Origin of the sequence: Humibacter sp. RRB41 (assembly GCF_022761015.1) — a bacterium.
Classification (GTDB): domain Bacteria; phylum Actinomycetota; class Actinomycetes; order Actinomycetales; family Microbacteriaceae; genus Humibacter.
Genome location: NZ_JAKWJQ010000008.1, coordinates 57,672 through 115,342 on the forward strand (window position 1 = coordinate 57,672; position 57,671 = coordinate 115,342).

Here is a 57,671-nt window from a genome sequence, read left to right on the forward strand (position 1 = left end):
GGAGGCGCGCCAGGTGTCGAACCCGCTGCCGAAGAATCGGTACGCGCTGTGGGTGGGGCTCGCGGTCGCGGGCATCCTGGTCGTCGTCGTACTCGTGCTGGTCGGTGTGATCAGGGCCGACAATCTGTCGATCGTCGTCATCGTGGTGACGGTGGTCGCGGCCGTAGCGTACTTCGTGGTCATCCTGACGAGCAGGCTGACGGATGTCGAACGCAGCCGCGTCTACGCCTTCATTCCGCTCTTCATAGCGAGTGCTGCGTTCTGGTCGTTGTACCAGCAGCAATTCACCGTCGTGACCTTCTACTCCGACAACCGGCTCAATCGCGACGTGTTCGGCTGGGAGTTCCCGATCTCCTGGGTGCAGTCGATCAACCCGATCTTCATCATCATCTTGAGTGGGGTGTTCGCCGCGATCTGGACGAAGCTCGGCGAGCGGCAGCCATCCACGCCGATCAAGTTCGCACTCGGCACGGCGATCATGGGTGTCGCCTTCCTGCTCTTCCTGCCGTTCGCGGGCGGCGGCGACAACAGCACACCGCTGATCGCGATGGTGGGCATCTTGTTGGTCTTCACGATCGCCGAGTTGCTGCTGTCACCGGTTGGGCTGTCGGTGTCGACGAAGCTGGCGCCCAAACGGTTCCACGCGCAGATGGTGGCGCTGTTCTTCCTCTCCGTGGCTCTGGGCACGGCGCTCAGCGGACAGCTCGCCGAGCTCTACTCGCCGAAGACCGAGGGCTGGTACTTCGGCATCCTCGGTGTGATCGCGATCGTGATCGGCGTCGCTCTCGCACTGATCGCGCCGCTGCTGCGCAGGCTGATGGCAGGCGTGCGCTGAGCGACACAGCGGATGTCAGTGGCCGAGCGTGCCGAGCTGCACCAGGAACCAGATGGACACCGCTGTGCCGACCGCGAGGGACGCTCCGCCCGTGATGATGCCGGCGAGAGCGAAGGTACGGGGACGGTCACCAAGGAACGCGACGATGCCGAACGCGATGGCGACGAATGCCGGCACCCACGCGGCGAAGCTGAGCCCTGGGATGATCGCGAAGACCACGGCCGCGATGCCGACGATCATCGAGATGAGGCCGAAGCGCGCTCGCCTGTTGGGAGCGTGAACGGGCTGATCGTTGCCGAGAGCCCAGCGGATCGAGGCGGCATCCGGCACGGCGTACGGCTGCTGGATGCTCGGACCGACCGCATACGGATTGTCGAACGTCGGCGCCGCGGCGACGGGAGCGGCGGCGTACGTCTCTCCGTAGGGGGCGGTGGTCGGCGGCGCACCGAAGGGGGCGAGCTCGGCGGACGCGGGGACAGCGGGGACGAAGGTGGCCGGCTGCGGAGCATCCGCTGCGACCTGGGCGAAGGTGCCAGCGACCGGCCGCATCACCGTCGACTCCTCGACCTCGGATGCGGGCTGAGCCGCTGCCATCGCGTCGGGCGCGCTGCGGCGATGCGCGGTGCGGGAGATGCCGGTCCAGTCCGCCCCCGACCAGTAGAGCTCCTCCGCGTCGTTCCACGGGTTCGGGTACCACCCGGCCGGAATCGCATCAGCCATGCGACGAATCCTAACGGCTCCCCGCATGGTCGCCATCCGCCCTCGACCGGTCGGGTGCAGCGCTTGCCGACACTGGTCGGGTACCGTCATCTCTGGCGTCATCTCTGGCGTCATCGCCGGTGTCGCCGGCGTTGGCGGAGGCATCCGATCGCGGCGCATGCGCCCGGCCACGAAAGGCAATGATGAGAATCTCGGTCATCGGCTGCGGCTACCTGGGCGCAGTGCATGCTTCGGCGATGGCGAAGCTCGGGCACGACGTCGTGGGCATCGATGTGGACACGGCGAAGATCGACCGGCTTTCTGCCGGTGAACCCCCGTTCTTCGAGCCGGGACTTCCCGAACTGCTCACGGCGTCGATCGCATCCGGCAGGCTGCGTTTCACGACGGATGTCGCTGCTGCTGCTGAGGCCACCGTGCACTTCATCGCCGTCGGAACGCCGCAGACCGCCGACGGCAACGCCGCCGACCTGCGCTTCGTGAACGCGGCGATCGACGAGCTGCTGCCGTACATCGGTCCCGGCCACGTGATCGCGGGAAAGAGCACGGTGCCCGTCGGTACGGCGGCGAGGCTCGCCGAGCGCATCGAGGCGACCGGTGCGCGATTGGTGTGGAACCCCGAGTTCCTGCGCGAGGGCTACGCGGTGCACGACACGGTGGAGCCTGACCGGCTGGTCTACGGCCTGCGTGCCGGGGACGAGGCATCCGCCGCGGTTCTCGACGAGGTGTACGCCCACGCGCTCGAGCTCGGCACCCCGCGCATCGTCACCGACTTCGCCACGGCGGAACTCGTGAAGGTGTCTGCCAACGCGTTTCTCGCCACGAAGATCTCGTTCATCAACGCCATGGCCGAGATCGCGGAGGCCACAGGTGCCGACGTCACGCAGCTCGCGGATGCCATCGGCCACGACACCCGCATCGGCAGGCGGTTCCTGAACGCCGGCGTGGGCTTCGGCGGCGGATGCCTGCCCAAAGACATCCGCGCCTTCACGGCCCGTGCCGAGGAGCTCGGACGCGGAGAGTCCGTCGCGTTCCTCAAGGAGGTGGACTCGATCAACCTGCGTCGCAGGCGTCGCGTGGCCGACCTTGCGATGGCCGAGCTCGGAGGATCCGTGAACGGCAAGAAGATCGCCGTGCTCGGCGTCACGTTCAAGCCGCACTCCGACGATGTGCGCGACTCGCCCGCGCTCGATGTCGCGGTCTCGCTGAAGGGCCTGGGTGCACATGTCGTCGCGGCGGACCCCAAGGGGGTGGCGAACGCGAGGCTGCGGCATCCGCAGCTCGACTATGTCGAAGACGCGACGGATGCCCTGAGCGGCGCCGACCTCGTCGTGCTCGTCACCGAGTGGCCGGAGTACACCGGCCTCGACCCCGTCGCCACCCGAGAGCTCGTCGCCGGCGCGATCGTCATCGACGGTCGCAATGCGCTCGATCGTGACGCCTGGATCGCGGCCGGCTGGCGGTACCGAGGCATGGGGCGCGACTGAGGGCTCTTCGCGTCAGCTGATGCCGAACTGACGCCGCGTCATCGCGTCGAACACGCGATCGGGCAGGCGACTCAGGGCGACGGCCGTGGACGATCCGCGACCGACGCGGTAGCGAGAACGGGGCCGGCGTGAGGTGGCGGCGCGCACGATCACCTCGGCGACGGTGTCGACGTCGCTCGTGATGGCCGTGTCCTGCGTGGAGCGATGGTAGGCGGCGACCGCCGCAGCCATCTCCCGGTACGGGCCGTTCCCCGACACGGATTCCAGGGAGTTCATCGCCTCGTCGTGCCACGGCGTGCGCACCGGTCCCGGCTGCACGCTGACGACGTCGATGCCGAACGGCCGAACCTCGGCTCTCAGGCTGGCTGAGACCGCCTCGAGCGCGAACTTCGACGCGTGGTACCAGCCCCCGAGGGGAGAGCTGAACTCTCCGGCGAGGCTCGACACGTTGACGATGCGTCCTGCTCCCGCTTGTCGCATCATCGGAATGACCCGCCCCGTCAGCGCTGCGAGGCCGAAGACGTTCACCTCGAACTGTCGTCGCGCGCTCTCGATCGGCGTCTCTTCGATCGAGCCGAATTCGCCGTATCCGGCGTCGTTGACGAGCACGTCGATCGGCCCGTGCTCCGACTCGACGGTGCGCACGGCGCGCTCGATACTCGAGCCGTCTGTGAGATCCAGATGCACGGCGACCACGCCGGGGAGTTCGCGGATCGCCTCCACTCGCCTGGCAGCTCCGATGACACGGTAGCCGCGCTCCGCCAGGAGCTGTGCCGTTCTGGCTCCCAAACCCGATGATGCCCCGGTGACGAGGGCCGTTCCGTGATAACTGTTAATGACGTTCACAGTTATGGACTGTACTGTGAATGGTGTGCACAGTCAATCCGATCGTGATCGAACCCTTCAGCAGATCTGGGGCATCGCCGACGCCTCGACGCGCGGGCCGCAGGCGAGGTTCAGCATCCATGACCTCACGGCGGCCGCTTGCGAGATCGCGGATGCCGATGGACTGCCGGCGGTGTCGCTCGCGAAGGTGGCTGCCCGCCTCGGACTGACGACGACGGCGCTCTACCGCTATGTCGACTCGAAGGATGCCCTGCTCGAGTTGATGACGGACCGCTCCGTCGGGGCGCCTCCCGCGCTCGACGATCTCGCCTGGGACGAGGCCGCGCATGCCTGGACCGGGGCGCTCTGGCGACGGTACACGGAGCATCCGTGGCTGACCGAGGTGCGTGTCGGCGGCATGCCGCTGCATCCCAGACGACTGCAATGGCTGGAGTCCCTGCTGCTGGCGTTGGATCGGGGGCCGCTTGCCGACCCCATGCACACCGCGCTGCTGCTCGATTCCCTGGCGCGCGCGTTCGTGGCGCTCGAAGCGTCGAGCGCGGCCGATGACGGGCATCCGCCCGACTGGCTCATGGCGGCCGTCGTCGAACGTTTTCCGCGTTTCGCCAGCGAACTCGGGCGCGATTGGTCCGACGTCGAAGCCGAACTCGACCTGGCCGTGCAGACCGTGCTGCGCGCTCAATAGAGTGGTGCGGTGTTCACCGACCTCCCCGAGCGCGAGTTGCGCGCCTACACCAGCAACCAGAACGAGCCAGACGACTTCGACGCATTCTGGGAGGAGACGCTGAGCGACGCTCGAGCGTTCCCCCTCGATGTGGTCGTCACCCCCGTCGACACCGGGCTGACGACGGTCGACGTCTTCGACGTCACGTTCAACGGATTCCACGGCCAGCCGATCAAGGCATGGCTGCGCCTCCCCGCTGGGGCGTCGAGTCCGCTGCCGGCGATCGTGCAGTACCAGGGCTACGGCGGCGGGCGTGGGCACGCTCTCGAGAACCTGCTGTGGGCATCCGCCGGGTACGCGCACCTCTTCATGGACACTCGTGGGCAAGGCTCGACGTGGGGCCTCGGCGCCACCGCCGACCCAGACGGCAGTGGCCCTGCCCATCCGGGTGTGATGACGCGCGGCATCGACAGCCCCCACACCTACTACTACCGGCGCGTGTTCACGGATGCCGTGCGCGCGGTCGAGGCGGCCCGCTCGCTCGACATCGTGGACTCGTCGCGGGTCGCGATCGCCGGCGGCAGCCAGGGCGGCGGCATCACGCTGGCGGTTGCCGGCCTCGTGCCCGACCTGGCCGCTGCATTCCCGCGCGTGCCGTTCCTCTGCGACTTTCCGCGGGCGACGGTCATCACCGACTCGGCGCCATACAAGGAGATCGGCAGCTACCTCGCCGTGCACCGCGACAGCGTCGCTTCTGTGCACTCCGTGCTCAGCTACTTCGACGGTGTGAACTTCGCCAAACGGGCGACCGCTCCCGCGTGGTTCTCGACGGCGCTGATGGATGCCACCTGCCCGCCATCCACCGTCTTCGGCGCGTTCAACGTGTATGCGGGGGCATCGAAGGAGATCGACGTCTGGACCTACAACGGACACGAGGGCGGCGGAGTCGAGGACGAGGCGCGGATGGTCGGGGTGCTGCGCGACCTGTTCCCTGCGCTGGTCGAGTAGCGACAGCAACGCCGGTGTAGGTCCCGTGGGAATAGCCAACTGGCACGTCTCGGGGAACGTGTCCACGTGACGTCGAGGCTGCTCTCCACTGGTTCCCAGATCGGTGTCCCGTTTGGCGGCCCCTGCAGTGAGATGCTTTGCGGGCGGGTCTTACGGGAATTAGGTCATCAGGCTTATCGCGGGTCCGGCCCGCGGACGACGCCGTCAGCCGGGCCTCGCGTGGCGGACCGCTAAGGGACTGTGCTGTTGGATGGCGCCTTGCGTGGCGATGGTGGCGGCGACTTGCGATGCTGACATCCGGGTTGTGTCGATCGTCACGGTCCCGTCGGGCATTTCTTTGCGTCTGATGTTCTCGGTGATCGCCTGGTTGATGGAGCTCTTCAGCGACGCGCCGGTGAGGCCGGCACGATGGTCTCCGGGGATACCCGGACCGTTGCCTCGTGCTCTTTCGGTGATGCGTTCTGCCAACGCTTCCGGCGAGGCGTCGAGCCATGCCACTGTCCGGGTTACGTCGTTCCAAGCCTTGTCCAGGAGACGGATTGTGATGGGGTCTCCCGTGATGATGACCGTCCGGGCTCCGGAACGCGTGAGTATTGCGGCAACCGCGCGAACGTTGGCGACCCGCAGAGGGACGAGCTCGTCCGATCGGGGATCTCGTCCGAGGAATCCGAGCTGGTGGGCGTCGAGGTATGCGGCCGGCCTACCAGTTGCAGCGATTTGCGCGTACGCCGAATAGCCGACCGTGGACACGCCGACCCCGCCTGGTCCGGAGATCAGAATCACCTTTTCCGGTGGTGTCACGACGTGCGCCGCCGACGGGGCGTCGATCGACTCGACGCTCGATCCCAGGACGTCGAGCACTTTCGCCGTGATCACGGCTGCTATCTGCTCGGGCGATCGACCGGTCGTGTCGATGCGCAGATCCGCCCACTGACGGTCGAGTCTGGCGGCGGCCTCCACGTTCTCTTCCGTTTCCCCCAACAGGGACCCTCGCCGAAGGATCCGCTCGCGCAGCGTGCCAGCCTCGACATCCAGATGAACCGTTAGAACGCGGGAATCGGGCAGGCCGGCCAGCAACGCCGAAAGATGGGTTGCGTCGTCAGCGATACCGCTGACGATCAATATCTGCGCGCCGGTCGCCCGAAATTCTCGCTCGAGTGATGCAAGGCCGCTGGAGATGAGCTCTGTCTCCGAGACAGCAAGGTTGCGCGCCAGGCGGAGTTGATCAGCATCGACGAGTGCCGCCTCGACGCCGGCATCACCGAGATCCAGGAGAACTCGATACCCAGCCGTCGACTTGCCGACGCCGGACGCTCCGAAGATCCACACCACTGGCAACACAGGCACACGATACCTGCCACCTTTCATGCGCTGATCGGCAACTGACGCAACGCCGAGCCCCGAGGAACGATCGGCTTGCGGGCTGGCTTACCGCATCGGGAACGATGTTTCGGATGAATACGTCGTGGGTGGAGTGTGCACGGTACTTGACGCCGTACTTTGATTTTGAAAGTGTTGGGGTATGAGTCTTTTCATCACTTGCCCGGTCGAGAGCGTAGAACGCGCGACCGCCTTCTACACGGCGCTCGGCTGGACCTTCAACGCCGAGATGTCCGATCACAACGTGTCGTGCTTCGCGATCACGCCCGATCAGTACGTCATGCTCGGCAGTCGCGAAATGTATGCAAGCGTCGGTGGTGTCCAGGAGCTGATCGGGGGACCCGACACACCCTCGAAGGTCACGGTCTCGTTCGACCTCGACAGCCGCGAGGCGGTCGATGACCTCATCGAGCGCGCCGGCGTCGCCGGCGGGCGGATCGGTGATATCGACGACTACCCCTTCATGTACCAGCGCCAGTTCGACGACCCCGACGGCTACCACTATTCGCCGTTCTGGATGAAGCCAGACACCACCCCAACCACGTGAGCGACCTCGCCGCGGCCCTCGAGATCGTCGGAGCACGGTGGGCCCTGCTCGTCGTAGAGCAGTTGCTGGACGGCCCGCAACGATACGGCGATCTGCAACGCGACCTCGGCATACCGATGAGCGTGCTCGCCACCCGCCTGCGCGAACTCGAAGAAGCAGGCGTGCTCCACCGCCTACCCCTGCGGCACAACACCCGAGCCTACGCATTGACCGATCGCGGACTTGCCTTACGTGAAGCGATCATCGCGCTCGCACACTGGGCCACCGAGGACGCCTAAACCGTGCTGCAAAGGCCGCGGGCTGACCCGTTGCGGTTGACTCACGCACGCCTCGGCCCCACGCAAAGCCGCACGCTCGGAGATTGGCTTTCGGGCACCCCCTATCCGGCAATCTGCCGTACACTGGATGGCATGTCAGCAACACCGCTCAAGAGCGCCCGCATCGAGGTTCGCGTGACCAGCGACCAGAAGCAGGTCATCGAGCGCGCCGCCGCGCTCCAAGGACGCAGCGTCACTGACTTCATCTCCGCCCTCGTCACCGAGGAGGCGGAGGAGGTCGTGCAGTCCACGCGCGTCAAGACCCTCTCCGCCGAAGCCTTCGACGACTTCCTTCGCGCCTTGGATGAGCCGCCTCGCGTCATCCCTGAACTCAAGCGTCTATTCCAGAAGCATCCGATCTGGGCTGACCCCGAGCGCATGGCCGAGATCGAATTCATCTCCGCCCGCGTCCGGTGAACGGCATCCCGGAACCCCTCAACGAGGACCATCACCTCGACCCGTTCTTCTGCCAAGAGGCGTCCCTCGACGACTGGCTGCACAACCGCGCCCGCAGCAGCCAGGCCGCCGACTCCGCTCGCACCTACGTGATGGCCCTCGCCACCAACATCGTGATCGGCTACTACACGCTCTCCTCGTTCAGCATCGCCCGCGGTCGCACCACCAACCGGCTCGGCAACGGTCAGCCCAACCCGGTGCCCGGCATCCTAATCGGCCGCCTCGCCGTCGACTCGAGGTTCGCGGGCCGAGGCATCGGAACCGCCCTGCTCCTGGACGCGCTGCACCGAATCGCGTCCATCGCGGACAAGGCCGGGACGCGCGCCGTGTTCGTAGACGCCCTCCACGAGCAGGCCGCCCGCTTCTGGGAGAGCAACGGCTTCATCGCGCTGCGCGACGATCCGCTGACCCTCTACATGCGCATGGATGACGTGCGCGCCACTATCGCGAGCCTCTGACTGTGAACTGCAGCGGTAGATGGCGGTGTTTTTGCAACGCTAAATGTCGTGACCACCGCGCGCAGTGGATGCGTCTGCGGGCCGGCGATCACGCATCGTGCCACCCAGGATCCTGCGGCGCCACACGCCAATAGAGGTCACTGAGCTCGAGGTGGACCTGTCTGCTTTGGATATACGGCCCGAACCGGTGGCTGCCCGAAGCGGCGGCATTCGCTGTCGGACACGGCGCGCTGGTCCTCCGCTCCACGAGCGCAGGCCCCCGTCAGTTCGACGAGCTGCGGACCGACGGCCCCTTAAAGGATCGACTATCGTGCAGACTGGGCTGGTGCTTCACGACGACGTGCTCGACCGATTGACGGCGCTGCCGCCTTCAGCCGAACGTGACGAATTTATCGGCTTCGTCGAGGAAGCCGGCGACGCATCGGTGCGCCGCGACGGCGGGGCTGAGCACGTCACAGCCTCGTGCTTCGTCTTTTCCCCGGACCTGAAGCGCACCCTGTTGTGCTTCCACTGCAAAGGACGCTTCTGGGTCCAACTCGGCGGCCACCTTGAGTCCGAGGATACGACCGCAGCCGACGGCGCTTTGCGCGAGGCCCACGAGGAATCCGGGATCGACCGGCTCCGTCTCCTCGCCGGGTCGATCGTCGATCTGGAGCGGCACGAACTGCACGGAGGCTTCTCTTGCAGAGCTCACTGGGATCTCGGCTTCGTCGCTCTCATTGCCGATGACGCGGACCTTACGGTCAGCGAAGAGAGTGAAGACGTGCGATGGTTCGCCGTCGACACGCTGCCCGAGAGCATCGCCGAAGGGCTTGAAAGACGCCTCAACAACGCGCGCCGAGCGGCCTCATCTCTGATCGTCTGAATACGGCCAGCGGCGCCCGCAGACGGATCCGCTTGCGTCGGGACCCCGGTGGCGTTCGGCGAGGCTGTCGCGACTATCGAGAATCAGCGGAATGGCGTCGTATGCCGCTGGCGAGATTGGGTAGCCGTCGAGGGACGGTTCTTTCCGCGGTACGCGCGAGGCGGACTGCGCACACTGGTTCAGGCAGCGTTGGACAGCCGTGTGAGCACCGCTGCGGAGACGGTCGCGACCGACGCTCCTGCCTCCTCGAGTGTGGTGACCACGCCTTCGTTGTCGAGGCGAAGGAGCCCCAGCAACAGGTGCCCCGGCAGCATTCGTTGGGCGTGCAGCTCTATCGCGACCCGGAGCGCGAGTTCCAGCGATCGCTTTGCTTCCGGCGTGAACGGAGGCCGACGGAGGCCGACGGCCGCCCGCCGATCTTGAGCGGCTTCGAGGGCGCCGGCACCGAAGTTCGCTTCTACCGCGGTACGCACAGCGTCGTAGTCGACGCCGATCGCGCGCAGCGCGCCCGGGTCGACAACGTCGGCGGCGCGCTCGTCCTCACGCGGGAGCGACCTTCGAATCGAAGCCCCCGTGATACCGAGTTCGCGCAGTACGTGTCCGGCGGACTCATCACGGACTTCGGCGCACCCGTAAAGCAGGTGGCCAGCGTCGATGTAATGAGACCCCAACTCCATCGCCACGTCTTGCGCCTCGACCAACACCGACTTCGCACTCTCCGTAAACCGCTCGAACATCTCAGTTGCCTCTCGTCTTCTCTATCCTGCGTGTGCCGTGCTTCTGATGAACCGCCTGCTTGGACACGCCGAGCTCCGTCGCGATCTGCGTCCACGACCAACCGAGGTCGCGGGCGCGGTCCACCTGCAACGACTCCAATTGCTCGGCCAGACGACGCAGAGACGCTACAGCTCGAAGTCCGACCGCAGGGTCAGCGCTTCCAACGCTGGCTGCAAGGTCCAAAGAATCCATGCCGTCAACGTATCTTGTCGAACACTATGCGTCAAGTTACGTTGACGATCGGATGCCTTCGCCACCAAGACCGCTAAGACCGACGGCCGCACGTAAGCCGATCCGCAATCCGAGGCGGTTCTCACATCGATCCGTACCCATCGCGCGTGGGTCGCGGTGCCGGGAGGCGAGCCGGCGGGATTCGTCACCGTGGTTTTGCGTTCAAGTGAAGTTGGCGAGATCGACATGCTCGCTGTCGCTCCGGAGGCGCAGCGGCAAGGCATCGGGCAGAGGCTTATCGACACGGCTCTGGACTACATGCGGTCAGAAGGGGTGAAGCGTGCGGAGCTGGGAACCGGCGGCGACCCCGGCCACGCGGCCGCCAGGCACACATACGAACGAGCCGGGTTCGTTGGGTTGCCGCTCGTCCACTACTACAAGGAACTCTGACCTTCATCGCCCTGTCGCAAGCGGATCCGCGAACGACACCTCGACGCCGTCGCGTTGTTGGACCGGTAATCTCAGTCATTCGCGGCCGCGGACGTAGCCTGGTGGCGAGCGTGCTCCTGATCGTTTCAGCGAGAAGGTGATCGTCGATGAGAGATGCTCGTTCTCCGAATTCGGGGCCTGACCTGCGCGTACGGTCAGCGCTTCGGATGTTCCAGTTGTTCAATCCGCTGGCCCGACGGATGATCCCCGCCGGGGTTCCAACCGGTGCGCCGAACGTTCTTTTGATCGTTCGGGGTCGACGGTCGGGGATCGAGCGAACGGTTCCCGTCACCTTGCTGGACCTCGATGGAGTCTGGTACGTCCAGGCCACGTACGGTGCAGAGGGCTGGGCTCGAAACCTTCGAGCAGCCGGCGAGGCGATCGTGATCCAGCCTGGCGGTCGTCGCAGTCCCGTGCACGCCACCGAAGTGGCGCCGGATGACGGGGCAGCGATTCTTCGTCGCGTGCTCGAGCCGTTCCACTCGCCGCGCCTGCTCCGCAGATTGCTTGGCCCGAATATGAGGCCACCTGTCGGCCTTCTGCGTCGATACCGAATACGCGTCGACGACACCCCCGAGGATTACCTCGCCGAAGCTGCACGGCATCCGCTCTTCGAACTCCGACCCGTCTAGAGCAACAGGCGTTGTGGGCATCGGCGCGGGTCGGTTCAGGGAGTCAGCGCCAGGCGGCCGTGGACGGAGCGGGATTCCAGTCGCCTGTGGGCCTCGGTCGCGTGATCCAATGGCAGCGTCTCGACGGGTTGCGCGACGTCCGAATGGTGCAGCAGATTCAGTGCGCGGCTCGCGAGGGTCGCCGCGCGTTCCGGTTCGGCGCTGAGCAAGCCGGCGATGTTGAGTCCGATGATGCCGGTGTTGCCGATCCAGAGATCGTTGGTTCCCACGACGACTTGGCCCTCATCGGATGCGTTCCCCACGACCGCCATGCGGCCGAGCGGCCGCAGCAGAGCCAACGCAGCGGAGCGTGCCGCTCCACCTACTGGGTCCACGACCACATGGAAACGGGAGTCGAGTCCGGTCAACTGGTCGACTGTCACGACATCGTCGAAGCCGCGCGCCTGAGCCTCTGGGATGCGCGAGGCCCGGCTGACGACACCGGTCACGGATGCCGCACGGAGAGCGTGCGCGACGCCCGCGAAGACGCCGCCGAGGCCCCCACTGGCTCCCAGCACGAGCACATCGTCGCCCGGGCGCATCCTCGCAGCGTCTTCGAGCACTGCTAGTGCGGTGACGAGGTTCGGCACGTTCCCGACCGCCGCGGCGGCTGAGACTCGGCCGGCAACCGAGTCCTCTCCTGTCGCGTCGAGCGGGACTACAAGACTCGCCGGTACCGCAGCCACCTCGGCGTAGCCGGCCGTGCTCGGATTGCTCAGTGTCACCACCGGCTCACCGACCTTGAGCCCTGCGACCCCCTCGCCGATCTCCCGCACTCGACCGGCAACCTCGATGCCCGGCACGAACGGAAGCGAAAGCACACCCCGAAGACCATCCCGGCGGAAGAGCACGTCGATGAGGCCGACTGCGGCGGCTTCGACATCGATGGTCACCTCCTCCTCGGCCGGCCGTGGTGTGGCTATCTCATCGAGACGGAGAACTTCGGGACCACCGAATTCGTTGACGACGATGGCTCGCATGTCTGGCACTCCTGATCAGGAAGGGATGGTGGTTTGTCGAACGCACCACGATATCCGCAGCCGTCCGACGCTCAAGATCCCCTGCGGCGATCGAGTTTCGAGACGCGCGCCTTGGGTGTGCTCCTCAACCGACGGCAGGTGCCACGTTCTTGGCCAGCAGCACCTTGCCGGTGTCGAGGGAGCGCAGCTCGATGCGCGTGATGTCCTTCACCGGAATGGAGGTCGCCGCATTCGTTCGCACCACATCGCCGGCGCCGGCCGACCACGTCGCCACCCTGTCCGTGGTGCCATCACGGGCGATCACCCACAGCCCATAGCCCCACCGCGTCGGCTCGTTCCCGGCGTTCGACCCCGTGGTCTCGTACGACCAGCGGCAGACCATACCGATCGAGGTACCCCAGTCCTTCGCCGTGAGGGTGACGTCGGCCGACAGCGCGCCCTTCGGCGCTTCGGCGGTCGCACCGACCTGCTGCAGGCTCGCGGCGACGGCCGGTGACGGCGGTGCCGTGACGACCGCCGGGATCACGAGCGCCAACGCCGTGGCGACAGCCGCAGCCGCCACGACGACACCGGCGAGGGACCACCGACGGATGCGCCGGGTACGGCGCACACGGTGGAGCAGCGCCGGGACCAGGTCGGGGGCATCCTGCTGCACGTCGTCGAGCAGGGCGAGCGCCTCCTCGTGCGGCAGCGCACCCAGCAGTCCTGGCATGCCGGCCAGGTCGCGAACGGCGATGGAGCACGCGTCGCAGGTCACCAAGTGCTCCTCGTAGGCGTGGCGATCGGCCGGCGAGAGTGCGCCGAGCACGTACGCGGCATCCCACTCGGCGAAGCGGTCGGCGGCCGGCGAGTCCGTCCTCGTGTGATCGGTCATCGGGTCACCCCCTTCTCCTGCAGGGCGAGTCGCAGCGCTCGCAGCCCATAGTGCATACGGGACTTCACCGTTCCTTCCGGGATGCCGAGCACCCGCGCGATCTCGGCCGTCGAGCGGCCGCCGTAGTAGGCGTGCACCACGACGGCACGATGTTCGAGCGAAAGCGTCGCGAGGGCGTCGGCGACCAGCCATGCGTCGAGACGAGCGTCGGTCTCGTCTGCTGTTGCGGCATCCGGAACCGTATCGGTCGTGATCTCGTGCACGTGCCTCGCGCTACGTGCTCCGTCGATCACGAGGTTGCGGGCGACCGTGAACAACCACGCCCGAGCGGATGTCTCGCGCTGGTCGAGCACGCTCGGCTTGCGCCACGCGCGCAGCAGCGTCTCCTGAACGATGTCGTCGGCCTGCGCCGGGTCGCCGGTGAGGTGAACGACGTACCTCCAGAGAGCCGGCGCGTGTTCGTCGTGCAGAGCGCGCAACAGCGCTGCATCGTCTGCTGCCATCCGCCTCTCCCTGCTTCAACGTCCTACTTCGGCGCCCTGCTTCAGCGCCAGTCTGCGCTCCGTCGTCGCCTTTCGCGCGCCCGACCGACGTCGTGCACACTGCGCTACGCGCCCAAGAGAACACGAGTCGCAACGGCATTCGGTTCACGCCAGGTGAGAGATCTCACATCCAGCCGCGTTGCAGAGCAGGCCTGGGCATAGGCGCCTCTATTACGTTTGCACCCCTATGGACTCGTACATCTTCCTGGGCCTGCCGCTGCACATCCTGCTCGTGCACATCGTCGTGGTGCTGACTCCGCTCACGTGCATCGCCGTTCTCTTGCACGCGCTGTGGCCGGCGGCCGCTCGACGGCTGGGCATCGTGACACCGCTCGCGGCACTGATCGTGCTCGTGCTCACCCCGATCACGGTGAACGCCGGTCAGGCGCTCGAAGACACCGTGCGCGTGACGCCGGCGGTGCAGCAGCACGCCGATCTCGGGCAGACACTGCTCGGCTGGGTGATCCCGCTGTTCATCGTCGCGGCGATCGAGTGGGGCTGGACACGCTTCGGCGAGCGGATGCTCGGAGACCGTCTCACCCGCAGCGCACTGCTCGGCATTCGGCTGCTCATCGCGCTCGCGGCCGTGATCATCGCGGTCGGCACCATCATCGACGTCGTGCTGATCGGCGACGCCGGCGCGCGTGCCGTGTGGGGCAGCGTCGTTCAGCACTGACCTCCGCGACCCGCATTCCTCGGCCAGCCGCTAACCTCGTTGGTGGGTGGGGGAGGCCATGGCGAGAACCGCGGTCGTGATCGAGGACGACGTCGAGATTCGGAATCTGGTCGAAGCCGTCCTTCAGCAGGCAGGATTCGAGACGTATTCCGCGGCGGATGGCGACGCCGGCGTGGATGCCGTGCGCCGCCTCGACCCGACCGTCACGACTCTCGACATCTCGCTTCCCGGAATGGACGGCCTGCACGTCGCCAAGCGCATTCGCGAGTTCAGCTCCACCTATATCGTCATGCTCACCGCCAGGGACGAAGAGATCGACGTGCTGCTCGGCCTCGAAGCGGGAGCCGACGACTACATCGGCAAGCCGTTCCGACCTCGCGAGTTGCGTGCCAGGGTCGAGGCGATGCTGCGTCGGCCTCGCGGCAGCATACTGACGGTGACGGAGGACGCCTCTGATGCAGGGGCGCCGTCCGGTTGGCTCGAGTACGACGGGCTTCGTCTGAATCCGGAGACCCGAGTCGTGCAGCGCGATGGTCAGCCCGTCGTCCTCACCAGGAGCGAGTTCGAGCTCCTGTACTGCTTGATGGAGGCGGAGGGCCGGGTCGTCGGCAAGTCGGTGCTCGCCGACGCGATGCGGTTCTACGACGCCGGCCACGGATTCGTGAGCGAGTCGGACGGCCGCACGGTCGAGGTCCACACCGCGAACCTCAGGCGCAAGCTTGCGGATGACGTCGACAGCCCACGCTGGATCGAGACCGTTCGAGGGGTGGGCTACCGTCTGGCGACCAGTGCGAGGTAAGCGCAGTCAGGCCGTTCGCACGCGGTAACCGATCGAGATGAGATGGGGCATCGTCTCGGCGGCTGTCGCTTCGAGCACGCGCACGTACGGCTCGCAGTCGCAGTCGTCAGCGTTCGCGGTCGCCTGCAGCATCGCGGCATCCCGTGCCAGCCGATGTGCGCCGATCATCTGCGAGCTCGTGCGAATGCTCAGCGCGAGCTCGGCGACTCGTTCGCAGTCATGCCGTTCGCACGCGTGCCGGATCTGCTTGCACCGCTCAGGCAGGTCGTGCACGAAGTCCGCGACGAAGCGGATGATCGTGCCCTGCGATCCGTAGAGCTCATCGAGGAGGGCGGCGAGCGCCGTCTCGTCGACGAGAATCACGTCGGGGTGCTCCGTGTAGTGGCTCACACGCGGCATCCGTGGTGGTGGGTGGGCATCGGCGGAAGGTCCTCGGTAGAAGCTGCAGGCGGGTTATGAGGCGATCGGGCGGGAATCTCGGGGTGTCCCGCCCGATCGCGCGGCGCGAGACGGCGCCAGATGCCCATCTTCGTCACTGCGGCTCAAGGCCTGATCGACCCACCTCACCGAAACCTCAAGGTCTGCCCAAGATGTGCGGTGGTGACCCCGGTCATGAGCCCTTGGCGGCTGTCTTCGCCGTGGCCTTCGCAGCCGTCGCAGGTTTCGAGGCGGCGGGTTTGGTCGTCGCCGTGCGCGCCGGCTTCGCAGCCGACGTCGAGCGGGCGCGCGGAGCCGGCGTGCGTGTTGGCGCCGGCGAGGCATCCGCTGCCTCTGCCGCCGCGCGGTGCACCGGAACCAGCCTGGCGAGCTGGGTGACGTGCGACGGGTTCAGCTCGTCGAGGCTCGCGACGCCGAGCAGGCGCATCGTGCGCACCAGCTGCGTGGAGAGGATGTCGATGGTCTTGTCGACGCCCTGCCGCCCGCCGGCCATCAGGCCGTAGAGATACGCGCGTCCGATCAGCGTGAACTTCGCGCCGAGCGCAACGGCTGCGACGATGTCGGCCCCGTTCATGATGCCGGTGTCGACCATGACCGTTGCATCTTTGCCGACCTCGCGCACGACATCCGGAAGCAGCCAGAACGGCACGGGAGCACGGTCGAGCTGGCGGCCGCCGTGGTTGGAGAGCACGATGCCGTCGACGCCGAGGTCGATGAGCTTCTTCGAGTCCTCGACGTTCTGCACGCCCTTGATGACGATCTTGCCCGGCCACAGGCCGCGGATGACCTCGAGGTCTTCGTAGCTGATCGTCGGGTCCATCGCCGCGTCGAGCAGATCGCCGACGGTGCCGCCGGTGGAGGAGAGCGACGCGAACTCCAGGGGCGGGGTGGTGAGGAAGTCGATCCACCACCACGGCCGCGGAATCGCGTTGATGACCGTGCCGAGCGTGAGCTGCGGCGGAATCGAGAACCCGTTTCGCTTGTCACGCAGCCGTGCGCCGGCGACGGGGGTGTCGACGGTGAACATGAGGGTGTCGAATCCGGATGCCGCAGCCCGGCGTGCGAGCGAGTAGGAGATCTCGCGGTCGCGCATGACGTAGAGCTGGAACCAGTTGCGTCCGGCCGGGTTGGCGGCCTTGACGGCCTCGATCGACGTGGTGCCGAGTGTGGAGAGCGTGAACGGGATGCCTGCGGCGGCCGCCGCCGAAGCCCCTGCGATCTCGCCCTCCGTCTGCATCAGCCGCGTGAAGCCGGTCGGTGCGATTCCGAACGGCAGGGCGGAGGGGCCGCCGAGGATCTCGACCGAGGTGTCGACATCGACCGCTGGGCGCAGGATGCCCGGGTGGAACTCGACATCCTCGAACGCCTGCCTGGCCCGCGCGAGGCTGATCTCGCCCTCGGCCGAGCCGTCCGTGTAGTCGAAGGCGGCCTTCGGAGTGCGGCGCTGCGCGATCGTGCGCAGGTCGGAGATCGTGTACGCGGCATCCAACCGGCGTTTCTTCGCACTCAGTTCAGGCTTCTTGAACTGCATCAGCTGCGCGAGTTCGCGAACGTTGGGGAATTGCCTCTCGACCATGTCGGGTCTCCTTCTACCTTGTCGTGTCGTTCGTGTCGCCCGTGATGCGGGACTCCGCGTAGTACCCGGCGACGTGTGCCTGCAGGCGGCGGGCGGCATCCGTGCCGTCGCCCGACTCGATGGCGCGCACGATTCCTCGGTGCTCGGCCCGCAGCCTGGCGGATGTCGCCAACCACGACGGCAGGTTCGGCACCGCGGCCAGCACGTAGCCCTCGATCGAGTCGCGCAGCCCCGCCATGGTTGCGCTGAGCACTGTGTTGCCGGATGCCTCGGCCAGCGTCACATGGAACCGTGCGTCGAGCGCGAGGAACTCGGCCGGCTCCAGCCCCGGCACATCCATGGCGTCGAGCAGAGCGGATGCCTGTCGCAGGTCGCGCCCCGCCCGTCGCGCCAGGTGCGCCGCGATCGCGGGCTCCACGACGAGTCGGGCTTCGACGACGTCCGCGATCGGGAATCCGTGAGCAGCGACCTGCAGGCGCATGACCGCGCTCATCCCGCCTTCGGGGGAGGCGACGATGACGGCGCCGGCGTTGGGGCCGCTTCCTGTCGCGGTGCGCACCAGTCCGAGCACCTCGAGCACCCGCACCGCCTCCCGAACCGACGATCGTGCGACGCCGAGGTCGGCGGCGAGCTGCCGTTCGGGCGGGAGGTGGTCGCCGGGGCCCAAGTCGCCGGCGAGAAGGCGCGCCTCGATGTGCTCGAGCGCGACGCGCCACGCGCGTGCGGTCGGGAGTGCGGCGGCGGGTGCGGCAGCCTGCTCGGTCATCGGTTCCTCCTGTGGTCAGACCACATGCGCATCGAGCGTACCACCGCCCGGGACGGGACACCTCCGTGCTGCGAACGTCGACCCCTCTTCGCACCTCTGTCGTCGACCCGGCACTGTACTGCCGAGCCACCCCCGAATTCACGTCAATAGAGGGGTGGCTCGGCAATACAGTGCCGGGTCGACGCGCGCGGCGCCGGGGTGTACATGACGAAAGACGACGACGCCGGAATGCGATCGTCGGCGGAGTGTTGCACCGTTGAGTGGCGTGTCCACGAGACCGCACCCGTGAAGCGAAGGAGAACCCATGTCAGCACCGCGCACCCGTCTCGGCTCGTCGAGTATCGAGGTCTACCCGCTGTCGCTCGGCGGCAACGTGTTTGGTTGGACGGCCGACGAAGCCCAGTCTTTCGCCGTACTCGACGGCTATGCGGATGCCGGCGGCAACTTCATCGACACCGCCGACGGCTACTCGCACTGGGTGCCAGGCAACCACGGCGGCGAGAGCGAGCGAGTGATCGGCCGCTGGCTTTCGCACCGCACCGACCGTGATGCGTTCGTGATCGCGACGAAGGTGGCGTCGCATCCGGATTTCAAGGGCCTGGCCCCGAGCAACGTCAAGGCGGCAGCGGATGCCTCGCTCGGCCGCCTGCAGGTGGATCACATCGACCTCTACTACGCGCACTTCGACGACCACACGATTCCGCTCGCCGACACCGTAGGGGCACTCTCCGAGCTTGTCGACGCCGGCAAGGTGCGGGCGATCGCCATCTCGAACTACAGCCCGGAGCGCATCGACGAATGGTTCGAGGTCACCGAGCGTGACGGGCTTCACCGGGCCGTCGCCCTGCAGCCGCACTACAACCTGGTCGAGCGGACGTTCGAGGATGACCTCCGCGAGCGCGCCGAGCGCCACGGCCTCGGCGTCGTGCCGTACTACTCGCTCGCGGCCGGATTCCTCACGGGCAAGTACCGCGACGGCATCCAGGTCGACAGCGCACGCGCCGCGGGTGCTGGCAGATACCTCGACGACCGCGGACGCCGCGTTCTCGAGACGCTCGACGAGGTCGCGGCCGCGCACGGGGCATCCGTCGCCTCGGTGGCGCTGGCGTGGCTGCGCGACCAGCCGACCGTCGTCGCGCCGATCGCCAGCGCGCGCACGCCCGAGCAGCTGCAGGACCTGATCGCATCGGTGACGCTCGAGCTCACCGACGACGAGCTCGGCGCGCTGACCGACGCCTCGGCGACGCAGGAGGACGAGGCTGCGTAGGCGCTCCCGTGCGCACTACAGCGCCATTTGCGCGCTATTGCGCCACTACGATTGGCGCGGTTAAGCGCAAATGGCGCTGCTGTGGTGCGGGGGAGACGTGCGCGCGGGAGACGTCGGCGTGCCGACCAGCGGGTGGCGCTAGCTGCGCAGCACCACGTTGAGGGGCGGCTCGCCCGCGAGCATCCGCTCGATCTGACGACGCAACAGGCCCGCCATGCGCGGCATCATCGCGCTGGTGGCGCCGCCGACATGAGGCGAGATCAGCACGTTGGGCAGCGCGAACAACGGATGCCCGTCAGGCAGCGGCTCGGGATCGGTCACGTCGAGCGCGAATCGCAGTCTGCCCTCTCGGGCGTGCTTCAACACGGCATCCGTATCGGCAACGAGGCCGCGGGCGATGTTGACGACGAGCGCGCCGTCGGGAAGAGCGGAGAGGAAGGCATCATCGACCAGCCCGCGGGTGGAGTCGTTGAGCGGGGTGCCGATCACGACGATGTCGGCGTTCGGCAGCAGGGCCGGGAGCTCGTCGATGCCGTGCACTGGCACGCCGTCTTCGTCGCGAGCGCGGGATGCCACGCGCGTGATCTCGACCTCGAAGCCGGCGAGCCGCGCTTCGACGGCCTTGCCGACTCCGCCGTAGCCGACGATGAGCACGCGGCGGTCGGCGAGGCTCGCCAGTCGCTGCGGCGCCCACTCGCCTCGCTCGGCGGCGCGCACGAATGCCGGGATGCCGCGTTGCGCGGCGAGCATCAGCGCGAGCGTGAGCTCCGCGGTGGATGTCTCGTGCACGCTCGCCGCGTTGGCGAAGACGATGCCGGGCGGAAGGATGTCGGCGACCCCGTCGTACCCGATCGACTGGCTCTGCACCAGACGAGTGCTGACGTCGGCCAGGTTGCGCAGTCCGGAGAGGCCGTTCATGTAGGGCGGCACGATGATGTCGAAGTGGTCGCGCGGGGCGGGAGGTTGCAGATCCCAGGTGACGAACTCGACTCCGGCCGGCTCGTCGCCGGGCAGGGCCCGATAGGCGTCGAGGAGGGCGGATCCGGGAAGGCTGACGACGAGGCTCACGTATTCGACCCTATTCGGTCGGGCGCAGCAGCTCCTCGACGAGTGCCTCGACCCGGGTGCGGATCGCATCGCGAATCGGCCGCACCGCCTGCAGGTCGAGCCCGGCCGGGTCATCCAGTTCCCAGTCCTCGTAGCGTTTGCCGGGGAAGATCGGGCACGCGTCTCCGCAGCCCATCGTGATCACGACATCCGCACCGCGCACGTCGTCGATGGCGAGCAGCCGAGGCGCGTTCGCGGTGATATCGATGTGCTCTTCGGCCATCGCCGCGACCGCGACGGGATTGATCTCGTCGGCTGGTTCGGAGCCGGCCGAGCGCACGTCGACGCGGTCGCCGGCCAACGCGCTGAGGTATCCGGCGGCCATCTGGGAACGGCCGGCGTTGTGCACGCAGACGAACAGAACTGTGGATTTCGCAGTCATTTCTTCCTCGATTGTGAAGGATGCCGGCCGCCCCGGCCGCACCGTGACGGCCGGCCGAGGGTCAGCAGCAGCCGAGCTCGCAGCATCCCTCTTCCGGGTCGCAACAATCAGGCATGGTCGTCCTCCTTCCATCGACGGGTGTCGATGGACACAGTCTGCGATTAAACATCGATGGCTGTCAATGTTTGTGCGAGACTGTGGTCATGTCCGTCATTGAGTTGCTCCCGATCCGGGACCTGCAGGCGTGCTGCGCCCCGATCACGCGTGAGCCGATCGGCACCTCGAATGCGGAGTCACTCGCGAAGTCGTTGAAGGCGCTGGCCGACCCGGCGCGACTGCGGGTCGTGTCGATGGTGGCGGCGCATGCGGACGCCGAGGCGTGCGTGTGTGACCTGACCGATCCGCTCGGGCTCAGCCAGTCCACCGTCTCCCATCACCTCAAGGTGCTGGTGGATGCCGGCTATCTCACCAGTTCCAAGCGCGGCACGTGGCACTATTACCGACTCGTGCCCGGTGCGCTCGACGCTGTGTCAGCGCTGCTGGCGACGGTCTGAATGACGAGGCGGCATCCGTTCTGGCGTGCGTGTGCTGCCGAGCTTGTCGGCACGGGGATGCTCACCCTCGCCGTTGTGGGCTCCGGCATCGCGGCGGCGGACCTGTCGACGGATGACGGCATCAGGCTCGCGATCAATGCGGCGGCCACGGGGCTGGCTCTGTATGTGATCATCGTGGTGTTCGGGCCGGTCTCCGGAGCGCACCTCAACCCTGTGGTGAGTCTGGTCGACGTCGCTCTGGGGGGCAGGCCATGGAGGCACCTGGCCGGATACCTGCCTGCCCAGTTCGTGGGCGGGGTCGTCGGGGTGATACTGGCGAACACGATCTTCGGCCGTGCGCCGGTATCGATCAGCGGCGACGACCGGCTCAGCGGAGCGCACGTGGCCGCAGAGGTCGTGGCTACCGCCGGTCTCGTGCTCGTCATCTTCGCGTTGGCCCGTGGAGGTGGTCACCGTGCGACTCCGGTCGCCGTCGCGGCCTACATCGCCGGGGCATATTTCTTCACCTCGTCGACCAGCTTCGCGAACCCCGCCGTCACGCTCGGCCGCGTCTTCACCGACAGCTTTGCCGGGATCGCGCCGATGTCTGCCGTCGTGTTCGTGCCGGCGCAGCTCATCGGAGCCGCGCTGGGCGCCGTGATCGCCGTGTTGTTGTTCCCTCGGCCCTCGGCGTCACACTCGAACGCGGCGCCTGGCTACGTCGAGTGACCGCTGACCCGATCGCGTCACGAGCCCCGTCACTTCGCCGCCTGGATCTCCTCGAGTAGGCGCTCGACCACGGGCTGAAGCGTGTCGAGACCGAGTCCGACCGACGCGAGGGGCTCCGCCACCGGCCCTTCGGCCGCTGCCGACAGCACGAGGTGCTCGGTGCCGATGTAGTTGTGACCGTAGTGCAGCGCCACATCGAGCGAGCGGGCGATGAGCTGCCGCGACTCGAGGCTGAAGGCGACGGCGCGCACGGCCTCGGGAGACGCGTCGGATGCCTGGGCGACGGCATCCGCCGGCACGCCGAGCGCCGCGAACACGGTGGACGTCGGCACGCCGATCGCTGCGATCGCTCGCGCCGCGACGCCCTCCGGTTCGGCCAGAAGGCCGGCGACGAGGTGCCGGGGTTCGACGGGCGTCGGGGCGTCGGCCGGGGCATCCGTCGCCGAAGCGGATGCGATGCCTCGCGCTGCGAGCAGCGAGTTGCGGGCGCGCTGGGCGAAGCGGCCGAACAGGCGCTCACCACCCTCGGATGCCACGCCGCTGCGCGATACGAAGCGCTTCTGCACTGCCTGCTTGGAGACCCCCATGCTTTGGCCGATCTGGCTCCATGAGGCGCCGGAGCGCCTGGCCTGGTCGACGAAGTAGCCGATGAGGGCGTCCGCCTGATCGTCCATGCGATCGGAGACTCGAACGGCGTCGCTGAGATGCGAGAGGTCGTCGCCCTTGGGCTGAATCGTTCGCACGAAGGTGATGAGGGTGTCGAGGGAGACCGGGAATTGCTGCATGCGTCAACTGTAGGTTGACGATGACGGTGTGTCAACCATGCGTTGACGCGTGTGATTCGGATGGTGCGCAATCCAAGGGTCGGTTGCGGCCTGGTCAGTCGACGGCGGCAAGGAACGCGTTGATGGCATCGGCGAGGTCGCGCGGCTTCTGCTCCTGCACGTTGTGGCCTGACTCGAGCTCGACTATCTGCGCGCGAGGCACTCGGGTTCGGAACTCGTCGACGACCTCGGACGAGAGGAATCCGGCGGTGGCACGCACGAGGAGCACGGGGATCGTCGTGCCCTCGAGCCCTGGCCAGAGCGCGGTGATGTCGGGCTGCGGTCCGACGTCTCGCGGCGGTGCCGCCAGGTGGTGCTTGAACACGACCTTGCCGTCCTCGCGCACCCGCGTGTTCAGCACGACGCCGCGCTCCAGTTTGTGTCGATCGTTGCCGATGCCTGCTGCCAGGGCACTCTCGACGATCTGGTCGCGCGAGTCGAACACGAGCGGGCCGGCGAGAAAGTCGCGCACCTGCTTCGCGTCGCCTTCGCGGAGGCCAGGTGAGACGTCGACGAGCACGAGAGCGCGTACGAGCTGCGGAGAGGAGATCGCGAGTGCGACTCCCGTCAGCCCGCCGAGCGACTGCCCGACGATCACCTGCGGCGCGTCCTGCGCCACGTCGGAGATCACCGCGGCGACGGCCTCCGCGTTTGTGGCGGGTGAGTAGTCGAAATCGTCGCGCCAGTCGGAATCGCCATGGCCCGGCAGGTCGACGACGACGGCGGACCGGCCGAGGGCCAGGAGCGTGGTATCCCAGGTGTGGGCGTTGAGGCCCGCGCCGTGCACGAACGTGACATCGGGATCACTGCCCCAGACGAGCGAGTGCACCAGCCCGGAGGGCGTCGTCGTCGCGACCCTGCGCACGGGCAGGCGCACGGTGGCGCCGACCTCCTCGGCCTCTTCGTCGAGGTAGGCGAACTCATCGAACGCGGTCACGATGTTCCTTTCGGGCTGTCGGAGACGCGACGGCAGGAGTCGAACCTGCGCGGTGCGGAGAATGAGGCCGCACGCCCCGCCGACCGAGGTCGCCGCGATGACGACCCCAAGGCTAGGGGGATCGCGCTGGCAGGCGCCAGGTTCGTTACGGCGGCTTAACGAGCATTTCGCACGGTGACGGGCCCCACGCGACCGGCGACGTCAGGCTCATCACTGCGTATCGCGACTATTTCAGGGCATCAAGACGCGTCAGTGCCATCGAGCCACTTCAGGATCGGTGCTTCGTGCTCGTTCAAAGTGGGTGGAGCACCGTGGTGTCGACGGGTCGTTTCCACCTCGCCGTCATCGACGCTGTCGAAGAAGCGCAAGGGGGATCCGGGCAGCGTGATGGTGCCGAGAGTCGTGTGATCGACGTCGACCAGAAGTCCCTGGGAGGCGACTTGATCCCAGGCATAAACCTCATCGAGCCCGCGTACACGACCCGCCGGAATTCCGGCGTCGTCGAGGATGACCAGCAGTCGCGCGGCAGTGTGCTTGGCGAACTCGTGTTCGATGACGCGGATCAGTTCGCCCCGATGCGCAACCCGCTCGGCATTCGTCGATAGTCCGATGGCCGCAGCGTCGAGCCCGAAGAGGTCGCAGAACCGGCGCCACAGAGACTGGCTGCCGACACTGATCTGTACCGCGCCATCCCGGCAGTCGAAAAGGCCGTACGGAGCGATGGACGGATGATGGTTGCCCTGTGCGCGAGGTACTTCGCCCGCAACCGTGGCGCGGGTGCCCTGGAAGGCGTGCACTCCGACGAGAGCGGCAAGCAGAGACGTTCGCACGATCTCTCCGCGCCCGGTCGTCTGCCGACGATGCAGACTCGCGAGCACGCCGTAGGCACCGTAGATGCCGGCAAGGAGGTCGCCGATGGGCACCCCGACCCGTTGAGGGTCGTCCGGTTCCGACCCCGTCATCGACATCAGGCCGGACTCGCCTTGCAGAATCTGGTCATACCCGGCGCGACCTCCTTCCGGACCGTCATGGCCGAAACCCGTGATCGACAGGATGACGAGGCGCGGGTTGAGCTCGTGCAATCTCTCGGTCGAGAAGCCGAGCCGCGACATGACTCCAGTCCTGAAGTTCTCGACGAGCACGTCGGAGCGTGAGACGAGACGTTCGAGGGTGCGTCGCCCGTCTGCAGACTTGAGGTCGAGGCAGATCGATTCCTTGTTGCGGTTGCACGAGAGGAAGTAGGTCGCCTGCTGATCGCCGTCGGGGCCCACGAAGGGAGGACCCCAGCCACGGGTATCGTCACCGGTGCCCTCGGCTTCGACCTTGATGACGCGTGCACCGAGATCGCCGAGCATCATCGCTGCGTGCGGCCCGGCGAGCGCGCGGCTGAGATCGATGACGACGAGGCCGGCCAGCGGACCGGAAGCCGCGCCGGCACCCGTTGTTCTATCGTGCTGTGTCATCGTGTCCTCGCTCAGGGGCGGCATCGGGCTGCGAGTCGGTATCGGGCCCGGGGCCAGCAACGGACGTGACCACAATCCGCACGGGACCGATCAGACCCTGTGGCTGGGTGGAATCCGCCCCGATCAGTCCGGAGATTCCACTGGCGATCACGGCGTTGCGCAGTGCGGTTCGAACCTCGATCTCGATCTCGATTCGGTTTGTGAGACCCTCGCCGAGATCGATGACGGTGTCGTCGACGTACGCGGTGCCGACGACCCGGTCGCCGATCCGCACCACGGCGGATCCGGCAAGGCCGCCGAGATGGATGACCGTGGGCAGGCCGACGAGCTCTTCGGGGATGACTGCCCTGGCCGTGTAGCGTCCGGTCCCTGAGACGTGCCGCAGGGCATCCACGTCCCGCCAGTCCTGTGGACCGACACCGTCGAGCGCGATGGTCCGGGGGCCGGACGGCTCCTCGCTGGTCACCTCGATCCGCCATCCCTCGGGGGTGAGCTCGATCTCCGTGGTGGCGTTGTCGTCGCAGAGGGGCTCGGGTGCGACGGACAGATCGAGTTCGAATACTCGGACCCCCAGCCCCGGGATCTGCGTCGGAACGGCGGTGCGGCCTCGCTCTGCCCGGTGCGCGGCAGCGAGAACGCGTCCGCCGATCAGGTCGAGTTCGCGGACGCGTCCGACGCCCTCGAGCGACAGCGTCACGCAAGCGGGTTCCCGGAGGGTGTTGTACACGAGCACGTACCGGCATGATCCGGCCTCGCGCCATTGCGAGAGCAACGACGCCGCATCGACGGCGGCTCTGGGCACGAGTCCGAGATGCGTGAACGCATCCGCCGCCTCCGACATCGTGCTCACCTGCACTGTGGAAGGCTGTGCCAGCGTACGGGCCATCGCGGTCCGCACGTGCTCGTCCCGTGCACCGGCCCTGGTGCCGCCGCCGGCGAATCCGGAGTCCGCGGCCGGCGGCTCGCCGACGACAACAACGCGGGCCCCGCGCTCCGCCGCAGCGGCGATGGCCTCGGCGGCCTCGGGCGGAAGCGTCCGCTCATCGACGATGAGCCCACGGTAGGCCGGGCCGTCCGGGAAGAGGGTCCCGTCGTCACCGACGGTGGCCGCTTCGGCGAGCCCGATGGGGTCGACGAACTGCACGGTGAACCCCACGTTCTCGAGAGCCTCCGTGTCGGCGTGACGTGCGGGGGCTGTCGCATCCAGGCTCGTGTCGCGCACACCACGAGCGGCGATCGTCAGAAAGCCGTCGCGGTAGACGGCCACGTCCGTGCGCGGTATCCCTGTTTCGAGAACCACGGTGCCTCGCGCCCAGTAGTCCGTGAGGCCGGGCCAGTTCGCCCACTCCGGGAAGTGCGTCTCGTTCCAGCTGTCCGAGACGATGTGCTGCTCGAACCGGGTCTGTGTCGGCCAGGCCGATCCGGGCTCCTGCGAGGCCACCCCGTGCAGGAAGGGCTTGGTGATCCCCGCGGCCCACTCCTTCGCGAGCATCCGTTGCAGATCTCCGAGAGTGAAGGCGTATGCCGCCCGGAACTGTGCGCCGAGTTCCGTGCTGATGCGCACGGCACCGCCTTGATGCGCCCCGCCCACGACGGATCGCTGCCAGTCGAGCGCGAAGCGCCAGGTGGAGTTGGAACGGTCGATCGGCGTCCGGTCCCCGGAATTCAGGGATTCGCCCTCGGCCCGCCCGCCCGCCCGCACGAACTCGCGATTGCCGCGGATCGCCTCGAGGCTCTGCCCGTAGGCCAATTGCGATTTGTGCCGCATTCCGTGCCCGGCCGACCAGTTCTGCAACGGAAGTAGATGGTCGGAGATGTACAGGTCGGTGAGCAGGCGATAGTAATCGCGACGTACCCGAACACCGACACCGGTATCGAGCTCGAAGTCGGGCATCGGTTCCTCGTTCGGCACCCAGAAGCGGCACATCCCGTGCGCAAAGAGCAGAGGAAGGTACGGCGTCACGTCGTAGCCATGGCGTTCGCTGAAGCGTTCGAGCATCTCGGATGTCCAGAACAGCGAGTCGGCGTTCAGCTCCAGCGAGTCCTCGAAGAGCTCGGTGCCCACGCGGTGCACAAGTTCTCGGTTCTCCGCACCGATCTGATGCTCGTCGAGGTACTCGGTGGCGGCCAGCGCGGCGCTACGATCCAGAAAGCTCGTCACACCCTGCGTGCAGTCGCGCATCCAGAAGGCGAAGAGCGTCCAGTCGCCGTCGCGCCGTTCCCAGACGATCGTGGAGTCGACGACCTGTGACGTCAGGTCGATCAGCGAGTCTGTCTCCAGCACGGTCGACGCGTCGGGCGGTGTGACGACACCACGAGGGGGAGCGTACGGGTCGCCGAGCGGGACGACGGTTGGTGGGTCGTTGCGCTGCACGACCCGAGCAGCAGTCACGCGTATCAGCGTCGATGGGCGCTCGCCGTCGACATCGTCGAACGGCATAGGAACCCGCACCGGTCCCGATTCGCCGTCGGCGAGCCGCACCGATCCGTACTGCAATTCCCTGGTGCTGAACCCTGTGCCCGTTGTCGTGTTCGGTGTCTTCAGCGGCCACGATGCGCCCAGCGTCATGGCCACGCCGACCCCGATCCGCTCCGCCTCCCGCAGCACCGATCCGAGTGCGCTGCGCTGCCGATCATCTGCCCAGAACCCGCGGCTGAAGGCGATCTCCACCTCGCGGAAACCCGCATCGGCGATCGCACCCAGCTGCCGGACCAGCTCTTCGACCGGAACCGCGCTCTGCCACCACCACCTCGCGCCCGGCCGGTCGCCCGCCTCCGGCGTCGCGAATCGCGCCGGGTCGAGCGGCCGGGTCCGGGTGCGTGGAGCGCTCACTGGATGGCGACCAGATCGAGGAACGCCGTGTTGTAGCCGTCGTTGGTGCCCGTGAACTGGATCGTGTGCAGTCCGGCCGTCGTCGTGAAGCTCGGCGTCGTGAAGGTTTCGTACCCTCCGCCCGCGGGCGGGCTGAAGGCCGAGGTGTTGATCTTCACGCCGTCCACGGAGAAGTCGAGAGCCTCAGCGCCGCCGCTGTTGGTGCGTTGATCGACGGCGAAGGTCACGGTGTGGGTTCCCGACGAGAGATTCAGCGTCTGTTTCACCGAGCTCGTTCCTTCGATGAAGGCCGTCTGCTGCCCGTTCGCAGCGCCCTGCGTGCCGCTGAACGCACTGTGATTGCGTTGCACCCCACTGTTGCCGAGGAACTGCCACACGCCGGCCGGCCGATAGGTGTAGAAGTCGGCCGATGGGTCTTCGAAGCTGCCGTCGAGCACGCGGTTCACGAAGAGCGGCCCGGTGCCGGAGACGACGATACTGTCGATGTTCGTCTGCCCGGTGGTGTCGATCGGATCGACTCGCAGCCAGTTGACCTCACCGGCCCACAGCGGATTCGCCGACATGTCGATCGTGTATGTCGTGTACCCGCTGTTCGGCTTCACAGCGAATCCCACGGCCTTCGATTCGCTTGCCCCGGTCGAGGATGTGGTCGTGAAGTAGATCCGTCCCGTCGTGCTGCTTGTAGCATTGCTCATTCTCACGGTCACCGTCTTCGCAGACGTGGCGTCGAGGTGAAGCGGGCTCGTGGTCTGCATCCGCGGGTCGTTGCCGGTCGCCGTCAGATTGAGCGCGTTCGGATCCGTCCCGACTGCGGTGCTCGACGTCGCGTCGTAGACGGCCCAGCCTGCTTCGTGACCGCCATTGAAGGCCCAGTTGTATGCCCGGCCGACCCTGGTCGTGTACGAAACGCTCGGTGTCCAACTCGCCTGGTCGTAGGACGCGTTGCCGTGTCCGCCCGAATTCGTCTCGAAGCGGATGACGTCGCCGGCGTCCACCGAGACATTGTCGAGCACGTAACTCACGCCCGTGTACTCGTCTCCCGCGGCGATCGCCTGTGTGCCGGCGGCCGGCCAGATCTGTTTGCCGTTCTTGGTGATGCGGGCCAAGACGCCGTTGCCTCCCGCGGCGTTGTCCGACTTGAGGATGCGCCCGCGCAGGCTCACCGTTCCGGTGCTCGGCGCGGTCCACGCCCGAGCGACCCAGTGCTCGGCCGAATCGTCAGGGCTCTGGTCGAATTGACTGATCGCGGGCACTGACCTCGTGGGCGGGGTCCACTTCTTGCCGGCTGCGTCGTACACCAGATCGACGTACTTCTTGCCGTTCAGCGACTGGTACGACCATCCGTTCAGGCCTTGGGTTCCACTGAAGTCGGCGGCAGAGAAGAACACGTCGCCCGATCCGTTGGACAGCGTCTGGTTGTTCGTCGTCGAGAACCCGGCGAAACCGTTCCCCTGGTCGTAGAGGAAGTTCGTGTTGACGTTGATGTTGTCCTTGATCGCCCCGGTGATCGGAGAATCGGCGCCGACCTGGTTGAGCACCAGGATCGGACCGAACCCTTGAGCGACGCCGTTGTTGATCATGACGTTGGAGGACGATTCGTTGTTCGTCGAGTAGTCGCCTGGGCGGCCGCCGAGTCGCAGGAACGACATCGCAGAGCCGGCCGTGTTCTCGAAGAGAGAATCCTGGGCTCTGACGTTCTTGTTGAAGATCTCGAAGTCGAGTGCGTCCTCATCGTTCGATCCGGTGTTCAGCACATTGCCAAAGATCGAGTTGACGATCGAGACGTCTTCGAGGTGGCCCAGGATCACGGCCGTGGTTCCGCCGGCGTTGTGGCACGCCCCTTCATTGTTCAGTTGCGAATTCATGATCACCGCGTGCTTGACGGTGAAGAGGCGAAGCGCCTCGTCGCACTGCCAGTCGTCGTCGTGGCTGGCAAGGTGATCGATCACCACGTTCTGCACCATGTTCGCCCCGGCGCCGCCGCTGTCTCCGATATCGGACGTGACCTGTTCTCCTGGATCGAGCATGTCGATGCCGATGGTGTCGAGGTTGTGCTCGCCGCTGATGTCGTCCATCCGCACGCCCCGGATGAAGTAGTCGCTGGAGGAGAAGGTGGAGTGTTCGCCGGTGATCTGGATGCCGGAGGAGTTGCGCACGTTGTCGGCCAAGGCGCTGGCGAGTTCCGGCCCGGTGCCGTTGTCCGCGTAGTAGATGACGCCCTTGATGTCGTGCACGTAGATGTCGGTGAAGCTCAGCCCGTTGTGGCCGGTGGTGTCGTAGTAGGCGAGGATGCCGGAAGCCGCGTTGGAGACCTCGAGGTGGCTGAAGCTCCAGTAGTCCCCGTCGACGAGCTTGATGCCGCGATCATCCACCGAGCCGTTCCGGCTGATCTTCGGGTTGGAGCCGTTGCCGTATGCGCTGACGGAGATGCCGTGGGCGGACGTGCCGGTCCCCGACAGGTTCATCTGCTGGTTCCAGGTCGCGTCCCTGGCGAGCAGGATTCGATCGCCGGGCGCGAAGGCGCCGTGCGCGTTGATCGGGGTGAACGTGCACCACGGCTGTGCCTCCGTGGCCGACCCCGTGTCGCTGCAGTCCGAGCCCGCCTGATTATTCACGTAGAACGTCGCGCCGACGGCCTGGTTGCTCGGGTGGGACGCGGTGTTGCTCGCCGTGTTGCTCGCCCACGCCGGCTGACCGACTCCGGTCAACGCAAGGGCGGATAACGCTGCCGCCGTGAGAGCAGCGATCATTCTTCTCTTCATGACATCCTCTTCTTCGTTGAAGCCGGTACCGCACAAGGGCGGGCCCCGTCAGCTCGACGGCGGCCCGCCCTGGTACGCAAAGCGCGGGTCAGTCGGTCCCTACTTCTTTGTCGCCCAGTCTTCGGTCCACCCGCCCTTCACTGCCTGCTCCTTGCTCCACGCGATCCCATCGGCCTGCAGGGTCTTCAGCGTGTCTTCCAGCGAGGACGTACCGAGCAGATATCCCTCGTACTTGTTCTGTGCGGCGATCGCCGCCGGCACCTGGAAGAGTCCGCCCTGGCCGAGGACAGGAACGGTGGCCCACGCCCCCGTGTTCATCGCTTCCAACCCGGGAGGAGCCGTCAGGCCGGACACGGCAGGGATGCCACCGGTCGAGTCGAGCCATGTCTGGATCTTGGGACTCGAGACGTACTGCAGGAATTTGATCGCCGCAGCTCGCTGCGCACCCTTGATGTATGCGGGGATCATGTAAGACGTACCGCCGGCGGTGACACCGAACTGAGCCGGCTTGCCGCTGGCGAGGCTCGAGTCGCTCGTGGAGAGCTCCGGGAACGGCACGGTGCCGTACTTGAACGTCGCGTCGGCGAGACCGGTGGCGGCGAAGTTCGTGCCCCACGCCATCGCGGCCTTGCCGCCTGTGAAGTCCGTTCCGCCGGTGAAGGCGCCCTGTGATGTGATGCCCGACCAGTTCGGAGTTGCGCAGGCGTCGTAGAACTTCTTCAGCGTCTTCAGGATCTCTGCCGACCCCGGGTCGGTCGTGACGTTGAGCTCCCCCGTGAGGTAGGCGTGGGCGATGCTCTTCTGGGTCACGACATCGGCCGTGCCCGCCTTGCCAGCGGTGTCGAACTGATTGATCTTCTCTGCGGTGGAGTTCAGCAGCATCGAGTTCAGCGCGACGACGGCCCAGCCGGCCGGCAGGTTGCCGTTGTCGGTAGCGAGCGGCGCATAGCCGGCCTTCTTGATGGCACTGCATGCCGTGAGGAATCCATCGAACGTCTTCAGCTGGGATGCCTTCACCCCGGCCTTGGAAAGGAGACCCTTGTTGTAATAGATACCGACCGCAACCAGGTTGAACGGAATCGAATCGTAGTGACCTGCCGGGTTCATCAGCTGGTCAGAGCCCTTGAAGTACTGCGGGATGAAGTCGTCGATCCACGGCTTTCCGGAAGAGGAGAACGGGTTCTTCTTCTTCAGCGCGCTGTCGAGCGAGACGACCTGATCAGGCGTGTGTTGCGTCTGGTTGAAGATCAGCTCGGGGGCCGTACCCGCCGTCAACTGTGCGGCGGAGGTCTGCGCCCACGAGGTGAGCGGCAGCACGTTGGTCTTCAGCGTGATGTCGGGATTGTCCTTTTCGAAACTGGCGACCAGCTTTTCCCACGCCGGGCCGAATGTGTTCGCGTCGCTGGTGAACTGGTTGGGCCCGGAGAGGGTGATGGTCACCTTGTCCGAGTTTCCTGCCGACGGCGAGCATCCGGCCAGTGCGGCCGCCGTGCCCAATGCGGCGATGGATGCGATTGTCGCAAGCCGAACGCGCTTCAGTCGCAACTTCTTCGTTGTCACTCGCATGTTTCTCATTTCTTGGTTGGCTGTGGTAAATCGTTTCATTCGAAGACCGAAGACGACGCCGTCGTCCGACGCCGATTCGGATCAGTGTGCTCCGGGCACGCCGCCTTGCACTCCCGCGAGGAAGTACTTCGACAGAAAGGTGAACAGAAGCACGAGGGGCAGGCTCGCGAGCAAATAGCCGGCCATGAGCGGACCGTAGTCCGTCACGTTCTGACCTTGGAAGAACTGAAGACCGACGGACACGGTCCGCAGGTTGTTGTCCGAGATGACGAGAAGCGGCCAGAAGAAGTCATTCCAGACCTCGCTGACGGTGATCAGGGCGATGGTGCCGAGCACGGGCAGCGAGAGGGGCAGCATCACCGAGCGATACATCCGAGCGCCGTTGGCCCCATCGATGCGCGCCGCGTCGAAGATGGACTGCGGTATGCCCTCGACGAAGTTGCGGATGAGAATGGTGCCGAGCACGACACCGCCGGCTGTGTAGGGAATGACCAGAACGATGTATGTGTTGAGCAGGCCCAGGTCTTTCATGATGATGAAGAGCGGGATGAGGTTGGCGAGCCCGGGCACCATCATGAGCACGAGCACGGCGCCGTAGATGAAGCCTCTGCCCAAGAATCGGTAGCGTGCGAGCACGAAGCCGGAGACCGATGCGATCGCCAGGATGAGCACGATGGACAGCACCGCGACGAGGGCAGTGTTGAACAGATACGGCGCGATCTGGTTCCAGGCGACCGCGTAGTTCTCGAAGTGCAGAGGAAAGGAGATCTGCCAGAAGCTGTCGGCGAACTGTTGGTTCGTCTTGAACGAGGTGATGATCATGAACAGGTACGGCGCCAGCGAGACGGCGGCCAGAACGATCAGGACCGTCTTCAGGCGGATCTGGCGAGAGGTTCGCGATCGTCCATCGGGCTGAGTCACGGATCGGGTCGCGGTCGCCTTGCGGGCTTGGATCGTAGTCACATTGCACCCCCGTCGGTCGTTTCCGAACCGCGTTTGCGTGCCGTCACGACGACGGCGCTGATGATGATGGTGATGAGGAACAGCGTCGTCGACAGCGCGGCGGAGTACCCCCAGTCGCCGCCGGAGAAGGCGACGTTGATCATCCGAAGAATGGGGACCATCGTCGCGTTGTCCGGGCCGCCCTGCGTCAGCACATACGCGACGAATCCGTATTGAAGCGTTCCGACGACGGCGAGGAACAGCAGAATGCGAACCTGGCTGGCCATGAGCGGCAGATCGATCTGCCAGAAGCGGGCGAAGCGCCCGACGCCATCGAGCTGAGCGGCCTCGAGCACTTCGGTCGGGATGTTCTGCAGGCTGGAGTAGAAGATCAGGAAGGGCAGTCCGGCGATGAAAGGGAAGCCGACGAAGAGCAGGGAGAGCAGTGCGGTGCTGTTCTGTCCTGTCCAATTCTGCGCCAGCGCACCGAGACCCAAGGCCTTGAGCGTCTGGTTGATCACGCCGTCGTTCGGGCTGTAGAAGAAGCCCCAGACCAGGGCGGTGACCACGCCGGGGAAGGCCATCGGGATGATGAGCAGGGTGCGCATGACGTACTGCCAGCGGGCGCTCCTGAGTGAGATCAGCAGTTCGGCAGCGAGCAGCGGAAGAATCCAAGAGACCACGGCGAACACGAAGATGAAACCCAGGTTACGGAACGACGCCCACCAGATCTGGTCGCTGAACATCGTGACGTAGTTGCCGAACCCGAGAAACGTCGAGGTTCCGGCCGGCTGCCAGTTGAAGAATGACCAGTAGATGGCGGAGACGGCCGGGTAATAGGCGAAATAGCCGATGACGATGGCCAGAGGAAGCAACGCGAGATAGATCCACCACCGCACGACGCGCTTACGCGGAGTCCGTCCGGACTTGCGAGGGTTGATCGTCGCCGAGGGCGCTCGTGACGGGGCATCCACAGTGACCGCCATGGTCAGCACCTCGCCATCGAGTTCGAACGCGGATAAAACGTTTCACCATCGTGCATCAATGCCGTCGGGGTTGTCAAGTGTTCTTCTCCATATATCGATTCATTGTGTCGCCACGTCACCACGTGCGTCGCAGGGTGCTGAACCCGACCTCGCCAAGGTGGAATCCTGCCGGGAGCCCGTTCTCGCGGGGATAAACGGCTAGCGCGTTCTCGGCAGCATCGTCCCCGTACGTCAAACCGACTTCGATCGCGACCACATCGAGGTGGTCGGCAAGGCCGACTGTGTCCACCGCGACACGATTCCAGCCGGCGGGCCAGGCCGTCGACGTGCTTCGCCGTGTCTCACCATTGCTCAGGTGCAGAACGAGGAGTGGCATGGCGTCTCTCTCTGGGCCAGCCAGACATTGGTCGATCAGGGCATAGACGAAGCTGATCCCGGAGAGCGCAAGCGGGGTGCGCAATCTGGCGATGACGGTCGGTGCCGTTTCCCCCGGTTCATTGACGTCGGCGACGATCCTGAGCACGGGATGGTCGGGCTGTTCGTGTGGTATCGGCATGCACACGAGCCCTTCGACCACCCGCACGTCGGGATGTGCCCGACCTGGCGAGAGATCCGACTCGGCGAGGAGATTGCGAGATCCGGCCACATCGGCTGCGACCGGAGTCACGGACTCCATCGAAGCGGATGCGGGCGGCGAGCCCACTGATCGTCCTTCGGGCTCGTCGATGTCGAGCACATGCTTGCCAGGTGACAAGAAGACGTCAGAGAGATCCGCAGTCGCCAGAACGCCCTCGGTGCCGGGGGGCACGGTGATCTCGATGTGGACCGACCCCCCGAGTCGTGTGTACGCGATCGCGATCTCGCCACGCACGGTCTCGGTGCGGAGCTCGAGCCGCCTCACACCCTCGATCAATTGAGGCGCCACCCGAAACCGGGTGTACCCCGGCGCGGTCGGTCGCAGCCCGGCCAGACCCTCCCATGCCCATGCGGCGAACGGACCGCCGAGCCCGACGTGATTGAGCGATCCCGTGCCGGTATTGGCCGGATCGATCCACCAGCACTCCCAGAAAGTTCCTGGACCCGAGTTGAGCATCGCACCGACTCCGGGTTCTTCTGGCTGCAGCAGGATGTCGTACACCACCTGGGACCTGTTCAGCCTGGTCAGCGCTCTGACAACACTTCTGGTCGTGGCGAAGCCGCTGGACACCCGGTTGCCCCGCTGTCGAATGAGGCCGACGAGACGGTCGCCGGCTTCGACGGCTTCCTGGCCGTTCAGAATCCCGGCCTCGACCGCGATCGCGTACGACCCTTGCGAGCCGTTGCCGAACGTTCCAGTCGTCGGGTCGAAAAAGGCGCGGCGAGCGGATGCCCGGAGGCTGTCGGCGCTCAGTCTGCGACGGGCGGCGGCATCCGGATCTCCGATGGCATCCTCGAGTTCTGCCAGCGCCAGCAGGCAGTCGATCACGGCGCCCGTGTGATGAATGGGCGGAGGCGTCTGCTCGAGCGCCAGCCAGTCGTGCCCGTAGCTGATCGGCGACAGGGAGACGACGCCGTCCGCATCTATGCAGCCCAACTGGAAGTCGGCCCACCTCCGCAGCGCAGGAAGCGCGCGCTTCACGACGCGCTCGTCGCCGTAGTGCAGCAGGTGCCCGAGAAGCATCCGGTGCAGAGCCGAGCCCCAGACCGGGTCGGATGGCATGCGCGATGCGTGCAAGTCTGGCGAAACCGCAGGCAACTGGCCGTCGGCCTGCTGGCTCGTCTCGAGATCTGCGATCCACTTGTCGAGGAACGCCGCGCTGTCGAAAGCCGCGAGCTCGTACTCGGCTACCGAAGCGGTGTCTCCCGTCCAAGCCGCCTGCTCCCGGGTTGGACAATCCTCCGGCACGCCGTGCACGTTGTTCAGAAGAGTTCGAGAGGCCGTGACCAGAAGCCGGTCGATCGTTCGGCTGTCGGTCGTCACTGAGCCCGACGGCGTCAGATCCGTATGCATCGAGTGGGCAGAGACGGTGACGAGCGAGTTTTCCGGCAGCCCTCTGATCTCCAGATAGCGGAAACCGAAGTAGGCGAACCACGGCTCGTGGGTTTCTCCCGCGACGCCGCCCGACACGTACTCCACCAGTTGGCGGTCGCGGCCATGGTCGTACGGCATCGTGAGGTTCGTGGTGTCGATGTGGCCGTCCTCGCCGATGTGCTCACCGTGCAGCACCTGGATGACGGTGCCTTCCGGCACGCCCTCCCTCAGCACGAGTCTCGATCGACCCGCGATATTCGCACCGATGTCGAAGCGACGAGAACCCTCTGAGCGCCCGATCTCCTGCGGAACGAAGGCTTTGATCGTGCGTAGCGCCGGCGTCGGATCCGCGGACACGTCAGTGGGTGGCGTCGCTGCAGTCGTTGGCAGCGCCATCGGCTCCACGATGATCGGGGCGTGCGGTGGTGCCGCTTCGTCGACGGGTGCGCGCGCGTCATGACGCTCGAGATAGAAGGGTTCATCGACCGCGATCTCGGACATCGTCACCTCGGAGTCGACTCCCGGGGCGATCCAGGTCACCGAGCCGTCCTCGTGTCGGATCACCAGCTCCGCGAGGAGCCGGGGCGGTTGCGCAGTACGTGCCCACTCTCCGAGTCCCATGACGAAACCGAGCGTGTTCTCACCCGTGTCGAGCAGGTCGGTGACGTCGTAGCTCCGGTACAGCGCTCGGACGAAGTCGGTCCTCGTCGGATCGATCCGGTCGGAATTGACTGCTGCCTCATTGACGAATGCCCGAGCGAGTCCCTGGGCCGTGAAGTGCAGTCGTGCTTCAACGACAGGGCGGGAGAGGTGGAACCGCGTGACGACACGGGAGCGATGGGCGATCGACAGCCATCGTGCTTGCCAGTCGGCGTAGACGAGGGGCCCCGTCTCAAGACTCGAATCAGCCCATGGCGACCATCGCCCGTCGTGAGCGGCCACCCGCACACGCCACTCGTATCGTGAGTGAGCAGACAGTTCACGAGCGATTGCAATCTCGGTGTCGGCCGAGGTTACCGTTCCCGACCGCCACACGATCTGCCCTGAGGAGTCCCGCACTTCGACCTCGAAGGCGGATGTGCCCGGCAGTGATTGCTCCTGGGGAATCTTCCAGCCGAGGACCGGCATCGCGGATGCCATGGTCGTCACGAGGCGCTCGCGAGCGGGCCGCAACGCCGATCGACCGTCTGCGACCAGCCCGAGAGGGGCGCCGATCGGGCGGCTCTCGGCCGACGAGGTCTTGCGGTCGAGGCAGTCGCTCGCGCTCGGCAGAATCATTCCGGTGCTTTCCCCGTCACTCGACGTCATCGTCAGCGTTCGCTGAATGCGGTGAAACGTATCACAGATCTTGAGCGCTCTGACCGACACAGCCGCAGTCTTTTCAACGGAAAGCACCCGAGTAATCGATATGATGGGGCGAGGAAAACAGTCCTTCGGGCGCGAAATGGCCGCTCGAGATATGGGAGTGGTGCAACAGTGGTCAGCATTCGGGACGTGGCATTGCGTGCAAACGTGTCCATCGGCACGGTGTCGAAGTACCTGAACGCACCGCAGCGTGTCGCGCCGGACACCAAGAAGCGGATCAGCAAAGCGATCAAGGATCTCGGCTACATCCGCAACGAGGCTGCTCGGCAGCTCCGTGCCGGAGAGAGCCGAACGCTCGCGTTCGTCGCTCTCGAGCTCAACAACCCGTTTTTCGGGGACGTTGCGGATGCAATGGAGAGACGAGCCGCACAGAGCGGGCTCTTCCTGTTCATCGTGAGTAGCAACGGCGACGCAGGACGGGAGGGTCAGTACATCGAGATGTTCGCGCAGCAGCGGGTCTACGGCGTGATCCTTGCGTCGGGTATGACCAGAGAACGCGAACTCGACCTGCTGTTCAAGCGTCGGATACCGACAGTTCTGGTCGACGCGTACAGCCAGACCGACAGGTTCTCATCGACATCGGTGGACGACTTCCTCGGAGCCGAGCGAGCCGTCAGCCACCTGATCGCGCAGGGCTGCCGGTCGATCGCGTTCATCGGCGGAGAGATCCAGATCCATCAGATCGCCGAACGGCTGCGCGGGGCGCGCGCAGCCGTCGACGCGCATCCTGGTGTGCGGCTGGAGGTGATTCCCACAGTGGAACGTTCCGTGCAGGCGGGGCTCGTCGCCGGCGAGCAGTTCCTCGGCAGAAAGCGAGCGGACTGGCCGGACGGTATCTTCGCCGCGAACGACTCGCTCGCCATCGGGATCATGCAAGCGATTTCGTCGGGAAGCGAGCTCCGCATTCCAGAGGACATCGCCGTTGTCGGCTACGACGATATCGACTTCGCCTCGTCGGCAGCAGTGCCGCTGTCAACGGTCAGGAGGCCGCGAGAGGTCTTCGGACGGAGTGCCGTCGACCTGGTGAAGGACCAGGCCGAGTCGTCGGAACCGCTTCCGGTTCGCAGCATCGTGATCCAGCCGGAGTTGATCATCCGTCAAAGCTCACAGCGGGTCTAGTCCAATCGGGCGCGCTCGACTCGGAGGCCCACGGTCAATGGTGCTTCTCATCGCGCTTCACTTGATGCGTCCACCGGCAGGCCGAACCACCCGCGGCGGGAACGCGGTGGCCGCGAACCCGCGCAGTGACTCCAGATCACTCCCGAGGAAAGAACTCGAGCCCGCACCGATCGCCCGCGCCTGCACGAGCACGTTACCCAGTGCCGTGGCCTCGCTCGGTCCGGCGAGCACGGTGCGGCCGGAACGAGCGGCGACCGATCGGCAGAGCAGTTCATTGCGACTGCCACCGCCGACGATGTGGATGGCCGGCGCGTCGCGGCCGCTCAGCGCTGCGGCCTTCTCGACGGTGTCGGCGAAGGTCTGCGCGAGGCTCTCGATGATCGAACGCACCGTCTCGGCGATGCCGGACGGACCGCACCGCCCGCGCTCGTCGAACCATGCGGCGATCCGTGCAGGCATGTCGCCAGGCGCCATGAACACCGGGTCGTCCGCGTCGAAGAGCGGCACGGCGTGGGCCACTTCTGCCGCGGCGCCCAACAGATCGGCGAGCGCGAGCGTGGTCGTGCCGTCTTCGCGCCATTGCCGAACGCTCTCGTCGAGCAACCACAGGCCCATCACGTTGTGCAAGAAGCGCACGCGCCCGTCGACGCCGAGCTCGTTGGTGAAGCCGGCGGTACGGGCATCCTCGGTGAGTATCGGGCGCTCCAGTTCGAGACCGACCAGGCCCCAGGTACCGCAGCTGATGTAGGCGAAGTCATCGGTCGTGGCAGGAACCCCCACGACGGCGGATGCCGTGTCGTGCGATCCGACGGTCACCATCGGCGTCTCGCCGAGCGTTGCGATCTGACCGACGACGGTTCCGGGATCGACGAGTGCCGGAAACAGCGTTCGATCGAGCCCGAGCAGCTCGAGGAGATGGTTGTCCCACTCGTGAGTGCGTGCATCCAGCAGTCCGGTGGTCGACGCGTTCGTGCGTTCCGCCACCTCGCGCCCGGTCAGCAGCGCGACGACCAGGTCGGGAATGAGGAGAATCCGGCTCGCGTCATCCAGCACACCGTCGAGACGATCGGTTTCGAGCTGGTACAGGGAGTTGAACGGCAAGTACTGCAGACCGTTGCGCTCGAAGAGCTCGCGGTCGGTGATGTGTTCGCCGACCCACCGAACGCCGCGTTCGGAGCGTTCATCCCGATAGTGGAACGGCTCGCGCAGCAGCTCGCCACCTGCCATCAAGCCGTAGTCGACGGCCCAGGAGTCGACGCCGACGCTTGCGAGCTCGCCCGCCGCCCGATGAGCCGCACCGAGCCCGGCTTGCACATCGCCGAAGATGCGCGCGAAGTCCCAGTGCCATCCGTCGACGCGGCGCTCGGCCCCCGTCCGGAAGCGGGAGACCTCGTCGAGACGGATGCCGTCGGAAGACACGGTCCCCGCGATGACCCGTCCGCTCGTCGCGCCGAGGTCGACCGCGGCGACGGTGACCTCCGCTCGACGACTAGCGCTTGTCGGGGTGCCGCTCATCGCAGGAATGCGGCCGCGACGCCGGAGTCGACGGGGATGTGGAGGCCCGTAGTGCGCGACAGCTCCGGACCGGTGAGCACGTACACCGCGTCGGCGACGTTCTCTGGCACGACCTCGCGCTTGAGGATGGTGCGGTTCGCGTAGTACTGGCCGAGCTCCTCCTCTTTGACGCCGTAGGTCGCGGCGCGGTTGGCGCCCCAGCCGGAGGCGAAGATGCCGGAGCCGCGCACGACCCCGTCGGGGTTGATGCCGTTGACGCGCACGCCGTGTTCGCCGAGCTCGACGGCGAGCAGCCGCACCTGGTGCGCCTGGTCGGCTTTGGTCGCGGAGTACGCGATGTTGTTCGGGCCGGCGAAGACGCTGTTCTTGGAGGAGATGTAGACGATGTCGCCGCCGAGGCCCTGGGCGATGAGGGCGGATGCCGCGGCCTTCGACACCAGGAATGAGCCCTTGGCCATCACGTCGTGCTGCAGGTCCCAGTCCTTTTCGGTGGTCTCCAGCAACGGCTTCGAGAGCGAGAGCCCCGCGTTGTTGACGATGAGGTCGATGCCGCCGAACGCGAGCACCGTCGCGTCGATCGCGGCCTGCACGCCCGCGGCATCCGCGACGTTCGCTGCCACGCCGATGGCGACATCCGTGCTGCCGAGCTCTGCGGCGACGGCCTGCGCCTTCTCAAGGTCGAGGTCGGCCACGACGACGCAGGCGCCCTCTTTCGCCAGCCGGGTGGCGATGGCCTTGCCGATGCCGGATGCTGCGCCTGTGACGAACGCGATGCGCCCCTGGTGGGTCTTCGGCTTCGGCAGGCGCTGGAGCTTGGCCTCCTCGAGCGTCCAGTACTCGATGCGGAACTTCTCGGCATCCGAGATGGGAGAGTAGGTGGAGAGCGCTTCTGCGCCGCGCATCACGTTGATCGCGTTCACGTAGAACTCGCCCGCCACGCGAGCGGTCTGCTTGTTCGCGCCGTAGCTGAACATGCCGACGCCGGGAACGAGGACGATGAGCGGGTCCGCGCCGCGAATCGCAGGGCTTCCCTCGCCGGTTGAGCTTGTCGGAACCGCGTACCGGTCGTAGTAGGCCTGGTAGTCGGTGCGGTACTGCTCGTGCAGTTCCTTCAGCCGGGCGATCTGCTCCTCGGGAGTCGCCGTCGCCGGCAGGTCGAGAATGAGCGGTTTCACCTTCGTGCGAAGGAAGTGGTCAGGGCAGCTGGTACCCAGCGCCGCCAGCGCGGGCGCCTTCTCCGACGCCAGAAAGTCGAGCACTGCATGCGAGTCGGTGTAGTGCCCGACCATCGGCTTGTCGTGGGATGCCAGCCCGCGAATCGTGGGAGCCAGTGCGGCGGCACGGGCCGTACGCTCGGCATCCGGCAACGCCTCGAACCCGGCGCGAACGCCGCCGAACGGTTCGGGATGCCCGTGCTCGGCGATGTAGTCGGCCGCAGTCTGAATGATCCACAGCGAGTTCGCCTCGGCCTCCTGCGACGTGTCGCCCCACGCCGTGATGCCGTGTCCACCGAGCACCGCGCCCATCACGTCGGGGTTGGCGGCCTTGATGGCGGCGATGTCCAGGCCGAGCTGGAATCCGGGCCGACGCCACGGAACCCACGCGACTTTGCCGCCGAAGATCGTGGCGGTGAGCGCCTCACCGTCGGCGGCGGTCGCGATCGCGATGCCGGAGTCCGGGTGCAGGTGGTCGACGTGCGCGGCATCCACCAGCGCGTGCATCGCCGTGTCGATCGACGGCGCGGCGCCGCCCTTGCCATGCAGGCAGTAGTCGAACGCGGCGACCATCTCGTCCTCGCGCTCGACGCCCGGGTAGACGTTCACGAGCGACCGCAAACGGTCGAGGCGCAGTACGGCCAAGCCGGACTCGTCCAGCGTGCCGAGGTCGCCGCCGGAGCCCTTCACCCAGAGCAGCTCGACGTCCTCGCCGGTCACAGGGTCGGTCTCGGTGCCCTTCGCCGAGGTGTTGCCCCCCGCGTAGTTCGTGTTGCGCGGGTCGGAGCCGAGGCGGTTCGAGCGTGCAAGCAGGTCTGCAACTGCCTGGTTGGTCATGGGGGTCCTTCGTTCAAGAGTGCGTGTTCAAGATTTCGTCGTGAGCCACGCGTGGAAGCGGCCGATCGTTTCGAGCGCGGCGGGGCTGTCCGGTCTGTTGAGATGTCCGTGCTGCACGCCGGGCTCGACGTGGTATTCGTGTTCGACGCCGTTTGCCGAAAGCAGTTCCGCATACGCCTGCGCCGAAGGCCGCAGCCCGTCGATCTCGCTCGCGACGATGATGATCGGGGGAAGACCTGAGGGGTCCACTGTGCCAGGAACGGCGGCGGGTGGTGCCTGGTCCAGCGGTCCAGCGATGAAGCGGCGGTACATGGCTGTGACGTAGTCGGGCCCACTCCGGTCGCCGACGGGGAGGGTTTCGAGCAACTCGATGAGGTCTGGGGACGGTGCAGCCTGAACCGCGTGCAGCGTGGGGTACGCGAGCATGACAGTGGCCGGCTGGGAAGCGCCGCTTGCCGCGAAGTCGCCGTCTCGCAGTCGAAGCGCCGCGCCGAGCGCCAGGTTGCCACCGGCGCTGGCGCCCCCGAGATGCAGGGCGCCCGGAGCGCCCAGCTCGTCGGCGTTCCCGCACAGCCAGGTCCACGCTGCAAGCACGTCATCGGACGGTGCGGGGAAGCGCACCGTCTCGGTGGCGAGTCGGTAATCGGCGGTCACGACGAGATGTCCGCGCTGCGCGAGCGAGTCGGCCACCCAGTCGGCTTCGGGCATCGTCAGGTCGCCGCCGCTGAAGCCGCCGCCGTGCAGCCACAACAGCGCGTCGCCGCTCGGGTGCTCAGGCCGATAGACCCGTAACGGTACGCCAGCGGCATCCGCCTCCGTGAACGAGCTCACGCGCCCCATCCCGCTTGCGTGCCGCCCACCCGGTCGGCCTCGATCTTCTCCTGGTAGCCCGATGCCGCATACGCAGCCATCGGCTCAGCCGACAGCCCGCGGGACTCGCGCCATGAGGCGAGATCGCCACGGACATCCGTGTAGAAAGCGTCCATCAGGATGCCATTGGCTCCGAGTACGTCCCCCGCGCTCTGCGCCTTCGCCAGAGCGTCGGTGTCCACGAGCAGCGCCCGCGCGGTCATCTCCTGCACGTTGAGCACCGAGCGGATCTGGCCGGGTATCTTCTTCTCGATGTTGTGGCACTGGTCGAGCATGAACGCCACGCCGGAGTCGACGCCGTAGCCCCCGCCGCGGATGACTTCGTAGAGGATGCGGAACAACTGGAACGGGTCGGCGGCGCCGACGATCAGATCGTCATCCGCGTAGAACCGGGAGTTGAAGTCGAACGAGCCGAGCTTTCCCAGTCGTAGCAACTGCGCGACGATGAACTCGATGTTGGTTCCAGGCGCGTGATGTCCGGTGTCGAGGCAGACGAACGCCCGGTCGCCGAGAGCGACGGTGTGTGCGTAGCTGGTGCCCCAGTCCGGCACATCGGTGTGGTAGAACGCCGGCTCGAAGAACTTGTACTCGAGCACGAGCCGCTGGTCGTCGCCGATCCGCTCGTAGATCTTCGCCAGCGAGTCGGCGAGTCTGTCCTGGCGGGCGCGAATGTCATCCTGCCCCGGATAGTTCGTGCCGTCCGCGAGCCAGATCTTCAGGTCGCGCGAACCCGTCTCGTTCATCACATCGATGCACTCGAAATGATGGTCGATGGCCTTCTGCCGGACCGCCGGATCGGAGTGCGTCACTGAGCCGAGCATGTACGCGTCATCCTGGAAGGTGTTCGAGTTGACGGTGCCGAGCGCGACGCCGTTGTCCTCGGCATGCTTCTTCAGGTCCGAATACGAATCGACCAGATCCCACGGGATGTGCAGCGCGACGCTCGGAGCGAGGCCCGTGTACTTGTGCACCTGTGCGGCGTCCGAGATCTTCTCGAACGGATCGCGCGGAACACCCGCCTGTCCGAAGACCTTGAAGCGGGTGCCCGAATTGCCGAACGCCCATGAGGGGAGTTCGATCGCCTGCTGCTCGAGCAGTGCCAGGGTTTCGGTGGGAATGGTCATGAGGCAAGGCCCTTCTGCGGCGCGGTGGTCGCTGACGCGAGTTGGTCGTTCAGGTTGAAGATTTCGGGGATGCGGGTGAAGCCCTGGTCGGGGCGACCGTCGAGGCCGGCGAAGAACGGGGCCATCTCGGTTTCCCAGCGTGCTGCGACCTCGGAGGTGGCGAGATAGTCCTCTGATGCCTGAAGATCGGCGGTCTCGAAATAGCCGATCAGCTGCCCGTCATCGCGCAGGAAGATCGAATAGTTGCGGCGGCCGGATGCCTCGATCTCACGCAACATCTCCGGCCAGACGGCCGCGTGCCGTTCGCGATACGCCTCGAGCCGGTCGGTGCGCACGTGCAGCGTGAAGCAGACGCGCGTCGTGTGATCTGTTGAAGTCATGCCCGCTCCTGGTCCGCGCCGTCACCGGTCGGGAAACTCTGCCCTGAATCGTTTCATTGATCAGGTTAGGTTCGGCAGTATGCGATGTCAAGTTCGCTCGCCGAGGCCGGCTCGACCCTCCTCCAGGCAGTGAGTGAACCCGGTCTCGAAGTCGGTGATGGCCTCTCTAGGATGTAATGACCGAGGGCGGGGTGAGCGCCGGAAAGGCGGGAACGTGACGGGGCCGGTCGGAATACGCGAGGTCGCTGAACGCGCCGGAGTATCGGTCGGCACGGTCTCGAACGTGCTGAACAAGCCGGACATCGTGTCCAAGCGCACTCTGGCCAAAGTGCTGCAGGTCATCGACGATCTCGGCTTCGTGCGCAATGACCTGGCCCGCCAATTGAAGATGGGGGGTGGCACGACACTCGGAATGATCGTCTTGAATGTCGCGAACCCGTTCTTCGCGGAACTCGCGCATGCGAGCGAGGCCGCAGCCGAGCAGCTCGGCTACACGGTCGTGCTCGGTAGCAGCGACCAACTGGCCGGACGCGAGGATCGCTACATCGATCTCTTCGAGGAGCAGCGCGTGCGAGGCATGTTGATCGCCCCGTTGGAGGGAACAACGCAGCGGATGCGCCGCTTGCGCCAGCGCGGAATGCCTCTCGTGCTCTTCGACATCCGGGGGGATGGCGGCGACTTCTGCTCGGTGGCCATGGACGGTGACGCGGGCGGATACCTGGCGGCGACTCACCTCGTGCAGCAGGGCAAGCGGTACATCGCGTTCCTCGGCGGGCCGCTGCACCAGGTGCAGGACCGCTGGGTCGGCGCACTGCGTGCGTGCGCAGAAACCTCCGGTGTGAAGCTGACGCACATCGACACGGTCGATCAGACCATCGCCGATGGCAACGCGGCAGGAGATGAGTTGGCGAGGATGCCGGCCGCCGAGCGCCCGGATGCGGTGTTCGCCGCGAACGATCTGCTGGCGCTCGGGCTCATGCAGTCGCTCGTTCGCGCCGGCATCAGGTTGCCGCACGATATCGCCATCGTCGGCTATGACGACATCGACTATGCGGCGTCGGCGATCGTGCCGCTGTCAACGATTCGGCAGCCACAGCGCGAGCTCGCCCGTGAGGCTATCCGGCTCGTGCTCGACGAGGCAGCGGACCCCTCAGGGCACCAGCACGAGCACCTGCGTCTGCCTCCGGAACTCGTGGTCCGCGAGAGCTCGAAGTCGACCTGAGGCAGGGAGACCCTCGTTCACCGGCCGCGATCGATCACCACGTGCGTTCGAGGGTGCTGTACCCGACTTCGCCGAGATGGAACGAGGGCGCGGCGGTGGAGTCCGCAGCGCGGGTCGGCTCGTCATCGCCGGAGTAGCGGATGCCCGCTTCGATCGCCACCACAGCCGACCGGGGCGCCCAGTCGGCGATGTCGATCGAGACGCGGTTCCAGCCCGCCGGCCAGAATCGCCCTGTCGCCTCCACGGACGAGCCGTCGACGGCGTGCAGCACGATGACGGTGTCGACGGGGCCCCCCGTCGGGTCTGCACAGAGGTCCACCATCGCGTACGCGAACCGCGCCCGTGTGAGATCGAGCGGAGCGTCGAACTCGATGCGTGCCAGCGGCACGAGAGCGGCGCGCGGTGCTGCGGCGGTCACATGCAGCACGGGTCCCGGCAGCTGCGCGTGCGGCACAGGCATGCAATGGATGCCGTCGGCGAGCACGTCGACGTATGCTCCGCCCGCGCTGCACCTGCCCGCCGCAACGGCGACGGCGAGCAGATCGATGCCGCCGTCGACATCCGTGGACACCTGAGCCGACGACGGCGGGTGCCAGGGAGCCGCTCTTTCGGCGGGCCGCGACGGGATGGTCGTCGGCCAGGCGATGTCGTATTCGTGACGGCCGGGGCCCGCCGGTCGAGGCCCGGACCCGGGTAGCACGACGATCGCCTCCGATCCGACCGGAACCGCAACGGTGACCGCTGCGCGGTCTGCCTTACGTCGGTACTCGACGTGCACCGTGCCTCGGATCGTCTCGGTGTCGAGCGTGAGAGAGTCGATGCCGGCGACGAACTGGGGAGCGACCTCGAACCGGGTGTAGCCGGGAGCGATCGGCCGAACACCCGCCAGATGCTGCCAGGCCCAGGTGGCGAACGCGCCGCCGAGCCCGACGTGATCGAGCGATCCGGTGCCCGTGTTGTTCGGGTCGATCCACCAGCACTCCCACAGGGTTCCCGGCCCGTGGTCGACCATCGCTCCGATTCCGGGCTCCGCACGCTGCTGGAGGATGTCGAAAAGCACCCCCGAGCGACCGGTTCGGGCGAGAGAGAGCACGACGCTCCTGGTCGTGGCGAAACCCGACGACACCCGGTTGCCTCTCGCGCGAATGTCCGCCTCGATGCGAGCAGCAGCCGACTCCACCTCGTCGCCTGTGAGGATGCCGGCCTCGATGGCGCAGCCATACGAACCCTGGGAGCCGTTGCCGAAGGTGCCACGCGCCTCGTCGAAGAAAGCGTGACGTGCCGCTGCCTGCAACTCATCCACCTGTAGGCGGCGGACGGAGGCCGCTGTGGGATCTCCGACGGCGTCCTCGAGATCCGCCAACACCAGCAGGCAGTCGATCGCGGCCGCAGTGTGGTGAATCGGCGGCGGCGTCTGCTCCAGGGCGAGCCAGTCGCTCCCGTAGCTGATCGGCGCGCGTGAAACGACGCCCGCGACGTCTCGCGCCGCGAGCTGGAAGTCCGCCCAGCGGCGCAGAGTCGGCAGGTTCTCATCGACGACGCGTCGGTCGCCGTAGTGATTCCAGTGATTCATCAGCACCCGCTGCAGCGCTGCTCCCCACACCGGATCGGCCGGAATCCGCTCACTGCGCAGGTCGGGCGTGATCGCAGGGATCGATCCGTCGGCCTGCTGGCTGGTGCGCATGTCGGCCAGCCATTTGCGAAAGAACGCCTCGGTGTCGAATGCGGCGAATTCGAACTCGGTCGCCGCCGCCGTGTCGCCGGTCCACCCGGATTGTTCCCGGGTCGGGCAGTCCTCCGGGATGCCGTGCACGTTGTTCAGCACGGTGCGCGGCGCACGCTGGATCAGCCGGTTGACCTGGTCGTCGTCGGTCTCGAAGCGGCTGATGAGCGACAGGTCGGTGTGATGGGTGCGCACTCGCATCCGTATCGACGCATCGTCGGGAAGCCCCTGCACTTCGACGTAACGGAACCCGTGGTACGCGAACCATGGCGTGCAGCGCTGACCCGGCAACCCGGTCGTCAGATACTCGACGGCCTGTCTCACGCGACCGTGATCGAACGGCATCGTCAGATTGGTGGTGTCGAGCCGTCCTGTCGCGTCGAGGTGCTCGCCGTGCACGACTCTGATCGTGAGCCCGGGAGTCACTGCTGAAGAGAGTTCGAGGTCGGAACGGCCGGCGATGTTCACTCCGACGTCGAAGATCCTGGCATCGCCGACGCGGCCGACCTCGACGGGGTGGATCTCGAAAACGTCGTGCAGGGCGGGCGTCGGATCCGGCTGCACATCGCGCGGCGCTTCGTCGGGTGAGTCGGGATGATCGACGGGCGTGATGACGCGGAGTTCCGGTGAGGGCGAGAACCTCTCCGGCGCAAGGGTAGGTTCGTGCCGCTCCAGGTAGAAAGGCTCCTCGACGGTCACCTCGCTCGGCGCCACGCGCATCCCGCCGCCTGTGCCGACGTGCAAGCGAGTGCCGTCCGCCTGTTCGATCACAACCTCGGCGAGCACTCGCGGGTGCAGTCCCGTGCGTTCCCACTCTCCGCGGGCGAGCGTCAGGTCGAGGTTGTTGTCTCCGGCCCTGCAGGCATCGGTGATCTCGTAGCTGCGGTACAGAGACCGTACGTAGTCGGTGCGAGTGGCATCCGTCGCCTCGGCGTTGATGGGAAGGTTGTTCACCGCGGCACGCACGAGCCCCTGCGCCGTGATGTGCAAACTGGCCCGTACGGGAGGCGTGTCGAGTGCGAACGGTACGCGCAGGACGGCCTTCGCCGGGTGCGAGACCCACTCGCCATGCCAGTCCTCGGGGGCCAGTGGGCCCGTCGTCAATGATGCCGGTTCGGCCCAATCGCTCCACTCGCCGTGCTCGTCGAGCACGCGGACCGTCCAGTGCCATGCACCGAAGGGTTCGAGATCGAAGGGGAGCACCAGTGCGTTGTCGCTCGAGTCCTCACGGATGTCGGCTAGCAGGTCCGCGTCGGTTCCTCGCGGATCGACACTATCGACCGCGATCCGCAACTCGAACCCGCATTGCCGCCTGCCCTGCCAGGAGGCGGGAACGGTCCAACTCAGCCGGGGACGCTCGCCGACCGTGGCGATGAAGCGCGTTCCCGTCCGTGGGTGCGTTTCTCGGCCGTCGGCTCGGAGTCTGATCGGCCCGATCGATTTGCCGAAGGGACTCATGTTCCGACTTCCTTGCGCGCGGTACCGTCGCGCTGCACGCGACGCTCGACAATCGGCGATCTTCGACCGCCGTCGGCATCGGGGCGAGGTACGAGTCTGAAACGTATCATGTCGATCGAACGGCCAAGGTCGTCCGCAGGGGGTGCGATAGCCTTGCCCGGCCGGGGACTCAGTGCGGCAAAGGCGGGGTGTCCGTCGCTAGCCACTTGACAACATCCTTCTCTCGGCAGATCATTGCATGAAAGGTTTCAATTTTGACGTCACGACACACCGCGTCTCGCGTCGGAAGAACCATCCTGCACGAATCACAGAGGAAAGGAAAGCGGACAATGACGTCACGTACACCACGGACGCGCCGCAAATGGGTCGCCGCCCTAGCTGTTGCGGCCATCATCCCCATGCTCGCCGCCTGCGCGGGCAACGCCAAGGCCGATGGATCGGCCGGCACGGTCGATGGGAGCACGATCGTTCTTCAAACGGTGAACTCGCTTCAGCCGCAGTTTCAGAAGTACGCGGACGCGTACATGAAGAAATATCCGAAACGCAAGGTCGAGGTGCGGGCGTCGACCGATGACGGCGCCAAGTACGCCCAGCAACTCGCCACGGCGCGTATCAGCGGCCAGCTTCCCGACGTGTTCTTCAACGTCGACTACCTTGCCGACACCCTGGCGAAGGCGAACGTGCCACTCGACCTTGCGTCCGGGATCAAGGACGGCAAGCTCGGTTCGTTGAGGATCAAGGACTTCGCGGCTCCGTTCGTCGGACAGTACCGGCCGATCAGCAATCCAGACGAGGTGACCGGGCTGCCGGTGAGCGCCGATTCGGTCGGGCTCTACTGGAACAAGACCCTCTTCGACAAGTACGGCGTCACCGAGTATCCGAAGGCCGACTGGACCTGGGACGACATGCTCCGGGTGGCGAAGGAGATTCAGGACAAGAGCGGTGGGAAGGTGTACGGGCTCGGATCGCCATTGCAGGACGGCAGTAACCAGCTCGTTTTCGGCCCGGTGCTCAGGGCCTTCGGCGCGGATGTCTATAACGGCAAGACAGGCAAGTCCGACATCGGAAGCCCCGACGCGATCAAGGCCTGGAAGCTTCTGATCAGCGCGTACGGAACCTCGTCTAACCCCTATTCGGCCAACGCGAACGATCCGGCCCTGGCATTCTCCGCAGGAAACGTCGCCATGGGGATCGGATCGAGAGCAGCGATTCCCGGAACGCAGGCGGCGCTGAAGGACGAATGGAACGTGCAGTCGATGCCGACCATCAATGGCAAGTCGACAGCGGGCGGCGGTTCGTATGGACTCTCGATCTCGCAGACGAGCAAGCAGCAGGATGCTGCATGGGCGTTCTTGAAGTGGTTCTACAGTGACGCCGGCATGGCGGTCGCGCAGAAGGTCGGCGGCGTCATTCCGCCGACCAACGACGGGATCGACAACGGAAGCTGGAAGGACACAGGCGGCAAGCCACCTGCGAACATCGCGATCTTCGGACACTCTGCACGCACTGCAGTTTTGCTCACGCAGATGCCTGGTTCGTCCGGCACGGTTCTGACGCAGGCGACCGTCAAGGCGACGCAGGAGGTCGTGCTGCAGCACGTCTCGGTCGAGAAGGCCTTCCAGCAGGCGCAAGACACGGTCAACGCGCAACTCGCCAAGGACTTCAAGAAGAAGTAGGCCGAGCTCACCATGACCGCGGTGCGGCGCCTGACGTCGCGCCGCGGTCGTTCACCTTCACAGCAACAACGGAGTCAGTTTGTGACGACATCCACCACGCCCGCCGTCGACGTGACCACCGGCAGGCCGGAGAAAACGGCGCCATCCGCGGGGAGGCGAAGCAAGCGGGTCGACGCCATCACGGCCACCGCGTTCGTCACGCCTGCGTTGATCGGCTTCATTCTTTTCGTGATCATTCCGGCCCTCGGTGGCCTTGCCCTGTCATTCTTCCAATGGGATCTGTTCAGTCCTCCCCAGTTCGTCGGACTCGACAACATCGTGCGGCTCTTCACCGATCCCGACATGTGGCATGCCCTCGGGGTGACTGCGCTCTTCGTCATCATGGGCGTGATCCCGACCGTGGTCCTCGGGTTCCTGCTCGCGGTGCTGGTCAACACCAAGCTTCCCGGCATCTCGGTTCTGAGAGTGTTCTACTTCGCCCCGATGATCGCCTCCGCAGCCGTCGCGTCCGTGATCTGGGCGGCGTTGTACGATCCGCGTTTCGGCCTGGTGAACCAAGCCCTGAGCTGGGTCGGCATCAACGGGCCGGCGTGGCTATCCGACACCACCTGGGCTCGTCCGGCGCTGGTGATCATGATGATCTGGGGCGCACTGCCCATCGTGATCATCCTTTATCTCGGCGGGCTGCAGCGGGTGTCGGACGACATCTATGCCGCGGCATCGCTCGACGGTGCCGGCGCGTGGCGACAGCTGTGGTCGATGACCTGGCCGAACGTGTGGCCGACGACGCTGCTGGTGACGGTGCTGCAGGCGGTCGGTTTCGTCAGCGGGTCGTTCGAGGTGTCACTCATCATGACCAACGGAGGCCCGTTGGGCACGACGCAGAGCCTCGCCCTCTATGCGTACAAGGTTGCGTTCTCCGACCGGGACATCGGATACGCGAGCGCGCTCTCGCTCTTCCAGCTCGTGCTGTTGGGGGCGATCGTGCTGCTCGTGCGGCTGCTGGTGCGCATTCGAAAGGCCTATTCCTGATGAGAACCGTTCTGTCCAACACGGCGCGCTACGTCGGCATCGTCATCGGCGCCTTCGTCCTCGCCCTGCCGCTGCTGTTCATGGTCTCCGGATCGCTGAAGTCGGCGACCGAGATCAACACCTTCCCGCCCAAGCTGCTGCCGACGACACCGGTCTGGCAGAACTTCGCCGACGCGTGGAACTACCTCACCGGCGGGGTGATCGCGAACTCGTTCGTCTTCGCGATCGGAATCGTCGGATTGCAATTGATCATCTCGCTGCCCGCCGCATTCGCGCTCGCGAAGATCCCGTTCAAATGGACCGGCGTGATCATGGCATCCCTTGTCATTCCGATGTTCATTCCGGGCAACCTGACGTTGATTCCGCTCTTCATCGTCACCTTCCAACTCGGCTGGCTGAACTCGTTCGCCGGGTTGATCATCCCGATGGCCGCGCAATGCGCGTTCGCGATTCTGCTGTTCCGTCAGTTCTTCGTCAGCCTGCCCGGCGGGCTCATCGAGGCGGCGCGCATCGACGGCGCGAGTTGGCTGCGTGTGCTGTGGTCGATCGCTCTGCCCCTGTCGCGACCGGCGCTTGCGACCTTCTGCTCTGTCAGCTTCTTGACGGCGTGGAACATGTACATCTGGCCGCAGATCGTCGCGCCGGATCCTGCTCACAGGGTCATCAACGTTGCTTTGGCCCCATTGGCGGGTGGAGAGAACTCGCTGATCTCGCCCTCGGTCGGCCTGGCGGGCGCGGTGATTGCCATGGTGCCCGTGCTGATCGTGTTCATCGTCTTTCAGAAGTGGTACATCAAGGGTGTCGCGGGAACGGGGCTTGAGTAAGTGGTGCTCTGGGAGAGCGCCGCGGGGGAGAGAGCGAGCCGTCCGGACGGCGATCTCACGGCGCGAATCGAGAACTTCCGTAGCGAATACGGTGAGCAGACGCTGGGTATCGGCACAACTTCGCCGCGCCTGAGCTGGATGATTCAGGCGGACGATCCGGAGTGGGAGTTCGACCGTTACGAGATCACCCTCTCCCGCGAGGACGGCACCGCGGAGTCCGTCATCGTCGCATCGGGCGAGCAGGTGCTTGTGCCATGGCCGTTCGCACCGCTGCGTTCTCGAGAACGTGTGTCGCTGAGGGTGCGCGTCGGATCGGATGACCGGTGGACCTTGCCGAGCAGCTCTCTCGAAGTCGAGACCGGTCTGCTCGAGCCGACGGATTGGTCCGCCGACTTCGTGAGTCCGATCAGCCTCGGCGGCCTCGACGGCGGTGCTCCGATCGTCTACCGCGAGCTCGACGTCGCAGAGAAGCCGGTGCGAGCACGCCTCTACGTGACGGCACTCGGCCTGTACGAATTCGCGATCAACGGACGCCGAGTCGGCCACGACGTGCTCACGCCCGGTTGGACCGCATACCAGCACAGGTTGCGCTATCAGACCTACGACGTGACTGAGCTCGTGACGCAGGGGACGCTCACCTTGAGTGCTGTTCTCGGCAACGGCTGGTACCGCGGTCAGCTCGTCTGGCCGGGAAATCGCTCCAGTTACGGTGATCGCCTAGCACTGCTCGCCCAGCTCGAGCTCACGTTCGCAGATGGAACCCGTCGAGTCGTCGACACGGATGCCGGATGGAGAGCGTGCACGAGCGGCATTCTGTTCGATGACCTGTACGACGGACAGACCACGGATCTGCGGATCGAAAACGACAGCGAGCGGAGACAGAGCGAACCGGTCGAGGTGCTCGCGCCGTACGGCGGCACGCTTGTGGCGCGCACCGGACCGCCTGTCCGCGTGACGGAGACCCTGCCTGCGGCGCGGATCATCACCACGCCGGGCGGGTCGTTGGTGGTGGACTTCGGCCAGAACCTCGTGGGGTGGGTTCGACTGCGCGTGCGAGGCGCAACGGCAGGCGAGCGGGTGACGATCCGGCATGCCGAGGTGCTCGAACACGGCGAGCTCGGTACCAGACCGCTGCGGAGCGCCAAGGCGACGTGCGAGTACATCCTGTCGGGTGCGCCCGAAGAGGTTCTGCAGCCGACGTTCACGTTCAATGGGTTCCGCTATGCCGAGGTCGTGGGGGTGCCGGATCTGCGCGTCGAGGACGTCGAGGCGCTTGTCATCGGCTCGGCGCTCGAGCGGACGGGCTGGTTCGAGTCGTCAGATCCCGACTTGAATCGTCTGCATGAGAACGTCGTGTGGAGCATGCGCGGCAACTTTCTCGATCTGCCGACCGACTGCCCGCAGCGCGACGAACGGCTCGGCTGGACCGGGGACATCCAGGTGTTCGCCCCCACGGCGTCGTTCCTCTTCGACACCTCAGGCTTTCTGGCCGGATGGTTGCGCGACCTGGCGGCCGAACAGAAGCCGGACGGCGGAGTGCCGTATGTGATTCCCGACGTGCTGCGCGATCCGGACCCGGGCGCGGCTGGCTGGAGCGACGCCGCGACTCTGGTGCCCGAATCGCTGTATCGTGCCCATGCCGACCGCGGCATGTTGTCTGCCCAATACTCATCGATGCGGGCGTGGGTCGACAAGATGGTCACGCTCGCCGGCGACGACAACCTCTGGAACACCGGGTTTCAATTCGGCGATTGGCTCGACCCGACAGCTCCCCCGGAAGATGCCGCAGCCGCCCAGGCGGACAAGTACGTGGTCGCGACCGCGTACTACATCCGATCGGTCCGCGCTGTGCGCGATGCGGCAAAGGTTCTCGGATTTGCAGGCGACGTCGTCCGGTACGACGACATCGCCATTCGGGCCGAGGAAGCCTTCAACCGTGAATATGTGACGGACGATGGACGAGTTCGCAGCGATTGTCAGACCGTTTACGCCCTCGTGTTGTGTTGGGATCTTCTGGACTCAGAACCGAAGCGGTCCGGCGCGGCGCGTCGCCTGACCGAGCTGGTGATCGAGGCGGACTACCGGGTCAATACCGGTTTCGTCGGAACCCCGTTGATCCTCGATGCTCTGACGATCGCCGGTCGAATCGATCTTGCCTGCGCGATGCTGTTGCAGCGTGAATGCCCGTCGTGGTTGTACGCGGTCTCGATGGGCGCGACGACGATCTGGGAACGCTGGGATTCGATGTTGCCCGACGGAACCATCAATCCGGGTTCGATGACATCGTTCAACCACTATGCATACGGTGCGGTCGCGGACTGGATGCACCGGGTGCTCGGCGGCCTGAGCATGGCGGAGCCCGGCTACCGTCGTGTGACGATCCGGCCGAGTTTCGTGTCGGAAGGTACCCCGGTCACCGCTGCTCGAGTGCGCCATCGATCGCCGTACGGCGATATCGAGTGCAACTGGCAGATCGTCGATGATGTGGTGCGGCTGTCGGTTTCGGTGCCCTACGGCGTGACCGCCGACATCTGGCTGCCCGGCGACACGAAACCCAGCACGGTCCGCTCCGGTGCGCACAGGTTCGAGGCGCCTCTGGCGAACTGACATCCGTCGTCAGCCGACGGTCGACGCCCTCGCCACAAGCACGGGCGTGAATTGCAGTTGCTGGTGCGCCGAACCACCGCCGAGAGATTCCTCGATGAGCAGCCGAGCCGCTGTCTCCCCGATCAGTTCGCTCGGCTGCCGCACCGACGAGAGCGGCACCACGGCGGACTTCGCCCAGCCGATGTCGTCGTAGCCGATCAGTGCGATGTCCCCCGGAATGTCCAGCTGGCGTTCGAGCAGAAGTGCCTGCATGAGGCCGATCGCCAGCAGATCATTTGCGGCGAAGACGGCATCGGGTCGATCGCCGGGCGGTATCTCGGCAAGAAGGAAGCCAACCCGCCTGCCTTCTTCGACGGTCGGCGCCACGGTCTCCCACACCCTGATGGCGTCCTCGCCGAGGTCCGCCGACGACAGTGCCATGCGTGCTCCGGCGAGCCGGTCGCGAACCTGGTGCAGTTTCAGCGGTCCGCCGACGAACGCGATGCTCGTACGTCCCGCCTCGAGCAGATGGTCGACGGCGATGCGCCCGCCCGCCACGTCGTTCGTCTGCACCGACGAGAAGTCCGTGCTCGGCGACGGGCTGTCGACGAGCACCGTGGGGATGCCTCGATCCCGCAACGCCGACAGCCTGGCCGCGACATCGCCTCCTGGAGATATCAGCACCCCTTGAGCTCGTTGCTCTTCGAACAGATCGAGGTAGTCCAGCTCGCGCTCGCCGTGCTCACCGCTGTTGGCGATGAGCACCGAGCTGCCGGCGTCGCGTGCTGCCCGTTCGGCGCCGCGCGCGACATCCGTGAAGAACGGGTTGCTGACGTCGAGAACGACGAAGCCGATCGTCTTGCTCTGCCCGGCTCGCAGGTGACGGGCCGACTCGTTGCGCACGAAGCCGAGCGCTGCAATGGATGCCTGCACCCGCTCGCGCGTCGCGTCGGAGACCTTCTCGGGTTGGTTCAGCACGTTCGAGACGGTGCCGATCGACACCTTGGCGTGAACGGCGACGTCCTTGACGCTTGCGCCCCGTATCACCGACCGGCTCTCCTCTCGATGAAACCATTCAGCGCGAGTTTAGACGGCCGCTCGTTGCGGCTGCCTCAACCGGCGTGTGCATGCCCGTGTGCGAGCTCTTGCGATGTCACTCGCACCGACTTGCCTGGCCGATAGGGTCTCGTCAGGTCGATTCCACTGCCCTGGATCGACACGGTGCTGCGCGTCACCTCGACGTCGAGGTTCAGTCCGTGCCAGTACAGGTTGCGGACTCCGGCGTGGCTCAAAGCGGACGGCAACGCCGGCGTGAACACAAGGGCATCCGGTTCGGCTTCGACGCCGATGAAGGCGTACATGAAGCTTGCCGGTGCGAGCCCGCTCTCGGGGAACGGAATGTCGGTCCCGACCGAACCGCCGACATCCGCGGTGGTCTCGCCGTGGAGGAGCGGCGAACCGCCTGAGATGTGATCGGGCTCCTTCCAACGATCGAGAATCGCGGTCAAGCGAGCCCAGGCATCGTCAGCTGATTGGTAACGAGCACGTGCAAGCACGTCGAAGCCGGATGTATAGAGGATCGCGCCGCCGTCCTGCACCTGCTGGCCGAACGGGGTGAAGAGCTCGCACAGGAAGAACCAGTAGCTGTTCCGCCGAGTCGTGGCCCTTGGCGCGAACGTCCAGGCCGAATAGATGTCGGCGGGCCCTGGCCGGTACGCACTCAGCGCGACGACGAGTCGCGTCTTGGCGTCAGTCGCCAACACGCCGTCGGTATACGCCGCAGAGCCGGCCACAGGTGTCATCGATGACCACCAGGCGAGTGTGCCGGTCACGTTCGAGACTTCCAGGTAGTAGACGCCGGCCGGCTGCGCTTGAAGATCGATGTGGGCGACGCTGCCATCGCCCCAGTCTTGGAAGTCCTGCTTCGCAATGGTGACCTGCGTGCCTCCCGGCACACCCTGATAGAGCGTCATCGTGAAGGCCGCGCCGCGCTCGCTGTACGTCGGGAAGCGGGCGGCAACGCTCGTGAACGGGGCGTCGGCGGT

At 66.1% G+C, this 57,671-nt stretch carries 52 protein-coding genes (2 of these 52 cut by a window edge); 22 read left to right on the forward strand and 30 right to left on the reverse strand.

Annotated features, from left to right (window positions below):
* On the forward strand, positions 1-835 hold the 3' portion of the coding sequence (locus tag MJ603_RS17090) for a peptide MFS transporter (protein WP_243064965.1). It extends 641 nt beyond the left edge of the window; 835 of the gene's 1,476 nt are visible here — the last part of the coding sequence; its start codon lies off the left edge, out of view; the stop codon is at positions 833-835.
* A 15-nt stretch (positions 836-850) separates the two neighbouring features.
* On the opposite strand, the gene MJ603_RS17095 is transcribed toward MJ603_RS17090, so the two are convergent.
* On the reverse strand, positions 851-1,555 hold the full coding sequence (locus tag MJ603_RS17095) for a DUF4190 domain-containing protein (protein WP_243064966.1): 705 nt from the start codon (positions 1,553-1,555) through the stop codon (positions 851-853).
* 182 nt (positions 1,556-1,737) lie between these two features.
* Between MJ603_RS17095 and MJ603_RS17100 the strand changes: the two genes are divergently transcribed.
* Positions 1,738-3,039: a UDP-glucose/GDP-mannose dehydrogenase family protein gene (locus tag MJ603_RS17100; protein WP_243065053.1), complete on the forward strand. Its 1,302-nt coding sequence runs from the start codon at positions 1,738-1,740 to the stop codon at positions 3,037-3,039.
* A 12-nt stretch (positions 3,040-3,051) separates the two neighbouring features.
* Here the strand turns inward: MJ603_RS17100 and MJ603_RS17105 are convergent, their stop codons facing one another.
* Positions 3,052-3,885, reverse strand: coding sequence for an oxidoreductase (locus tag MJ603_RS17105; RefSeq protein ID WP_243064967.1), 834 nt, complete (start codon positions 3,883-3,885; stop codon positions 3,052-3,054).
* A gap of 25 nt (positions 3,886-3,910) precedes the next feature.
* On the opposite strand from MJ603_RS17105, the gene MJ603_RS17110 reads away from it, so the two are divergent.
* Together MJ603_RS17110 and MJ603_RS17115 are read left to right on the forward strand one after the other, a co-directional pair.
* The gene (locus MJ603_RS17110; RefSeq protein WP_243064968.1) at positions 3,911-4,570 is read left to right on the forward strand and encodes a TetR/AcrR family transcriptional regulator; all 660 of its coding nucleotides are present in this window, start codon (positions 3,911-3,913) and stop codon (positions 4,568-4,570) included.
* Positions 4,571-4,579: 9 nt separating this feature from the next.
* Complete coding sequence (locus tag MJ603_RS17115; RefSeq protein WP_243064969.1) at positions 4,580-5,557, forward strand: acetylxylan esterase; 978 nt, start codon at positions 4,580-4,582, stop codon at positions 5,555-5,557.
* A 204-nt stretch (positions 5,558-5,761) separates the two neighbouring features.
* Here MJ603_RS17115 and MJ603_RS17120 read toward each other — a convergent pair whose 3' ends face one another.
* Positions 5,762-6,889, reverse strand: a complete 1,128-nt coding sequence (locus MJ603_RS17120; protein ID WP_243064970.1) for a hypothetical protein — start codon at positions 6,887-6,889, stop codon at positions 5,762-5,764.
* A gap of 190 nt (positions 6,890-7,079) precedes the next feature.
* On the opposite strand from MJ603_RS17120, the gene MJ603_RS17125 reads away from it, so the two are divergent.
* From MJ603_RS17125 to MJ603_RS17145, 5 genes are all read left to right on the forward strand, one after another.
* Positions 7,080-7,484, forward strand: coding sequence for a VOC family protein (locus MJ603_RS17125; protein ID WP_243064971.1), 405 nt, complete (start codon positions 7,080-7,082; stop codon positions 7,482-7,484).
* On the forward strand, positions 7,481-7,762 hold the full coding sequence (locus MJ603_RS17130; protein WP_243064972.1) for a helix-turn-helix domain-containing protein: 282 nt from the start codon (positions 7,481-7,483) through the stop codon (positions 7,760-7,762). Before MJ603_RS17125 ends, MJ603_RS17130 begins: the two co-directional genes overlap by 4 nt.
* A gap of 132 nt (positions 7,763-7,894) precedes the next feature.
* Positions 7,895-8,218 carry a DUF1778 domain-containing protein gene (locus tag MJ603_RS17135; RefSeq protein ID WP_243064973.1) on the forward strand — a complete coding sequence of 108 codons (324 nt, stop codon included), beginning with the start codon at positions 7,895-7,897 and terminating at the stop codon, positions 8,216-8,218.
* Positions 8,215-8,715: a GNAT family N-acetyltransferase gene (locus tag MJ603_RS17140; protein WP_243064974.1), complete on the forward strand. Its 501-nt coding sequence runs from the start codon at positions 8,215-8,217 to the stop codon at positions 8,713-8,715. Before MJ603_RS17135 ends, MJ603_RS17140 begins: the two co-directional genes overlap by 4 nt.
* Positions 8,716-9,040: 325 nt before the next feature.
* Positions 9,041-9,580 carry an NUDIX hydrolase gene (locus tag MJ603_RS17145; RefSeq protein ID WP_243064975.1) on the forward strand — a complete coding sequence of 180 codons (540 nt, stop codon included), beginning with the start codon at positions 9,041-9,043 and terminating at the stop codon, positions 9,578-9,580.
* Between the two features lie 179 nt (positions 9,581-9,759).
* Here the strand turns inward: MJ603_RS17145 and MJ603_RS17150 are convergent, their stop codons facing one another.
* Both MJ603_RS17150 and MJ603_RS17155 read right to left on the reverse strand, forming a co-directional pair.
* A complete protein-coding gene (locus tag MJ603_RS17150; protein ID WP_243064976.1) occupies positions 9,760-10,317 on the reverse strand; it encodes a Clp protease N-terminal domain-containing protein in 558 nt (185 codons plus the stop codon).
* A 1-nt stretch (position 10,318) separates the two neighbouring features.
* Positions 10,319-10,549 carry a hypothetical protein gene (locus MJ603_RS17155; protein ID WP_243064977.1) on the reverse strand — a complete coding sequence of 77 codons (231 nt, stop codon included), beginning with the start codon at positions 10,547-10,549 and terminating at the stop codon, positions 10,319-10,321.
* Between the two features lie 129 nt (positions 10,550-10,678).
* Here MJ603_RS17155 and MJ603_RS17160 point away from each other — a divergent pair, with 129 nt between their 5' ends.
* Both MJ603_RS17160 and MJ603_RS18890 read left to right on the forward strand, forming a co-directional pair.
* Complete coding sequence (locus tag MJ603_RS17160) at positions 10,679-10,978, forward strand: GNAT family N-acetyltransferase (RefSeq protein WP_308220615.1); 300 nt, start codon at positions 10,679-10,681, stop codon at positions 10,976-10,978.
* 239 nt (positions 10,979-11,217) lie between these two features.
* A complete protein-coding gene (locus MJ603_RS18890) occupies positions 11,218-11,649 on the forward strand; it encodes a nitroreductase/quinone reductase family protein (protein WP_374230959.1) in 432 nt (143 codons plus the stop codon).
* Positions 11,650-11,684: 35 nt separating this feature from the next.
* Here MJ603_RS18890 and MJ603_RS17170 read toward each other — a convergent pair whose 3' ends face one another.
* The 3 genes from MJ603_RS17170 to MJ603_RS17180 all read right to left on the reverse strand — a co-directional run bounded on the left by MJ603_RS17170 (position 11,685) and on the right by MJ603_RS17180 (position 14,045).
* Positions 11,685-12,668: an alcohol dehydrogenase catalytic domain-containing protein gene (locus MJ603_RS17170; RefSeq protein ID WP_243064980.1), complete on the reverse strand. Its 984-nt coding sequence runs from the start codon at positions 12,666-12,668 to the stop codon at positions 11,685-11,687.
* Positions 12,669-12,792: 124 nt separating this feature from the next.
* The gene (locus tag MJ603_RS17175) at positions 12,793-13,542 is read right to left on the reverse strand and encodes an anti-sigma factor (protein WP_243064981.1); all 750 of its coding nucleotides are present in this window, start codon (positions 13,540-13,542) and stop codon (positions 12,793-12,795) included.
* Positions 13,539-14,045 (reverse strand): sigma-70 family RNA polymerase sigma factor, encoded by a 507-nt coding sequence (locus MJ603_RS17180; protein WP_243064982.1) that lies wholly within the window; start codon positions 14,043-14,045, stop codon positions 13,539-13,541. Before MJ603_RS17180 ends, MJ603_RS17175 begins: the two co-directional genes overlap by 4 nt.
* Positions 14,046-14,271: 226 nt before the next feature.
* On the opposite strand from MJ603_RS17180, the gene MJ603_RS17185 reads away from it, so the two are divergent.
* Positions 14,272-14,760, forward strand: a complete 489-nt coding sequence (locus tag MJ603_RS17185) for a DUF2231 domain-containing protein (RefSeq protein WP_243064983.1) — start codon at positions 14,272-14,274, stop codon at positions 14,758-14,760.
* Positions 14,761-14,818: 58 nt separating this feature from the next.
* Positions 14,819-15,559, forward strand: coding sequence for a response regulator transcription factor (locus tag MJ603_RS17190; protein WP_243064984.1), 741 nt, complete (start codon positions 14,819-14,821; stop codon positions 15,557-15,559).
* Positions 15,560-15,565: 6 nt separating this feature from the next.
* Here the strand turns inward: MJ603_RS17190 and MJ603_RS17195 are convergent, their stop codons facing one another.
* The 3 genes from MJ603_RS17195 to MJ603_RS17205 form a co-directional block, all read right to left on the reverse strand.
* Positions 15,566-15,949 carry a hypothetical protein gene (locus tag MJ603_RS17195; protein ID WP_243064985.1) on the reverse strand — a complete coding sequence of 128 codons (384 nt, stop codon included), beginning with the start codon at positions 15,947-15,949 and terminating at the stop codon, positions 15,566-15,568.
* Positions 15,950-16,169: 220 nt separating this feature from the next.
* Positions 16,170-17,573: an alpha-hydroxy acid oxidase gene (locus MJ603_RS17200; protein ID WP_243064986.1), complete on the reverse strand. Its 1,404-nt coding sequence runs from the start codon at positions 17,571-17,573 to the stop codon at positions 16,170-16,172.
* A 13-nt stretch (positions 17,574-17,586) separates the two neighbouring features.
* Positions 17,587-18,339, reverse strand: coding sequence for a FadR/GntR family transcriptional regulator (locus MJ603_RS17205; protein ID WP_243064987.1), 753 nt, complete (start codon positions 18,337-18,339; stop codon positions 17,587-17,589).
* A gap of 304 nt (positions 18,340-18,643) precedes the next feature.
* Here MJ603_RS17205 and MJ603_RS17210 point away from each other — a divergent pair, with 304 nt between their 5' ends.
* Positions 18,644-19,606, forward strand: coding sequence for an aldo/keto reductase (locus MJ603_RS17210; RefSeq protein WP_243064988.1), 963 nt, complete (start codon positions 18,644-18,646; stop codon positions 19,604-19,606).
* A gap of 138 nt (positions 19,607-19,744) precedes the next feature.
* Here MJ603_RS17210 and MJ603_RS17215 read toward each other — a convergent pair whose 3' ends face one another.
* Positions 19,745-20,674, reverse strand: a complete 930-nt coding sequence (locus MJ603_RS17215) for a 2-hydroxyacid dehydrogenase (RefSeq protein ID WP_243064989.1) — start codon at positions 20,672-20,674, stop codon at positions 19,745-19,747.
* 10 nt (positions 20,675-20,684) lie between these two features.
* Entirely contained in the window at positions 20,685-21,095 is a 411-nt protein-coding gene (locus MJ603_RS17220) for an arsenate reductase ArsC (RefSeq protein WP_243064990.1), read from the reverse strand.
* 203 nt (positions 21,096-21,298) lie between these two features.
* Between MJ603_RS17220 and MJ603_RS17225 the strand changes: the two genes are divergently transcribed.
* A complete protein-coding gene (locus MJ603_RS17225) occupies positions 21,299-21,649 on the forward strand; it encodes a metalloregulator ArsR/SmtB family transcription factor (RefSeq protein WP_243064991.1) in 351 nt (116 codons plus the stop codon).
* Positions 21,650-22,357, forward strand: a complete 708-nt coding sequence (locus MJ603_RS17230; RefSeq protein WP_243064992.1) for an MIP/aquaporin family protein — start codon at positions 21,650-21,652, stop codon at positions 22,355-22,357.
* A gap of 29 nt (positions 22,358-22,386) precedes the next feature.
* Here the strand turns inward: MJ603_RS17230 and MJ603_RS17235 are convergent, their stop codons facing one another.
* The 9 genes from MJ603_RS17235 to MJ603_RS17275 all read right to left on the reverse strand — a co-directional run bounded on the left by MJ603_RS17235 (position 22,387) and on the right by MJ603_RS17275 (position 37,959).
* Positions 22,387-23,142, reverse strand: a complete 756-nt coding sequence (locus MJ603_RS17235) for a Clp protease N-terminal domain-containing protein (protein WP_243064993.1) — start codon at positions 23,140-23,142, stop codon at positions 22,387-22,389.
* Positions 23,143-23,236: 94 nt separating this feature from the next.
* Positions 23,237-24,118, reverse strand: a complete 882-nt coding sequence (locus tag MJ603_RS17240) for an alpha/beta fold hydrolase (protein ID WP_243064994.1) — start codon at positions 24,116-24,118, stop codon at positions 23,237-23,239.
* A 239-nt stretch (positions 24,119-24,357) separates the two neighbouring features.
* The gene (locus MJ603_RS17245) at positions 24,358-25,581 is read right to left on the reverse strand and encodes a CaiB/BaiF CoA-transferase family protein (RefSeq protein WP_243064995.1); all 1,224 of its coding nucleotides are present in this window, start codon (positions 25,579-25,581) and stop codon (positions 24,358-24,360) included.
* A complete protein-coding gene (locus MJ603_RS17250; protein ID WP_243064996.1) occupies positions 25,565-28,414 on the reverse strand; it encodes a glycosyl hydrolase in 2,850 nt (949 codons plus the stop codon). The genes MJ603_RS17245 and MJ603_RS17250 overlap by 17 nt, the downstream gene beginning before the upstream one ends.
* A complete protein-coding gene (locus MJ603_RS17255) occupies positions 28,411-31,176 on the reverse strand; it encodes a hypothetical protein (protein WP_243064997.1) in 2,766 nt (921 codons plus the stop codon). Before MJ603_RS17255 ends, MJ603_RS17250 begins: the two co-directional genes overlap by 4 nt.
* Positions 31,177-31,275: 99 nt before the next feature.
* Complete coding sequence (locus MJ603_RS17260) at positions 31,276-32,736, reverse strand: ABC transporter substrate-binding protein (protein WP_243064998.1); 1,461 nt, start codon at positions 32,734-32,736, stop codon at positions 31,276-31,278.
* A gap of 87 nt (positions 32,737-32,823) precedes the next feature.
* Positions 32,824-33,705 carry a carbohydrate ABC transporter permease gene (locus MJ603_RS17265; RefSeq protein ID WP_243064999.1) on the reverse strand — a complete coding sequence of 294 codons (882 nt, stop codon included), beginning with the start codon at positions 33,703-33,705 and terminating at the stop codon, positions 32,824-32,826.
* Positions 33,702-34,670 carry a carbohydrate ABC transporter permease gene (locus MJ603_RS17270; protein ID WP_243065000.1) on the reverse strand — a complete coding sequence of 323 codons (969 nt, stop codon included), beginning with the start codon at positions 34,668-34,670 and terminating at the stop codon, positions 33,702-33,704. The genes MJ603_RS17265 and MJ603_RS17270 overlap by 4 nt, the downstream gene beginning before the upstream one ends.
* A 115-nt stretch (positions 34,671-34,785) precedes the next feature.
* A complete protein-coding gene (locus MJ603_RS17275; protein ID WP_243065001.1) occupies positions 34,786-37,959 on the reverse strand; it encodes a family 78 glycoside hydrolase catalytic domain in 3,174 nt (1,057 codons plus the stop codon).
* Between the two features lie 216 nt (positions 37,960-38,175).
* On the opposite strand from MJ603_RS17275, the gene MJ603_RS17280 reads away from it, so the two are divergent.
* Positions 38,176-39,165 carry a LacI family DNA-binding transcriptional regulator gene (locus MJ603_RS17280; protein ID WP_243065002.1) on the forward strand — a complete coding sequence of 330 codons (990 nt, stop codon included), beginning with the start codon at positions 38,176-38,178 and terminating at the stop codon, positions 39,163-39,165.
* Between the two features lie 57 nt (positions 39,166-39,222).
* Here the strand turns inward: MJ603_RS17280 and MJ603_RS17285 are convergent, their stop codons facing one another.
* From MJ603_RS17285 to MJ603_RS17305, 5 genes are read right to left on the reverse strand one after another with little or no spacing between them, the layout of a single operon-like run.
* Complete coding sequence (locus MJ603_RS17285; RefSeq protein ID WP_243065003.1) at positions 39,223-40,680, reverse strand: rhamnulokinase family protein; 1,458 nt, start codon at positions 40,678-40,680, stop codon at positions 39,223-39,225.
* Positions 40,677-42,731, reverse strand: a complete 2,055-nt coding sequence (locus MJ603_RS17290) for a bifunctional aldolase/short-chain dehydrogenase (protein WP_243065004.1) — start codon at positions 42,729-42,731, stop codon at positions 40,677-40,679. Before MJ603_RS17290 ends, MJ603_RS17285 begins: the two co-directional genes overlap by 4 nt.
* A 27-nt stretch (positions 42,732-42,758) precedes the next feature.
* The gene (locus MJ603_RS17295) at positions 42,759-43,562 is read right to left on the reverse strand and encodes an alpha/beta hydrolase (RefSeq protein WP_243065005.1); all 804 of its coding nucleotides are present in this window, start codon (positions 43,560-43,562) and stop codon (positions 42,759-42,761) included.
* Positions 43,559-44,725, reverse strand: coding sequence for an L-rhamnose isomerase (rhaI, locus tag MJ603_RS17300; protein ID WP_243065006.1), 1,167 nt, complete (start codon positions 44,723-44,725; stop codon positions 43,559-43,561). Before rhaI ends, MJ603_RS17295 begins: the two co-directional genes overlap by 4 nt.
* Entirely contained in the window at positions 44,722-45,105 is a 384-nt protein-coding gene (locus tag MJ603_RS17305) for an L-rhamnose mutarotase (protein WP_243065007.1), read from the reverse strand. Before MJ603_RS17305 ends, rhaI begins: the two co-directional genes overlap by 4 nt.
* Before the next feature lie 214 nt (positions 45,106-45,319).
* Between MJ603_RS17305 and MJ603_RS17310 the strand changes: the two genes are divergently transcribed.
* Complete coding sequence (locus tag MJ603_RS17310) at positions 45,320-46,327, forward strand: LacI family DNA-binding transcriptional regulator (protein ID WP_243065008.1); 1,008 nt, start codon at positions 45,320-45,322, stop codon at positions 46,325-46,327.
* Positions 46,328-46,361: 34 nt separating this feature from the next.
* Here the strand turns inward: MJ603_RS17310 and MJ603_RS17315 are convergent, their stop codons facing one another.
* Positions 46,362-49,508 (reverse strand): family 78 glycoside hydrolase catalytic domain, encoded by a 3,147-nt coding sequence (locus MJ603_RS17315; protein ID WP_243065009.1) that lies wholly within the window; start codon positions 49,506-49,508, stop codon positions 46,362-46,364.
* 329 nt (positions 49,509-49,837) lie between these two features.
* Between MJ603_RS17315 and MJ603_RS17320 the strand changes: the two genes are divergently transcribed.
* The 4 genes from MJ603_RS17320 (at position 49,838) to MJ603_RS17335 (ending at position 55,647) form a co-directional block, all read left to right on the forward strand.
* On the forward strand, positions 49,838-51,184 hold the full coding sequence (locus MJ603_RS17320; protein WP_243065010.1) for a sugar ABC transporter substrate-binding protein: 1,347 nt from the start codon (positions 49,838-49,840) through the stop codon (positions 51,182-51,184).
* Positions 51,185-51,265: 81 nt separating this feature from the next.
* Positions 51,266-52,216, forward strand: a complete 951-nt coding sequence (locus tag MJ603_RS17325) for a carbohydrate ABC transporter permease (protein ID WP_243065011.1) — start codon at positions 51,266-51,268, stop codon at positions 52,214-52,216.
* Positions 52,216-53,040: a carbohydrate ABC transporter permease gene (locus tag MJ603_RS17330; protein WP_243065012.1), complete on the forward strand. Its 825-nt coding sequence runs from the start codon at positions 52,216-52,218 to the stop codon at positions 53,038-53,040. The genes MJ603_RS17325 and MJ603_RS17330 overlap by 1 nt, the downstream gene beginning before the upstream one ends.
* Positions 53,041-55,647, forward strand: coding sequence for an alpha-L-rhamnosidase (locus MJ603_RS17335; RefSeq protein WP_243065013.1), 2,607 nt, complete (start codon positions 53,041-53,043; stop codon positions 55,645-55,647).
* A gap of 9 nt (positions 55,648-55,656) precedes the next feature.
* Here MJ603_RS17335 and MJ603_RS17340 read toward each other — a convergent pair whose 3' ends face one another.
* Both MJ603_RS17340 and MJ603_RS17345 read right to left on the reverse strand, forming a co-directional pair.
* A complete protein-coding gene (locus MJ603_RS17340; protein WP_243065014.1) occupies positions 55,657-56,673 on the reverse strand; it encodes a LacI family DNA-binding transcriptional regulator in 1,017 nt (338 codons plus the stop codon).
* Positions 56,674-56,738: 65 nt separating this feature from the next.
* Positions 56,739-57,671: the final stretch of a GH116 family glycosyl hydrolase gene (locus MJ603_RS17345; RefSeq protein ID WP_243065015.1), read on the reverse strand. 2,094 nt of this gene lie beyond the right edge of the window; 933 of the gene's 3,027 nt are visible here — the last part of the coding sequence; its start codon lies beyond the right edge, outside the window; the stop codon is at positions 56,739-56,741.

Coding starts and splice junctions, on each gene's coding strand:
- MJ603_RS17095 (WP_243064966.1), bottom strand. CDS start 1,555: ATGGCTGATGCGATTCCGGCCGGGTGGTACCCGAACCCGTGGAACGAC.
- MJ603_RS17100 (WP_243065053.1), top strand. CDS start 1,738: ATGAGAATCTCGGTCATCGGCTGCGGCTACCTGGGCGCAGTGCATGCT.
- MJ603_RS17125 (WP_243064971.1), top strand. CDS start 7,080: ATGAGTCTTTTCATCACTTGCCCGGTCGAGAGCGTAGAACGCGCGACC.
- MJ603_RS17135 (WP_243064973.1), top strand. CDS start 7,895: ATGTCAGCAACACCGCTCAAGAGCGCCCGCATCGAGGTTCGCGTGACC.
- MJ603_RS17150 (WP_243064976.1), bottom strand. CDS start 10,317: ATGTTCGAGCGGTTTACGGAGAGTGCGAAGTCGGTGTTGGTCGAGGCG.
- MJ603_RS17155 (WP_243064977.1), bottom strand. CDS start 10,549: ATGGATTCTTTGGACCTTGCAGCCAGCGTTGGAAGCGCTGACCCTGCG.
- MJ603_RS18890 (WP_374230959.1), top strand. CDS start 11,218: ATGATCCCCGCCGGGGTTCCAACCGGTGCGCCGAACGTTCTTTTGATC.
- MJ603_RS17170 (WP_243064980.1), bottom strand. CDS start 12,668: ATGCGAGCCATCGTCGTCAACGAATTCGGTGGTCCCGAAGTTCTCCGT.
- MJ603_RS17175 (WP_243064981.1), bottom strand. CDS start 13,542: ATGACCGATCACACGAGGACGGACTCGCCGGCCGCCGACCGCTTCGCC.
- MJ603_RS17180 (WP_243064982.1), bottom strand. CDS start 14,045: ATGGCAGCAGACGATGCAGCGCTGTTGCGCGCTCTGCACGACGAACAC.
- MJ603_RS17185 (WP_243064983.1), top strand. CDS start 14,272: ATGGACTCGTACATCTTCCTGGGCCTGCCGCTGCACATCCTGCTCGTG.
- MJ603_RS17190 (WP_243064984.1), top strand. CDS start 14,819: ATGGCGAGAACCGCGGTCGTGATCGAGGACGACGTCGAGATTCGGAAT.
- MJ603_RS17200 (WP_243064986.1), bottom strand. CDS start 17,573: ATGGTCGAGAGGCAATTCCCCAACGTTCGCGAACTCGCGCAGCTGATG.
- MJ603_RS17205 (WP_243064987.1), bottom strand. CDS start 18,339: ATGACCGAGCAGGCTGCCGCACCCGCCGCCGCACTCCCGACCGCACGC.
- MJ603_RS17210 (WP_243064988.1), top strand. CDS start 18,644: ATGTCAGCACCGCGCACCCGTCTCGGCTCGTCGAGTATCGAGGTCTAC.
- MJ603_RS17220 (WP_243064990.1), bottom strand. CDS start 21,095: ATGACTGCGAAATCCACAGTTCTGTTCGTCTGCGTGCACAACGCCGGC.
- MJ603_RS17225 (WP_243064991.1), top strand. CDS start 21,299: ATGTCCGTCATTGAGTTGCTCCCGATCCGGGACCTGCAGGCGTGCTGC.
- MJ603_RS17230 (WP_243064992.1), top strand. CDS start 21,650: ATGACGAGGCGGCATCCGTTCTGGCGTGCGTGTGCTGCCGAGCTTGTC.
- MJ603_RS17235 (WP_243064993.1), bottom strand. CDS start 23,142: ATGCAGCAATTCCCGGTCTCCCTCGACACCCTCATCACCTTCGTGCGA.
- MJ603_RS17245 (WP_243064995.1), bottom strand. CDS start 25,581: ATGACACAGCACGATAGAACAACGGGTGCCGGCGCGGCTTCCGGTCCG.
- MJ603_RS17255 (WP_243064997.1), bottom strand. CDS start 31,176: ATGAAGAGAAGAATGATCGCTGCTCTCACGGCGGCAGCGTTATCCGCC.
- MJ603_RS17270 (WP_243065000.1), bottom strand. CDS start 34,670: ATGGCGGTCACTGTGGATGCCCCGTCACGAGCGCCCTCGGCGACGATC.
- MJ603_RS17275 (WP_243065001.1), bottom strand. CDS start 37,959: ATGATTCTGCCGAGCGCGAGCGACTGCCTCGACCGCAAGACCTCGTCG.
- MJ603_RS17285 (WP_243065003.1), bottom strand. CDS start 40,680: ATGAGCGGCACCCCGACAAGCGCTAGTCGTCGAGCGGAGGTCACCGTC.
- MJ603_RS17290 (WP_243065004.1), bottom strand. CDS start 42,731: ATGACCAACCAGGCAGTTGCAGACCTGCTTGCACGCTCGAACCGCCTC.
- rhaI (WP_243065006.1), bottom strand. CDS start 44,725: ATGACCATTCCCACCGAAACCCTGGCACTGCTCGAGCAGCAGGCGATC.
- MJ603_RS17305 (WP_243065007.1), bottom strand. CDS start 45,105: ATGACTTCAACAGATCACACGACGCGCGTCTGCTTCACGCTGCACGTG.
- MJ603_RS17315 (WP_243065009.1), bottom strand. CDS start 49,508: ATGAGTCCCTTCGGCAAATCGATCGGGCCGATCAGACTCCGAGCCGAC.
- MJ603_RS17320 (WP_243065010.1), top strand. CDS start 49,838: ATGACGTCACGTACACCACGGACGCGCCGCAAATGGGTCGCCGCCCTA.
- MJ603_RS17330 (WP_243065012.1), top strand. CDS start 52,216: ATGAGAACCGTTCTGTCCAACACGGCGCGCTACGTCGGCATCGTCATC.